Below are 57139 nucleotides of genomic sequence, written 5' to 3'. Positions count from 1 at the left end.
GACCGAGGCGCCACCGTGCAGCAGGCCGGCGGGCTGGGTGTTGCCGAGGACCGGCATGCTGCCGGTCACGCGGTCGGGGGCGACCTCGTCGAGCGTGATGCCCATGCGTTCGATGAGGGTTCCCGCGGTGCTCGCGCGCAGGGCCTCGAGCGCGGCGTCGTCGGGGGAGGGGGTCGGGCTCTCGGCTCCGTGCGTGTCAGTCATAGCGGATAGGTTTGCACCCGTGACCACCACTGCGCGACCTCGCCTCCTGCTGATCGACGGACACTCGATGGCCTACCGGGCCTACTTCGCCCTGCCGGTCGAGAAGTTCTCGACGACCACGGGCCAGTCGACGAACGCCGTCTACGGGTTCGTCTCGATGCTGACGAACCTGCTGCGCGACGAGAAGCCCACGCACGTCGCGGTCGCGTTCGACGCGGGGCGCGCGTCGTTCCGCACCGAGGTCCTGCCGACGTACAAGGGCACGCGCGACGCGAGCCCCGAGCCCTTCAAGGGGCAGGTCCCGCTCATCAAGGACATCCTCGCGACGCTCAACATCCCCGTCCTGCAGAAGGAGAACTTCGAGGCGGACGACATCTTCGCGACGCTCGCGACCCAGGCCGCGGCCGTGGGGATGGAGGTCCTGATCTGCTCGGGGGACCGCGACTCGTTCCAGCTCGTGCGCGACGACGTGACCGTGCTCTACCCCAAGGTCGGGGTCTCGACGCTCGCGCGCATGACGCCCGAGGCGGTCCTGGAGAAGTACGGCGTCCCGCCCGAGCGCTACCCGGACCTCGCGGCCCTCGTGGGGGAGACGAGCGACAACCTCCCCGGGATCCCGGGCGTGGGCCCCAAGACGGCCGCCAAGTGGATCAACGCCTACGACGGCCTGGACGGCGTGCTCGCCTCGGCGGACAAGATCACGGGCAAGGCCGGGGAGAACCTGCGGGCCAACCTCGACCAGGTGCGGCTCAACCGCCGGCTCAACGCGCTGCTCACCGACATGGAGCTCCCGCTCGGCCCCGACGACCTCCTGGTGCAGCCCTGGGACCGCGAGGCCATGCACCGCGTGTTCGACGCCCTGGAGTTCACGGCGCTGCGCGAGCGCCTGTTCGCGCTCGCCCCCGAGGGCGAGGAGGACGTCGAGGAGGGCTTCGACGTGTCGCTCGCGACGCTCGGCCAGGGCGAGCTCGGCGCCTGGCTCACGGCGCGCAAGGAGCGCCCCGTGGGGCTCGTCGTCGCGGGCAAGGCCGCCCCGGTGGGCGGTGACGCCTGGGCGCTCGCCGTGGCGGACGACGGCGCAGCGGCGGTCTCCGTCAACCTCGCCGACGTCGCGGTCGTCGACGAGCAGGCCCTGGCGGCGTGGCTCGCGGACGTCGACGCGCCCAAGGTGGTGCACGGCGCCAAGGCCACCTGGCACGAGCTCGCCTCGCGCGGCTTCGACCTGCGCGGCGTCGTGTTCGACACCGAGCTCGCGGCCTACCTGTGCCACCCCGACCAGCGGGGCTACGACCTGGGCGACCTCGCGATCCGCCACCTCAAGCGCGAGCTGCGGGTCGAGGAGGTCGACGAGCCGCAGGGCGCGCTGGACCTCTCGCTCGACGGGTCGGGCGAGGACGAGCGAGACGCCGTGCGCGCGACGGGAGTCCTCGAGCTCTCGGAGGTGCTGGCGGGCGAGCTCCGCGACCGCGGCGCGGACCACCTGCTCAAGGACCTCGAGCTGCCGCTCGTCGACGTCCTCGCCCGCATGGAGTCCCGGGGGATCGCTGCCGACGTCGACTACCTCACGGAGCTCGAGAAGCACTTCGGCGAGCTCGTCGCGACCGCGGCGGCCGAGGCCTACGACGTGATCGGTCGGGAGGTGAACCTGGGCTCGCCCAAGCAGCTCCAGGAGGTCCTGTTCGACCAGCTCGACATGCCCAAGACCAAGAAGATCAAGACCGGCTACACGACGGACGCCGCGGCGCTCGCGGACCTGTTCGCCAAGACGGGGCACCCGTTCCTGGAGCACCTGCTCGCGCACCGCGACGCCACGCGCCTGCGCCAGACGGTCGAGGGCCTGCTCAAGTCGGTCGCCCCGGACGGGCGCATCCACACGACGTTCCAGCAGACCATCGCGGCGACCGGGCGCCTGAGCTCGACCGACCCGAACCTGCAGAACATCCCCATCCGCACCGAGGCCGGGCGTCGCATCCGCCGGGCGTTCGTGGTGGGCGAGGGCTACGAGACCCTGCTGACCGCGGACTACAGCCAGATCGAGATGCGCATCATGGCGCACCTGTCGGGCGACGAGGGCCTCATCGAGGCGTTCAACTCGGGCGAGGACCTGCACAGCTACGTGGGCTCGCGCGTGTTCGACGTCCCGACCGACCAGGTCACCCCGGCCATGCGGTCCAAGATCAAGGCCATGTCCTACGGACTGGCCTACGGCCTGTCCTCGTTCGGCCTCTCGCAGCAGCTCAACATCTCGGTGGGCGAGGCCGCGGGCCTCATGGAGGACTACTTCACGCGCTTCGGCGGCGTGCGCGACTACCTCACGGGAGTCGTCGACGAGGCCCGGGTCACGGGCTACACCGCGACCATCCTGGGTCGCCGTCGCTACCTGCCGGACCTCACGAGCGACAACCGCCAGCGTCGGGACATGGCCGAGCGCATGGCGCTCAATGCCCCCATCCAGGGCAGCGCGGCCGACATCATCAAGGTCGCGATGCTCGGCGTCCAGCGTGCGATCGACGAGCAGGACCTGCGCTCGCGCCTGCTCCTGCAGGTCCACGACGAGCTCGTGGTCGAGGTCGCACCGGGGGAGCGGGACGCGGTCGAGGAGCTCCTGCGCCGTGAGATGGGCGCGGCCGCGAAGCTCTCGGTCCCGCTCGACGTCTCGGTGGGCTCGGGGCGGACCTGGCACGACGCGGGGCACTGACGACAGGTCCGTCCCGCGGCGCGCGGTGCCCGACGGCGTCGCGCGCCTCCTCGGGTCGGGCTCAGGGCCTGGTGAAGCGTGAGCCGCCGTACTTCTTGTGGACGGCCTGTCGGCTGACCCCGAGGATCGTCGCGATCGCCGCCCAGGAGATGCCGCGGGACCGTGCGCGGCGGACCACGACGGCCTCGCGGCGGTCGGCCTCGTGCCGCAGGTCGCGGAGTGCGGCGAGGGCGTGCAGCGGGTCGTCGTCCTCGGCGGCATGGACGAGCATCGTCATGTCCGGCTCCTTCATCGGTTCCTCCGGTCGGGTGGCGTGACCGCCACATTGTCAACATAGGTTGACGGCGCGCGATCCGTCAACCGTGGTTGACGGATCGCGCGCCGCGCCGGTCGAGGGCCTCTGCTCAGCCGGTCAGGCGTGTCCGGAAGATCGCCGTGCCCGGCAGGTAGGCGCCCCGGACGGGTCCCCAGCCGCCCCAGACCTCCTGGTTGTCTGCCGGCCACTCCGGCTCGACCACGTCCTCGATCGCGAGACCCGCACCTACGACCTCGCGCACGTGGTCCCCGAGCGTGCGGTGGTACTCCGCGTAGGTGACGCGACCGGAGGTGTCGGTCTCGACGTAGGGGCGCCTGTCGAAGTAGGAGCGGTGCGCTGTCAGGCCCCGTTCGCTCGGGTCGTCGGGGAACGCCCAGCGCACCGGGTGGGTCACCGAGAAGACCCACGAGCCCCCCGGGCGCAGGACGCGAGCGACCTCGCGGTGGATCGAGGCGGCGTCGGGCACGAAGGGGATGGCGCCGAACGAGGTGAAGGCGACGTCGAAGCTCGCGTCCGGGAAGGGGAGGCGGCGTGCGTCGGCCTGGACCAGCGGCACGGCGATGCCCGTCGACGCGTTGAGCCGCGCGCCCGCTGCGAGCATCCCGCCCGAGACGTCCGTCGCGACCGCCTCGACGCCGCGCGACACGAGCCACCGCGAGCACTGGGCGGCACCGGCCCCGAGCTCGAGCACGCGCCGTCCTGCGAGGTCGCCCAGGAGGTGCGCCTCGGACTCGCGCAGCCCCTCGGGGCACCAGCAGAAGTCGACCGCGCCGAGGAAGTCCCCGTGCTCGTCGAGGTACTCCTCGGCGTTGGCGTCCCACCACGAGCGCCCGGCCGCCCCGCCCTGCGCAGGGGGGACGTCGCGGTACCCGACCGAACCGATCGTCTCATCCGTCATGCATCCATCGTCTCGTGCCGAGGGTCGTTCCACGGCATCGTCCCTGGTGGTCGATAGGCTGAGGGCTGGTCGGTCGAGCGAAGGCGCTGGTCCGCCTTCCGACGATCACTCATCACGAGACGAGGTTCGAGTTGCGCATCGGTCTGCTCACAGGTGGCGGGGACTGCCCCGGTTTGAACGCGGCCATCAGGGCCGTCGTCAAGCAGGGGATGGGCGAGTACGGTCACACCATCATCGGTTTCCGGAACGGGTGGAAGGGCGTCGTCGACGGCGACATCATCCCGCTCGGACGCCAGGACATCCGGAACGTGCTCCCTGTCGGAGGGACCCTCCTCGGCACGGCGCGCTTCCACCCGCACGCGTCCGACGGCGGGATCGACGCGGTCCTCGCGACGGTCGAGGCGGAGCGGCTCGACGCCATGATCTGCATCGGTGGTGACGGCACGCTGCACGCCGCGAGCAAGGTCGCGGACGCCGGCGTCAACATCGTCGCGATCCCCAAGACGATCGACAACGACGTGGAGGGCACCGACCTGTCGATCGGCTTCCACACGGCTGTGAACATCGCCACCGAGGCGATCGACCGCGTCCACACGACCGCGGAGAGCCACAACCGCGTCATGGTCGTCGAGGTCATGGGGCGTCACGCGGGCTGGATCGCCGTCAACGCGGGGATCGCCGGCGGCGCCGAGGTCGTCCTCGCGCCCGAGGACCCGTTCGACATGGACGCCATCGAGAAGTTCCTGCGCCACCGTCACCGCGCGCACGCGAACTTCTCGATCGTGGTCGTCGCCGAGGGGGCGGTGCCCCGCGAGGGCGGCAGCATGGAGTTCACCCAGGAGCTCGGGAAGTACGGCGAGATCATCGCGGGCTCGATCGGCGAGCGGGTCTCGGCCGAGATCGCCCGCCGCACGGGCTTCGACACGCGGCTCACGGTCCTGGGGCACGTGCAGCGTGGCGGGGAGCCCACGCCCACCGACCGCATCCTCGGCAGCCGGTTCGGGGTCGCCGCGGTCGACGCGATCTCGCGCGGCGAGTCGAAGGTCATGACGGCGCTGCGCGGCGAGAGCGTCGTGCTCGTCCCGCTCGACGAGATCGCAGGCAAGGTCAAGCACGTCCCCGCGGAGCTGCTGCGGGTCGCGCACGCCCTGTCCTGACCCGGGATCGCCCTGCCCGTCGGCCGCTCGTGGCTTCGCGAGCGGCCGGCGCGCGTGCGGGCGCAGCCGGTCGTGGGGACGGGGAGGGGATCCCGAGGTGACGGAGCACACGTGAGAGCGCGTGCAACGCCACGCTCTCCCTTTGACCGCTCCGCCGATCCGTCGATAGGATGTCTGACGGTGCAGTGCGCCTACCGCCCTACCTCCCGCCGAAGACTCGACGCGTGTCCGCTCGTGTCCGTCGTGGCGGGGCCGTTCCGTGCTCGGAGCGGAGGTCACCGGTGGTGACCACCACAGCAACATCCCTATCCGAACTACTTCCTGTCCGCATCGGAGCATCGAACTCAATGACCATCTCCACCCCCGCGAAGTCCGCACCTCAGGTTGCCATCAACGACATCGGCACCGAAGAGGACTTCCTTGCCGCCATCGACGCCACCATCAAGTACTTCAATGACGGTGACATTGTCGAAGGCACGATCGTCAAGGTCGACCGCGACGAGGTTCTCCTCGACATCGGCTACAAGACCGAGGGCGTCATCCCCTCCCGCGAGCTGTCCATCAAGCACGACGTGGACCCCGGGGACGTCGTCAAGGTCGGTGACGCAGTCGAGGCCCTCGTCCTCCAGAAGGAGGACAAGGAAGGTCGCCTGATCCTCTCCAAGAAGCGCGCTCAGTACGAGCGTGCCTGGGGCACGATCGAGAAGATCAAGGAAGAGGACGGCGTCGTCACCGGCACCGTCATCGAGGTCGTCAAGGGCGGCCTCATCCTCGACATCGGCCTGCGCGGCTTCCTGCCCGCGTCGCTGGTGGAGATGCGCCGCGTCCGCGACCTCCAGCCGTACGTCGGCAAGGAGATCGAGGCGAAGATCATCGAGCTCGACAAGAACCGCAACAACGTCGTCCTGTCGCGTCGTGCGTGGCTCGAGCAGACGCAGTCCGAGGTTCGCTCGACCTTCCTGCAGACCCTGCAGAAGGGCCAGGTGCGCCCCGGTGTCGTCTCCTCGATCGTCAACTTCGGTGCGTTCGTGGACCTCGGCGGCGTCGACGGTCTGGTGCACGTCTCCGAGCTGTCCTGGAAGCACATCGACCACCCCTCCGAGGTCGTCGAGGTGGGCCAGGAGGTCACGGTCGAGGTCCTGGACGTCGACTTCGACCGCGAGCGCGTCTCCCTGTCGCTGAAGGCGACGCAGGAGGACCCGTGGCAGACCTTCGCCCGGACGCACGCCATCGGTCAGGTCGTGCCGGGCAAGGTCACGAAGCTCGTCCCGTTCGGTGCGTTCGTGCGCGTCGAGGACGGCATCGAGGGCCTCGTGCACATCTCCGAGCTGGCTGTCCGCCACGTCGAGCTGCCCGAGCAGGTCGTCAACGTCGGTGACGAGGTCTTCGTCAAGGTCATCGACATCGACCTCGAGCGTCGCCGCATCTCGCTGTCGCTCAAGCAGGCCAACGAGGGCGTGGACCCGGAGTCGGACGACTTCGACCCCGCGCTGTACGGCATGGCTGCCGAGTACGACGAGCAGGGGAACTACAAGTACCCCGAGGGCTTCGACCCCGAGACCAACGAGTGGCTCGAGGGCTTCGAGGCTCAGCGCGAGACGTGGGAGTCGCAGTACGCGAAGGCTCACGAGCGCTGGGAGGCTCACCGCAAGCAGGTCGCCGAGGCTCTCAAGGCCGACGACGAGGCTGCGACCTCGGGCGAGTCCTCCGCCAGCTCCGCTGCCACCTACTCCTCGACCCCGGTCCAGGAAGAGGCTGCCGGCACGCTGGCCTCGGACGAGGCGCTCGCCGCTCTGCGCGAGAAGCTCACCGGTAACTGATCTCCTCCTGGCCTCACGGCCGGGGTGACGTCATGACGAGGCCCGCCACCTTCGGGTGGCGGGCCTTCGTCGTGCCCGGACGTCGTGAGGGCTCGGGCGGTCACGCCTGGTGCTCGATCCGGCCGCAGGGCGTCCTGCGTGCGTCGATCCTGCACGGACGCACAGGCCGCCGACCGCACCCGTGGCCGTACCCCGCAGGCCGCAGCCGCGCCACGGCGCCCGCGTGTCCTCGGGGCGCCGGTGCCCCGGGGAGCCGACAGGGCGCCGACGGGCGCGGCGTCCTGCGGGCTCACACGGGGAGCGGCTCCGCGTCGTCGTCGGACCTCAGCGCCTCGCCGGACGTGCCCGCCTCGGCCGTGGTCGCGAACTGGGTCCGGTAGAGCTCGGCGTAGAGCCCGCCGTGGACCAGCAGCTCGGAGTGCGTGCCGGTCGCCACGACGTGCCCCTGGTCGAGCACGACGATCATGTCGGCCTGGCGGATCGTGGACAGACGGTGGGCGATCACGAGCGACGTCCGTCCGTCGAGCGCGGCGTCGAGCGCGAGCTGGACTGCTGCCTCCGACTCGGAGTCGAGGTGGGCGGTGGCCTCGTCGAGCACGACGAGTGCCGGCGCCTTGAGGAAGAGGCGGGCGATCGCGAGCCGCTGGCGTTCGCCGCCCGAGAGCCGGTAGCCGCGGTCGCCGACCACGGTCTCGAGGCCGGCGGGCAGTGACTCGACGAGCTCTGCGACGTGCGCCTGGCGCAGGGCGGTCCACAGCTCGGCGTCGGTGGCGTCCGGCTTGGCGTACCGCAGGTTGCCGGCGATCGTGTCGTGGAAGAGGTGCGCCTCCTGGGAGACGACTCCCACGGTGTCCTGCAGCGACCTCTGGGTCACTTCCCGCAGGTCGCGTCCAGCGATGCGCACCGCACCGTGCGTGGGGTCGTACATCCGCGTGACGAGCTGGGAGATCGTGGTCTTGCCTGCGCCCGAGGGGCCGACGATCGCGACCATCGCACCGGCCGGGACCTCGAACGAGACGTCGCTGAGCGTGTCGGTGGTGGGGTCCGAGCTCACGGTCGCGACGGCCTCGAGCGACGCGAGCGAGACGTCCGCGGCCCCGGGGTAGCGGAAGGTGACGTGGTCGAGGGCGAGGGTCGCGCCGTGGCGGGCGACGTCGTCGGACAGGTCGCTCGCGTCCGGGGCGTCGGTCACGGACGGCTCCAGGTCGAGCACCTCGAGGACGCGCTCGAAGCTGACGAGCGCCGTCATGACGTCGACCTGGACGTTGGAGAGCGCGGTGAGCGGCCCGTAGAGGCGCGCGAGGTAGGCCGTGAGGGCGACGACGACGCCGACGGTGAGCGTGCCACGGATGGCCATGACGCCCCCGAGCCCGTAGACGATCGCGACCGCGACGGACGCGACGGTCGTCAGCGCGACGCGGAAGACCGTGGCGTACATGGCGGCCGTCACCCCGATGTCGCGGACGCGGCCGGCCTGCTCCGCGTACGTCGCGGACTCCTGCTCGGGTCGTCCGAAGATCTTGACGAGGTGGGCACCTGCGACGTTGAACCGCTCGTTCATCATCTGGGCAGCGTCGGCGTTGAGGGTGTAGCTCTCGCGCGTGATCCCGGCGAGCCGACGTCCGACCCAGCGGGCGGGCAGGACGAACACGGGCAGCAGCGCGAGCGCGATGAGCGTGAGCTCCCAGGACATCGAGAGCATCGCGGCGAGCACGAACACGACCGTGAGCAGGTTCGAGAAGACGTTGGACAGCGTGGAGGTGAACGCCTGCTGCGCGCCGAGCACGTCGCCGTTCAGGCGCTGGACGAGGGCCCCGGTGCGGGTGCGGGCGAAGAACGCGAGGGGCATGCGTTGCACGTGGTCGAACACCGCGGTGCGCAGGTCGAGGATGAGGCCCTCGCCCACGCGGGCGGAGAACCAGCGCTCGCCGACGCTGAGCAGCCCGGACGCGAGGGCGATGCCCGCGACGACGAGCGAGATCTCGACGACGACGTCGACCCGCCCGGCCGTGATGCCGTTGTCGATGAGGTACTTGAACAGCAGCGGGGTCACGGCGCCCGCGGCGGCGTTGAGCGCGATGAGCACCAGGAACACGGTGAGCTGCGCCTTGTACGGGCGCGCGAAGCCGAGGATGCGCCGGACGGTGCCGCGGCGGAGCCGCTGCTTGGTGATCGAGGAGTCCTGGCGGAAGGTGCGCATGCCGGAGCCGCCGCCGAAGGATGAGGGGAAGGACACGTGGCCTCCAGGAGGTCGGAGGGAGCAGCGGAGGAGGGGCCTCGACGCCGTTAGTGAGCCTACCTCACCATGAGGTGGTTCACAATGCTTCGGCGGGCGACTAGTCTCGTGCCTGTGACGACAGACATCGACGCCGAGAACGCCGAGTTCCTCACCCTCCTGCACGCCGCGATGCGTGCGGTGCGGCGCGAGGCGGGGGAGCGTCTCGGTCGGGCCCGGACGACCCCGGGGCAGTACCGCATGCTGCGCGCCCTCGCGCACTGCGACGGCCCCCAGCGTCCCAGTGCGCTGGCCTGCATGCTCGACGTCGCCCCCCGGTCCGTCACCTCGAAGGTCGACGACGCCGAGGCCGCCGGGCTCGTGCGCAGGCTGCCCGACCCCACGGACCGTCGAGCGACCCTCGTCGAGCTGACCGAGGACGGCCGACGCACCCTCGCGGCGGTCGCCGCCGAGCGTGAGACCAGCGCAGGGACGCTCCTGTCGCGCCTCGACGCCGACGACCGGCACGAGCTCATCCGCCTGCTGCGCGTCGTGGCCGACGAGCCCGGCCCGGCCCCGGGGCGTGCGCACGAGGCTTGACTGGCAGGATGGACCCATGTTTCGCGTAGGCCTGACCGGCGGGATCGCAGCAGGAAAGTCCGTGGCCCTCGATCGGTTCGCCGAGCTCGGGGCCTGCGTCATCGACGCCGACGTCCTCGCACGCGAGGCGGTCGCTCCCGGCACCGTGGGGCTCGCGGAGATCGTCGAGGCGTTCGGCGACGACGTCCTCGCGCCCGACGGATCGCTCGACCGTGCTCGGCTCGGGACGATCGTGTTCGGCGACGACGCGGCCCGCGGCAGGCTCAACGGGATCGTCCACCCCGAGGTGCGGCGCCTGTCCGCCGAGCGCGAGGCCCTCGTCGCCGCACGCGACCCGCGCGCCGTCGTCGTGCACGACATCCCGCTGCTCGTGGAGACGGGGCAGGCCGAGTCGTTCCACCTGGTCGCCGTGGTCGTGGCTCCCGAGGACGTGCGCCTGCGGCGCCTCGTCTCCGTGCGGGGCATGAGCGAGGACGAGGCCCGGGCGCGCATCGCCGCGCAGGCCACGGACGCCGAGCGGCTCGCGGTCGCCGACGTCACGCTCGACGGTGGCGGCGCCCCGGAGGCGCTGCGCGCCGAGGTCGACGCGCTGTGGGAGCGGATCGTCCAGGAGACGGCCGAGGAGCTCGCGTGACCGTCCTGCTGTCCGGGTTCGAACCGTTCGACGGCGCCGCGACCAACGCGTCCTGGCGGGCCGTGCGTGCGCTGCGCGACGCGTGGCACGGGGACGAGCGGCTCGTCGCGGTCGAGCTCCCGTGCACGTTCGCGGGGGCGTGGCCCGCGTTGCGGGCGGCCGTCGAGGAGCACCGGCCCCGGGTCGTGGTGGCTTTCGGCCTCGCCGCCGGGACGAGCGCGCTCCGCCTCGAGCGCGTCGCGATCAACGTGATCGACGCGCGCATCCCCGACAACGCGGGGGAGGCCCCCGTCGACGTGCCCGTGGTCGAGGGAGGGCCGGTCGGCTACCTCACGACCCTGCCCCTCAAGCCTGCCCTGGTGGCGGTGCGTGAGGCCGGGGTCCCCGTCGCGGTGTCGAGCACCGCGGGGACCTACGTGTGCAACGCGACGTTCTACGACCTCATGCGGTGGGCGGACGGGCGCGACGGCGTCCGGGCCGGGTTCGTGCACGTCCCCGAGGTGAGCGCGACGGGAGCGCCCGGGAGCCAGGGGCCCGACGGCGCGTCCCTGCCTCTCGCCGCGGTCGTCGAGGGGCTGCGGGTCGTCGTCGAGACGGCCCTCGCGGATCTCGACGCCGAGCCCGCGCGCGGCGACGGTCGTCCGGCGCACGTCGCGCCCCTGGCGGTCTCCGGGGGGACCGAGCACTGACGAGGCTGCCTGCCTCCCGGCCGGCGCCCGCGCCTCGGCGGTGACGGTCGCCGGAGGACGGCCGAGGCCCCCCGGTGTGCCTACCTGGGGGCCTCGGCCGTCGTGCTGCGTCGCCCGGTCGTCAGCGCGACGCGGCCGCGCGTCGGCGTGCCAGCAGGACCAGCCACGTGCCGCCCGCGAGGAGCGCCACGGCGATCAGGACGATCACGGCGGTCTGCGCGCCCGTGGCGGCGAGGCCGCCGTCCTCCGTGGCGGCTGCGCCGGGCACGTCCTCGTCCTGCACCGGGTTCGCTGCGCCGGGGGCAGGGGTGACCGGGTCCGCGACGGGCGTGGTCTCGTCGAGCGGGGCCGGGGTGGTGGCCGTCGGCGTGGGGACCAGGCTGCCCTCACCCGGCTCGCCGGGCTCCACGCTCGGCTCGTCGGTCGAGCCGGGCTCGTCGGTGGGGTCGGACGGCTCCTGCCCGCCACCGTCGGTGCCCGTGGTCGGGGGGACGGTCAGGGTGCACCCGAACGCGCCCGAGCCGATCCACGGGTAGCTGTGGTGCTCGAGACCGGCGGGGCCCGCGGCACCGGCGAAGCTCAGGTCGCCTCCGACGTACAGCCGTCCGTTGGTGCTGGTCTTGATCTCGACCGTGCTGCTCGCGGAGGGCACGAGCACGCTGCCGACGAACTGGTCGGCGGTCCCGAGGGTCACCGACGTCGCCTCGGAGAAGTTCCACAGGACGCGGCCCGCGAACGTCCCGATGCTCGCGCTCGTGGCGACGTCGTCGACCCGGCGCGCGTTGAGCGCCTGGTAGTTGGGCGAGAAGTCGACGCCGTCACCCGAGACGTTGATGACGACCGGCGTGCCCGCGGCGAGGCCCGAGTACCTGACCTCGCGGATCGAGTTGAGCTGCGATGCGCTGACGGAGAAGACCTGCGTGCTCCGGGTGCCGTCGCCGACGAACGAGACCGCGTTCCCCTCGATCTGCGTGCGGCCGTTGACCGGGGTGCGGGCGAGGTCCTGGGAGATGCTGCCCAGCGAGCTCCCGAGCGCGGCGTACGGAGCGAGGGCCTTCGCGGAGCCGACGCCTTCCGTGACCTCGGCGGACACGCTCGCGTCGCCCGTGCCGTTCGTCTCGAGGTGGTTCTTGCCGACGATCTTGCCCCCGACGACGACAGCGCCGCCCGGGTCGGTGCCGAAGCCGACCTGCACGGGGCCGCTCTCGAGCGTCAGGTCCTTGCCGACGACGAGCATGGCGGCACCCCCGGCGGGCGTGACGCCCGATCCTCCGCCGACGGTGCCGACGTTGAACTGGCCCGAGGAGAACGTGGCGTCGCCCGCGACGACGAGCAGGCCCTCGGACTCGGCCGCGGCGGGGTGGGCCACGTAGTTCCCCCCGACGTAGACGGCGACGCCCGTGTCCAGCACGAGGTTGCCCGGCCCGGTGGTGATGTCGGGGAAGACGCCGTCAGCGGGGCACGTCGCCGGAGCCTTCGTGGTGGACGCGGGGGCTGCGAAGGCCGCGGGCGCTCCTGCGGCACCGAGCAGGCCTGCGGTCAGCGCACCTGCGGTGAGCAGGCCGAGGAGGGGGCGCTGGGGTGCCCTGCGTGTCGAGCTGAGGAACATCGTCGTCTCCGGGAGAGGGTCGAGGCTGAAAGTAAGGTTTGCGTACTAATCAACGGCACGTCGTGGCCCGCTGTCGGGTTTGGTGAGGGATGTCACGAGAAGCGTGGGATCACCGCGACATTAGGGGCGGCCTTCGCGACACGCCAAATCTTCAACCGGGTGAAAACCGGCGCCGATCCTCACGACGGCGCCTCGGCGGCCGATGGGGCCGACGGGCCGAGCAGCCGGTTGTCGGTGGCTCGCCGTACCGTGGAACCATGCGACCTGTCACCGATCTCCAGCGCACCGTCGCCCCGTTCGAGGTCATCTCCGACTACACCCCGTCCGGAGACCAGCCCACGGCCATCGCCGAGCTCTCCGAGCGCCTGCGCGCGGGGGAGAAGGACGTGGTGCTCCTCGGGGCCACGGGTACCGGGAAGTCGGCGACGACGGCGTGGCTCATCGAGGAGCTGCAACGGCCCACCCTGGTCATGGCGCCCAACAAGACCCTGGCGGCGCAGCTGGCGACCGAGTTCCGGGAGCTGCTCCCCAACAACGCGGTCGAGTACTTCGTGTCGTACTACGACTACTACCAGCCCGAGGCCTACATCGCGCAGACGGACACCTACATCGAGAAGGACTCCTCGATCAACGACGAGGTCGAGCGCCTGCGTCACTCCGCGACGTCGTCGCTGCTGACGCGCCGTGACGTCGTCGTGGTGGCCTCGGTGTCGTGCATCTACGGCCTGGGCACGCCGCAGGAGTACGTCGACCGCATGGTCCGGCTCGACGTCGGGGACCAGGTCGAGCGGGACGCGATGCTGCGCCAGTTCGTCACCATGCAGTACACGCGCAACGACATGGCGTTCACGCGCGGCACGTTCCGGGTGCGCGGCGACACGGTCGAGATCATCCCGGTCTACGAGGAGCTCGCGATCCGCATCGAGTTCTTCGGCGACGAGATCGAGGCGATCCACCTGCTCCACCCGCTCACGGGAGAGGTCGTGCGGTCGGAGACGAGCGTCAACCTGTTCCCCGCGACGCACTACGTCGCCGGCCCGGAGCGCATGGAGCGCGCGATCACGTCGATCGAGACCGAGCTCGAGCAGCGGCTCGCGGAGCTGGAGCGGCAGAACAAGCTCCTCGAGGCTCAGCGTCTGCGCATGCGCACCACCTACGACATCGAGATGATGCGCCAGATCGGGTCGTGCTCGGGGATCGAGAACTACTCGCGGCACATCGACGGGCGAGAGCCCGGCACCGCGCCGCACACGCTGCTGGACTACTTCCCCGAGGACTTCCTCCTCGTGATCGACGAGTCCCACGTGACCGTGCCCCAGATCGGGGCGATGTTCGAGGGTGACATGTCGCGCAAGCGCAACCTCGTCGACCACGGCTTCCGCCTGCCGAGCGCCATGGACAACCGGCCGCTGCGCTGGGAGGAGTTCGTCGAGCGGATCGGGCAGACGGTGTACCTCTCGGCGACGCCGGGCAAGTACGAGCTCTCGATGTCGGACGGCGTGGTCGAGCAGATCATCCGCCCCACCGGTCTGGTCGACCCGGAGATCGTGGTCAAGCCGACCACGGGGCAGATCGACGACCTGCTCCACGAGATCCGTGAGCGGGTCGAGCGCAACGAGCGCGTCCTGGTCACGACCCTGACCAAGAAGATGTCCGAGGACCTCACGGACTACTTCCTGGAGCGCGACGTCCGGGTCCGGTACCTGCACTCCGAGGTCGACACGCTGCGCCGCGTCGAGCTCCTGCGCGAGCTGCGGATGGGGGAGTACGACGTCCTGGTCGGCATCAACCTGCTCCGCGAGGGGCTCGACCTGCCCGAGGTCTCGCTCGTCGCGATCCTCGACGCGGACAAGGAGGGCTTCCTGCGATCGGGCACGTCCCTCATCCAGACGATCGGTCGTGCGGCGCGCAACGTGTCCGGCCAGGTCCACATGTACGCCGACAAGATCACCCCCGCCATGGCCCAGGCGATCGAGGAGACCACGCGGCGCCGCGAGAAGCAGGTCGCGTACAACCTCGAGCACGGTGTGGACCCCATGCCGCTGCGCAAGAAGATCGCCGACGTCACGGACATGCTCGCCCGGGAGGACATCGACACGCAGGAGCTCCTCGCGGGCGGCTACCGGCAGCCCGGCAAGGGTCGCGCCCCGGTCCCCGGCGGCCCCAAGGAGGGGGCGACGTCGAACCGGCTGGCGGGGGTCGCGGCGGGCGAGCTCGCCGACCTCATCCAGGAGCTGAGCGACCAGATGCACGCCGCAGCGGCCGAGCTGCAGTTCGAGCTCGCCGCGCGCCTGCGCGACGAGATCTCCGGGCTCAAGAAGGAGCTGCGGCAGATGCAGTCGGCCACCGCCTGACGACACGCCCTGACGACGGCGACCGCCTGCGCGGGGCGCCGCCGGACGCCAGGGCACCGCCGGACCGACGCCGTCGGCCCGGCGCTCGGGAGAGGACGAGGGATCACATGGCACGCACGGTCCAGATCACGTTCGACGCAGCGGACCCCCGGGCGCTCGCGGCCTTCTGGTGCGAGGCGCTCGGCTACGTCGCGCAGCCACCGCCCGACGGGTTCGACGACTGGGAGGCCGCGATGGCGTCCTGGGGCATGAGCCCGGACCGGTTCAACGCGTTCGCCGCGATCGTGGACCCGGACGGCGTGGGGCCGCGGATCTTCGTCCAGCAGGTCCCCGAGGGCAAGACGGCCAAGAACCGCATGCACATCGACGTGGGGGTCGACGGACAGGGCGACGAGAGGGTGCGCAACGTCCGCTCGCACACGCAGCACCTCGTCTCGCTCGGGGCGACCGTGCTCCAGGAGATGGACGAGGACGGTGAGTTCTGGATCGTCCTGCAGGACCCCGAGGGCAACGAGTTCTGCGTGCAGTGAGCACCTGACGGGCGCCGCGGCGGGAGGCGTGCCGGAAGAACCGCACGGCTCGACGCGTTGTGGGAGGCGAGGGGGCCGGCATCGCACGATGCCCTATGCTTGCTCGGTTGAAGGGGAGTATTCCTGAACACGGTGATGTCGTCATCACGGTCGGCGCAGTCGTCGGCCCGGTGTCACCGGTCCTGCACGGTCACCTCTCGCGGCCGCCTCCGGGCGGTTCGGTGATCCGAGGGCGGAAGAGACCTTCGGTACTCGACGCTACGTACCGGAGGTATGTGTGATGGATGTTCCTGTCTGGATGTGGGTCGCGACGATCGGGGTGATCGTCGCGATGCTGGCCTTCGACTTCGTGGGCCACGTCCGCACCCCGCACGCTCCCACCCTCAAGGAAGCCTCGTGGTGGTCCGCCGGCTACGTCGGGATCGCGGTGCTCTTCGGGGTCGGGATCTGGGCCTACTTCGGCTCGGTCTACGGCGGTGAGTACTTCGCCGGGTACATCACGGAGAAGAGCCTGTCGGTCGACAACCTCTTCGTGTTCGTCCTCATCATGACGAGCTTCCGCGTGCCCAGGCTGTACCAGCAGAAGGTGCTGCTGATCGGGATCACGATCGCGCTGGTCCTGCGCACGATCTTCATCTTCCTGGGCGCCGCGCTGATCGAGAACTTCAGCTGGGTCTTCTACATCTTCGGCGCCTTCCTGATCTACACGGCGTACGCGCAGATCAAGAGTGCGCGGTCGCACGACGAGGAGGAGTACAAGGAGAACGGCGTCCTGCGCCTCACGCGCCGCCTGTTCCCGACGACGGACGCGTACGTCGAGGACCGCATGTTCACCAAGATCGACGGCAAGCGCTACATCACGCCCATGCTCATCGTGATGATCGCGATCGGCAGCGCCGACCTGCTCTTCGCGGTGGACTCGATCCCCGCGATCTTCGGTCTCACGCAGGAGACGTTCCTCGTCTTCGCGGCCAACGCGTTCTCGCTGCTCGGTCTGCGTCAGCTCTACTTCCTGATCGACGGTCTGCTGGACCGCCTCGTGTACCTGGCCTGGGGGCTGGCCGCGATCCTCGGCTTCATCGGGATCAAGCTGCTCATCCACGCGCTGCACAAGAACGAGATCCCGTTCATCAACGGTGGTGAGCACATCACGGCCATCCCGGAGATCTCCACGGCCGTCTCGCTCAGCTTCATCGTGGTCACGCTGGCGATCACCACGATCGCGAGCCTCGCGAAGGACCGTAGCGACCGCCGACAGCTGGAGAAGGAGACCTACTGATGCAGCACGAGCTGCCGTTCTGGTTCGAGGCGGCGTCCCTGACGGCCCTCGTCGTCCTCCTGCTCGTCGACCTGGTGGTCGTGGGCCGTCGGCCGCACGTGCCGTCGATGAAGGAGAGCGGCCTGTGGGTGGCGTTCTACGTCGCCCTGGCACTGGTCTTCGGCGGCCTCGTCGCCCTCGTGGGCGGCAGTGCTCCCGCGGTCGAGTTCTACGCGGGCTGGCTCACCGAGTACAGCCTGTCCGTGGACAACCTCTTCGTGTTCGTCATCATCATGACGAGGTTCGCCGTGCCGCGGGAGCACCAGCAGAAGGTGCTCATGGTGGGGATCATCGTGGCGCTCGTGCTGCGAGGTGCGTTCATCCTCGCGGGCGCCGCGATCATCGCCCAGTTCGTGTGGGTCTTCTACCTCTTCGGGGCGTTCCTGATCTACACCGCGGTCAAGCTGGTCGTGGGCGGGGACGAGCCGGAGGAGTACCAGGAGAACCGGCTGATCCGGTCGCTGCGCCGGGTGCTTCCCCTGTCGCAGACGTACGACGGCGGCAGGCTGCGGACCGTGGTCGACGGCAAGAAGCTCTTCACGCCCATGCTCGTCGTGTTCCTCGCGATCGGCAGCACGGACCTGCTGTTCGCGTTCGACTCGATCCCGGCGATCTTCGGCCTGACGCAGGACCCGTTCATCGTGTTCACGACGAACGTGTTCGCGCTCATGGGGCTCCGCCAGCTCTACTTCCTGCTGGGTGGGCTGCTCGAGCGCCTGGTCTACCTGCCGATCGGGCTGGCGGTGATCCTGGGGTTCATCGGGGTCAAGCTGATCCTCGAGGCGCTGCACGAGAACACGCTGCCGTTCATCAACGGCGGGCAGCACATCGAGGCCGTCCCCACGATCCCGATCTGGCTGTCGCTCGTGGTCATCGTGGGCGCGCTCGGGGTCACGACCGTGGCGAGCCTGCTGCGCACGCGTGCGTCGAGCAGGCTCGCGCCGGTGCCCGACGACGTCGACGCGGCCTCGTAGCGCGCTCGCGTCGGGCGCCTGCTCGCCTGGTACGCGGACGGCCCGCCTCCCCTCGGGGAGGCGGGCCGTCGCGCGTCCGGGGGCGCGTCGCCCGTCGAGGGCGCCGGTGCGGTCAGGCGCGGTCGGCCCAGGGGCCGATGACGGGGGACCAGGGGCGGACGGTCCGGCGGGTGATGACGTGCTCGCGCGCGAACGGGTCGGCGTCGAGCGCCGTCGCGACCGCCCCCTCGTCCGGCGCGTCGACCAGCAGGAGGGCGCCGGCGGGGTTGGCGGCGTCCTGGGCGAGCGGGCCGGACGCGAGCAGCGTGCCGTCGTCGAGCAGCCCGCGCAGGAAGGCGCGGTGCTCTGGGCGGTGCTCGTCCAGGACGGTGGGGCGGTCGGCGTACGTGTAGGTCACGGCGAAGATCGGCATGGCGCTCATTCAAGCACTCTCCGGACCGAGGCCGGCCCCTGGTCCCGGGCCTCGGGGCGGCCCGCCGGACCGGAGGGGGCTACCACCCGCGCTCGCGCCACTCGTCGAGGTGCGGGCGCTCGGCCCCGAGGGTCGTGTCGAGGCCGTGGCCGGGGTACACCCAGGTGGCGTCGTCGTACCGGTCGAAGAGCTTCGTGGTGACGTCGGCGTAGAGCTGGGCGAAGCGCGCGGGGTCGTTCGACGTGCTGCCGACCCCGCCCGGGAACAGGGTGTCCCCCGTGAACAGGTGCACGCGCCCGGGCAGCGAGCCGGGGCCGCTCGCGTGCTCGGGCTCGCGGTAGGCGAGCGCGACGGACCCCGGGGTGTGGCCCCGCAGGCCGATCACCTCGAGGGTGACGTGGCCGAGGACGATCGTGTCGCCGTCGTGCAGCGGGCGCGTGATCGCGACCCCGGTCGCCTCGCTGACGGCCTCCGCGTCCGGGGCGCCTGCGGCGACCGGGGCCCCGGTGACGGCGACGAGCGACTCGAGCGCTCCCACGTGGTCGAGGTGGCGGTGCGTCGTGACGATCAGGTCGAGGCGTGCGTCGGGCGACCCCTCGCGCACGAGGGCGACGAGCCGGTCGGCGTCGGCGGCGGCGTCGACGAGGAGCTGGGCTCCGCCGGCCCGGCAGGTCAGGAGGTAGGTGTTGTTCGCGGAGGGGCCGACGGCCGCCTTGCGGACCTCGAGCTCGTCGAGGACGCGCAGGTCGCTCGGTCCTCCGACCACCACGTCGCCGCCGTAGCCCATGTGCGCTCCCCGTCCCGTCGCTCGAGGCAGCCCGGCCGGGCTGCTCGCGGCCGAGTATGGCACGCGAGGCGGACCGTGTGACGCGTGTCTCGTCCACGCCGGCGGTGCCGTGCGTACGGGTCGGGACGCCGGTCGGCGCGCTGGTCACGGGGCCTGCCGGCGGATCCGGGCCGTCGGGGACGTCGCTCCCGACGGTCGGCGGTGGAACCGAGGGGTCGAACAGGTGTGCGAATGTCAGGGTCGAGGCATACGATGCTTCGGTGAGCAATCGCCTTGTCATCGCTGGTGCCCGCGAGCACAACCTCCGCAACGTCGACCTCGACCTGCCGAGGGACCAGCTCATCGTCTTCACGGGCCTGTCGGGGTCCGGCAAGTCCTCCCTCGCGTTCGACACCATCTTCGCCGAGGGGCAGCGCCGCTACGTCGAGTCGTTGTCCGCGTACGCCCGCCAGTTCCTCGGGCAGATGGACAAGCCGGACGTCGACTTCATCGAAGGGCTCTCGCCCGCGGTCTCGATCGACCAGAAGTCGACCAACCGCAACCCGCGCTCGACCGTGGGCACCATCACCGAGGTCTACGACTACCTCCGCCTGCTGTTCGCGCGCGCCGGCACGCAGCACTGCCCGGTCTGCGGCGAGAAGGTCCAGGCCCAGACGCCGCAGCAGATCGTCGACCGCCTCCTCGAGCTGCCGGAGGGCACGCGCTACCAGGTCCTGGCGCCCGTGGTCCGCGGACGCAAGGGCGAGTACAGCGAGCTCTTCAAGGAGCTGCAGTCCAAGGGGTTCGCGCGCGCACGGGTCGACGGAGAGGTCGTCCAGCTGACGGACCCTCCCACGCTCGAGAAGAAGCTCAAGCACGACATCGAGGTCGTGATCGACCGTCTCGTCTCGCGCGAGGGCGTCCAGCGCAGGCTCACGGACTCCGTGGAGACGGCGCTGGGGCTCGCGGGCGGGCTCGTCGTCGTGGAGCTCGTGGACGCCGACGCGGACGACCCGCAGCGCGAGCGACGCTTCTCCGAGAAGCGCGCGTGCCCCAACGACCACGAGCTCACGCTCGACGAGATCGAGCCGCGCACCTTCTCCTTCAACGCTCCCTACGGGGCGTGCCCCGAGTGCACGGGCATCGGCTTCCGCCTCGAGGTGGACCCGGACCTCGTGATCCCCGACGACGAGAAGTCGCTGGCCGAGGGCGCGGTGGCCCCCTGGGCGCAGATCTCCTCGGAGTACTTCAACCGCGTCCTGACGGCCCTGGCCTCGGACCTCGGCTTCTCCATGGACGTGCCGTGGCGCGCGCTGCCCCAGCGCGCCCAGCAGGCCGTGCTCTACGGCCAGAACCACGAGGTCCACGTCCGGTACAAGAACCGCTGGGGGCGCGAGCGCCAGTACTCGACCGGCTTCGAGGGGGTCGTGACGTTCCTGGAACGCCGGCACGGCGAGACCGAGTCGGAGTGGTCCAAGGAGAAGTACGAGGCGTACATGCGCGAGACGCCGTGCCCGGTGTGCGAGGGCACTCGCCTCAAGCCCGAGGTCCTCGCGGTCAAGGTCGGCGACAAGTCGATCGCGGAGGTCTGCCGTCTGCCGCTGCGCGAGGCCGCTGCGTTCCTTGGCTCGCTCGAGCTGGGCACCCGCCAGAAGGCCATCGCGACCGAGGTCCTCAAGGAGATCGACGCCCGGCTGGGCTTCCTCCTCGACGTCGGCCTGGACTACCTCTCGCTCGAGCGTCCCGCAGGGACTCTCTCGGGCGGCGAGGCGCAGCGCATCCGCCTCGCGACGCAGATCGGCTCGGGGCTCGTGGGTGTGCTGTACGTCCTGGACGAGCCGAGCATCGGGCTGCACCAGCGCGACAACCGTCGCCTCATCGACACGCTGACCCGTCTGCGGGACCTGGGCAACACCCTCATCGTCGTCGAGCACGACGAGGACACCATCCGCGCCGCCGACTGGATCGTGGACATCGGGCCGGGGGCCGGCGAGCACGGCGGCCGCGTGATCCACTCGGGCGACTACGCGGGGCTCCTCGAGGCCCCCGAGTCCGTCACGGGCGCCTATCTCGCAGGACGCCGCAGCATCCCGCTGCCCGCGTCGCGCCGACCCGTGGACAAGGACCGTCAGGTCACGGTCATCGGTGCGCGAGAGCACAACCTCGAGGGCATCGACGTGAGCTTCCCGCTCGGCACCCTGACCGCCGTCACCGGGGTCTCGGGCTCCGGGAAGTCCACGCTGGTCAACTCGATCCTCTACACCGTGCTCGCCAACGAGCTCAACGGGGCGCGGCAGGTCGCTGGCCGTCACCGTCGCATCACGGGGCTCGAGAACCTCGACAAGGTCGTGCACGTGGACCAGGGGCCCATCGGGCGCACCCCGCGGTCGAACCCCGCGACCTACACGGGGGTCTGGGACCACGTCCGCAAGCTCTTCGCCGAGACGAGCGAGGCCAAGGTCCGTGGCTACACGCCCGGGCGCTTCTCGTTCAACGTCAAGGGCGGGCGCTGCGAGGCGTGCTCGGGCGACGGGACCATCAAGATCGAGATGAACTTCCTGCCGGACGTCTACGTCCCCTGCGAGGTCTGCCACGGCGCGCGCTACAACCGCGAGACGCTCGAGGTGCACTTCAAGGGCAAGACCGTGGCGGACGTGCTCGACATGCCCATCGAGGAGGCCTCGGAGTTCTTCGCGGCGGTCCCCACGATCTCGCGGCACCTCAAGACGCTCTCGGAGGTCGGCCTCGGCTACGTGCGCCTCGGTCAGCCGGCGCCCACCCTCTCGGGTGGTGAGGCCCAGCGCGTCAAGCTCGCGAGCGAGCTGCAGAAGCGGTCGACGGGCCGGACGATCTACGTCCTGGACGAGCCCACGACGGGCCTGCACTTCGAGGACATCCGCAAGCTGCTCGCGGTCCTCCAGTCGCTCGTCGACAAAGGCAACACGGTCCTCGTGATCGAGCACAACCTCGACGTCATCAAGAACGCGGACTGGGTCATCGACATGGGCCCCGAGGGCGGTTCCGGGGGAGGTCGGGTCATCGCGGAGGGAACGCCGGAGCAGGTCGCGGCGGTCCCGGCGAGCCACACCGGTCGGTTCCTCGCGGAGGTCCTCACGGGGGACCCGATCCCGGTGGCGCCCCTGCCCAAGAAGTCCTCGTCCGCCACGGCGGGCAAGGCCTCGGCCGCGAAGACGCCTCGGAAGACGGCCGCACGCAAGTCGTCCACGACGGCCGCGGCGAACGAGTCCTCGACGACCGTCAAGGCGTCGGCCGCCCCCAAGGCTGCGGCCCCCAGGAAGGCTGCCGCCCGGAAGGCCGCCGCGGAGAAGGCCGAGCCGACGAGCGACTGAGCTCCGCCGCGGGGTGGCCCGTCTCAGGCGGCGTGCGTGCGCAGCGGGGCGGGTTCGAGCAGGACCGGGAAGTTCACGGACCGTGCCAGGAAGCAGTGGTCGTGCGCGCGGCGATGGACCTCGGCGACGGCCTGGTCGCTGACCTGGGGGCCGTCGTCGACCACGACGTGCGGGTGCAGGGTGACGTCCGTGAACTGTCCCGCGCCGGCCGACTCGACCCGCATGGTGCCCGTCACCTCGTCCGTGTACTCGCGCACGACGATCCCCGCGGCGGACGCTAGGTGCAGGAACCACAGCATGTGGCACTGCGACAGGCTCGCGACGAACAGCTCCTCGGGGCTGTAGCGGGCCGGGTCGCCGCGGAACGCGGGGTCGGCAGTGCCCGGGAGCGTCGGCCTCCCGGCCAGCTCGACGTCGTGGTCCCGGCTGTACGCGGTGTAGGTGGTGGTTCCGGTCTGACCGGCCCCCGTCCAGCGGACGGTCGCGGCGTAGGAGTGAAGGGCGCCCATGCGGTCACCCTAGCGGCGGATCCCCGTTCGTGTGTGACGGGCGTCACGTGCGTCGCCCCGAGGGGGCGGACGTGTGGGTGCACTGTCCTAGGCTGGCAGGCATGGCCGACCCGTCCTCGTACCGCCCCGCACCAGGAGAGATCCCCACGTCACCGGGCGTGTACCGCTTCCGCGACGAGCACGGCCGTGTCATCTACGTGGGCAAGGCCAAGAACCTGCGGGCACGCCTCGGCAGCTACTTCCAGGACCTGACGAACCTGCACTACCGCACCCAGACCATGGTCACGACGGCCGCGTCGGTCGAGTGGACGGTCGTGGGGACCGAGGTCGAGGCGCTCGCGCTCGAGTACTCGTGGATCAAGGAGTTCGACCCGCGCTTCAACGTCAAGTACCGCGACGACAAGTCGTACCCGTACCTCGCCGTGACCCTGGGGGAGCAGTTCCCGCGCGCCCAGGTCATGCGCGGCGCCAAGCGCCCCGGGACCCGGTACTTCGGGCCCTACGGGCACGCCTGGGCCATCCGGGAGACCCTCGACCTGCTGCTCCGTGTCTTCCCGGTCCGCACGTGCTCGGCCGGCGTCTTCAAGCGCGCCCAGCAGACGGGGCGCCCGTGCCTGCTCGGGTACATCGACAAGTGCTCGGCCCCCTGCGTCGGACGGATCTCCCCCGAGGACCACCACGCGCTCGCGGAGGACTTCTGCGACTTCATGGCCGGTGACACCGCCAAGTTCATCCGTCGCGTCGAGGCCAAGATGAAGGAGGCCGCCGCGGCGATGGAGTACGAGCAGGCGGCGCGGCTGCGTGACGACATCCTGGCCCTCGAGCGGGCCATGGAGAAGAACGCCGTGGTGCTGGGCGACGCGACGGACGCGGACATCTTCGCGCTCGCGGGGGACGAGCTCGAGGCCGCGGTCCAGGTCTTCCACGTCCGTGGCGGCCGCATCCGTGGCCAGCGGGGATGGATCGTCGAGAAGGTCGAGGACGTGACCGACGCGGAGCTCGTCGAGCACCTCCTCCAGCAGGTCTACGGCTCGGTCGACGAGGCGCTGGGCGACTCCTCGTCCCCCTCGTCGAGCGTCGTCCCCCGGGAGGTGCTGGTGCCGGTCCTTCCGCCCGACACCGAGCAGGTCGTGGCGTGGCTCACGGGTCTGCGCGGGGCGAAGGTCGACGTCCGCGTGCCTCAGCGGGGGGACAAGCGAGAGCTCGCGGCGACGGTGCACAAGAACGCCGAGCACGCCCTCGCGCTGCACCGCACCCGTCGCGCGGGCGACCTCACGACCCGCAGCCAGGCCCTGCGCGAGATCCAGGAGGCGCTGGGTCTGGAGACCGCGCCGCTGCGCATCGAGTGCTACGACGTGTCCACGACGCAGGGCACGCACCAGGTCGCGTCCATGGTGGTCTTCGAGGACGGGCTCGCGCGCAAGAGCGAGTACCGCCACTTCGCGATCCGTGGGCCGGAGGGGCTGGGGGCGCGCGACGACACCGCGGCCATGCACGAGGTCATCACCCGTCGGTTCAAGCGGTACCTCGCGGACCGCTCGCAGGCGACGGACGTCGAGATGGACCTGGGGGCGGACGACGACACGGCACACGACGCCGACGCGGTCGCCGCGGGGTACGTACCCCGGTCGGGCGAGGTGGGCGCCGACGCCCCGGCAGGTCGCGCGGCACGCTTCGCCTACCCGCCCAACCTCGTCGTCGTCGACGGCGGGCCTCCCCAGGTCGCGGCGGCCGCCCGGGCGCTCGCCGAGCTCGGGATCGACGACGTCGCGCTGTGCGGGCTCGCGAAGAGGCTCGAGGAGGTCTGGCTGCCGGGGGAGGACTACCCCGTGATCCTGCAGCGCAGCTCCGAGGGGCTCTACCTGCTCCAGCGCGTCCGTGACGAGGCGCACCGGTTCGCGATCTCCTACCACCGCAAGAAGCGCGGCAAGGCCATGACCGCCTCCGCCCTGGACGACGTCCCCGGGCTCGGGCCGGCACGCAAGAAGGCGCTGCTGACCCATTTCGGTTCGCTCAAGCGTCTGCGTGCGGCGTCGGCCGAGGAGATCGCGACGGTCCCCGGGATGGGGGCGGCGACCGCGGCCGCGGTCGTGGCGGCGCTGCGGCCGGCCTCGTCGCAGGCGACCGGCAGCGCAGGGGCCGACGAGCCGTCGGCCTCCGCGCCGGGGGAGGCCCCGCCCGTCGGCGCGGCACCTGCCCCGTCCACGCCCGACGGCGCCGCGCCCCGTGAGCCCGACGCGTCCGCACCGCGCACCGGCGGGACGGGCACGTCCGACGCCCTCCCGCCCGAGGGGCGCGACGCCGTCGGGCAGGGCGGTGGCAGCGCCGCGGCGGACACGCCCGGCGCGGCCGCCGGGCCCGGGGCTCCGTGAGCGGCTGGCATGCTGGTGACATGAGCTCCGAACCCGCCCCGACGACCGTCCCCCAGGGCATCCCCGTGATCGAGGCGGCCACGCCCGCCCCCGAGCGGTCCGACGCCGAGGTCCTCGTGATCACCGGGATGTCCGGCGCCGGACGCAGCCGGGCCGCCGCGGTGCTCGAGGACCTCGACTGGTACGTCGTGGACAACATGCCCCCGCGCATGCTCGTGCCCCTCGTCGACATGATGACGCGCGCCGGGTCCAGCGTGCAGCGGATCGCCGCCGTCGTCGACGTGCGCGGCGGAGGGTTCTTCACCGACCTCCTCGACGTGCTCAAGCACCTGAGGGACGCCGGGGTCTTCTACCGCATCCTGTTCCTCGACGCGTCCGACGAGGTCCTCGTGCGCCGGTACGAGCAGGTGCGGCGCCCGCACCCGCTGCAGGGAGACGGGCGCATCCTGGACGGCATCGCCGAGGAGCGACGCCTCGTCTCGAGCGTCGAGGAGCGTGCGGACGTCGTGATCGACACCTCCGAGCTCAACGTCCACGACCTCGCCCGCGAGGTCCGCGCGGCCGTGGCCGAAGGAACTCCGGAGACGCTGCGGATCAACGTGGTCTCGTTCGGGTTCAAGTACGGCATCCCGCTCGACGCCGACCACGTCGTCGACATGCGGTTCCTCGCCAACCCGTACTGGATCACCGAGCTGCGGCACCTCACGGGCCGGGACGAACCCGTGCGCGACTACGTCCTCGCCCGCCCCGGCGCCCTCGAGTTCGTCGACCGGTACGTGAGCGCGCTCGAGCCGGTCCTCGCGGGGTACCTCGCCGAGGAGAAGCGCTACGTGACCATCGCCGTGGGCTGCACCGGGGGCAAGCACCGCTCGGTCGCGATCTCGGAGGTGCTCGCGCAACGGCTGAGAGCCCTCGGCCAGCGCGTCACCGTCACTGCCCGCGACCTCGGCAAGGAGTAGCCCGTGCCACTCGTCAACCCGGCGGTCGTGGCCCTCGGCGGCGGGCACGGCCTGTCCGCGACGCTCTCGGCCCTGCGGCTCATGTCCGACCGCATCACGGCCGTGGTGACCGTCGCCGACGACGGCGGGTCCTCCGGGCGCCTGCGGGCCGAGCTCGGCGTCCTGCCCCCCGGAGACCTCCGGATGGCGCTCGCGGCCCTGTGCGACGACTCCGAGTGGGGACGGACGTGGAGCTCGGTCCTGCAGCACAGGTTCTCCTCGAGCGGCGACCTCGACCAGCACGCGGTCGGCAACCTCCTGATCGTCGCGCTGTGGGAGCTGCTGGACGACCCGGTCGCGGGGCTGGACTGGGTCGGCAAGCTGCTCGGGGCCCGGGGGCGGGTCCTTCCCATGGCCGCGGTCCCGCTCGGCATCGAGGCCGACGTCCGGACGGGGGACGGGCTCGCCACGATCGTGGGGCAGAGCCAGGTCGCCCTGACCCACGAGCGGATCGAGCAGCTCCGGCTCGTGCCGCCCGACCCGCCCGCCTGCCCCGAGGCCGTGGAGGCGGTGATGGCGGCCGACTGGGTCGTCCTGGGGCCGGGGTCCTGGTACTCCTCGGTCATGCCGCACCTGCTCGTACCCGAGCTGGCGCGCGCGCTGCACGACACCTCGGCCCGGCGCTGCGTCGTCCTGAACCTCTCGAACACCTCGGGGGAGACGTTCGGCCTGACCGCGACCGACCACCTCGAGGCGCTGCACAAGCACGCGCCCGACCTGCGTATCGACGCGGTGATCGCGGACCCCAGCGCGGCGGAGGACATCGGGCTCCTCGTCGACGAGTCGGCGAGGACAGGGGCGCGCCTGCTGCTGCGCCAGGTGGGGCGCTCGGACGGGACCCCGCAGCACGACGCGCTGCGCCTCGCCGCCGCCCTGCGCGACGTCTTCGACGGCTTCCTGGGGGACGTGGGGACCTCGGCGCGCTGAGCGGGAGCCGACCAGCCCGGGATCGGCCTGCACCCGCCTGCACCGGTCACCGACGGACAGCCTTGCCCGCCCCGGCGCGAGGACACCGCACGGTCCCCGGCGCCCTATGCGGGCGCGTGAACGGTCAGCCGCACCAGCGGCTCGTGCCCCGCGTCGGGACGTCCCTCGTGGCAGAAGGCGGTCACGATCGTTGCTCGTTGATGGGAGGATGTCGCCATGGCGTTGACGGCACAGGTGAAGGACGAGCTCGCGCGACTCAAGGTGGACAAGACCTCCTGCCGCAAGGCGGAGGTCTCGGCCATGCTCCGGTTCTCGGGAGGGCTGCACATCATCTCGGGGCGCATCGTGATCGAGGCGGAGCTCGACACGGCGATCGCGGCCCGGCGGCTCCGGCAGACGATCAGCGACGTGTACGGGCACACGAGCGAGCTGATCGTGGTGTCGGCGGGGGGGCTGCGACGCGGCAGCCGCTACGTCGTGCGGGTCGTCAAGGACGGTGAGTCCCTGGCCCGGCAGACGGGCCTGCTCGACAACCGTGGACGGCCCGTGCGCGGGCTGCCGCCGCAGGTGGTCTCGGCGGGCGTCGGCGAGGCCGAGGCGGCGTGGCGTGGTGCGTTCCTCGCGCACGGCTCGCTGACCGAGCCGGGCCGCTCCTCGGCGCTCGAGGTGACGTGCCCCGGACCCGAGGCCGCGCTCGCGCTCGTCGGTGCCGCCCGGCGCCTGGGGATCTCCGCGAAGGCTCGCGAGGTGCGGGGGGTCGACCGGGTCGTGATCCGGGACGGCGAGGCGATCAGCGCGATGCTGACCCGGCTCGGGGCCCACGAGACCGTCGTGGTCTGGGAGGAGCGTCGCCAGCGCCGCGAGGTGCGCGGCACCGCGAACCGGCTCGCGAACTTCGACGACGCGAACCTGCGCCGTTCGGCTCGTGCTGCGGTCGCCGCGGGCGCCCGTGTCGAGCGCGCGTTCGAGATCCTCGGCCCGGACCTCCCGGACCACCTCCGTGAGGCCGGCGAGCTGCGGCTCGCGCACAAGCAGGCCTCGCTCGAGGAGCTGGGACAGCTCGCCGAGCCGCCGCTGACCAAGGACGCCGTGGCGGGTCGTATCCGCCGGCTGCTGTCGACCGCGGACAAGCGCGCGGCCGAGCTCGGCATCCCGGACACCGAGGCGGGCCTGAGCCCGGACCTGCTCGACGTCTGACCCGTCCCACCGGCCACCTGCGAAGGGGGCGCGCGCCCGTCGGGCACGCGCCCCCTTCGCCGTGTCGTGGGCAGGGCTCGTGGGGTGCGGGCGGGGCGGCCCGGGGGAGCCCGGCGCGTCCGGGGTCCTTGCCGCGCGGCCCTGTGGGAGCGCTTGCGTGCTCCGACCCCGACCCCTCCCGCGACAGCCCGGCAGGGGGCCCGGTGTGACCGCCGTCTCTGACCTCGGTCACATCCCACGGTGCGTTCCCGGTCGTCTCAGATCCGTGTCCAGGTCACGTGATGGGGGGCTTCGGGTATAGGATCGGGGATGTCAGGTGACAAAGACGTGCTCCTTCACTGAGGTCTTCGGGACCCTGTTGAGCCGCAGCTGTCGCTGTGGCCCTGCGAGATTCCCGGAGTCCACGCCGCGAGGCATCGGTGGGGGAGTACTTCGCCGTTACCACCTACGTACGCCGTAGTACGTGATCGTTCGGCATCAACCGTGTGCGTCGGAAACACCGGCGCGCCCTGAGGAGGGCATTGTGACCATCCGCGTCGGTATCAACGGCTTCGGTCGTATCGGACGTAACTTCTTCCGCGCCATCATCGCGTCGGGGGCGGACATCGAGATCGTGGGTGTCAACGACCTCACGGACAACAAGACGCTCGCGCACCTGCTGAAGTACGACACCGTCCTGGGTCGTTTCCCGCTGAGCGTCGACTTCGACGAGAACAACATCATCGTCGACGGCAAGGCCATCCGCGCCCTCGAGGAGCGCGACCCCGCGAAGCTCCCCTGGGGCGAGCTGGGCGCTGACATCGTCATCGAGTCGACCGGCTTCTTCACCGACGCGACCAAGGCGAAGGCTCACATCGAGGCCGGCGCCAAGAAGGTCATCATCTCCGCTCCGGCGAAGAACGAGGACGGCACCTTCGTCGTCGGCGTGAACCACGAGCAGTACGACCCCGCGACGCAGCACATCATCTCCAACGCGTCGTGCACCACGAACTGCCTCGCCCCGATGGCCAAGGCCCTCAACGACGCGATCGGCATCGAGCGTGGCCTCATGACCACGATCCACGCGTACACGGGTGACCAGAACCTGCAGGACGGCCCCCACAAGGACCTGCGTCGTGCCCGTGCGGCCGCGCAGAACATCGTCCCCACCTCGACTGGTGCGGCCAAGGCCGTCGCCCTCGTGCTCCCCGAGCTCAAGGGCAAGCTCGACGGCTTCGCGATGCGCGTCCCCGTCATCACGGGTTCGGCCACGGACCTCACCTTCACCGCCTCGAAGACCGTCACGGTCGAGGAGGTCAACGCTGCGGTCAAGGCTGCTGCCGAGGGCCCGCTCAAGGGCGTCCTCAAGTACGTCGACGACGACATCGTCTCCTCGGACATCGTCACGGACCCGCACACCTCGATCTTCGACTCGAAGCTCACCAAGGTGAGCGGCGACCTGGTCAAGGTCGTCGCGTGGTACGACAACGAGTGGGGCTACTCCAGCTCGCTCGTCTCGCTCACGCAGTACGTGGGTGCTCGTCTCTGATCTCCGTCCCTGCGACGTGAGGTGAATTCTGCGTCCGCGTGCGTGGCCGGCCCGATTGGCCGCCCATGCACGCGGACGCAGTCATGTGTGACGTGACCTGTTTCGACCTGTTCAGACCAGGAGTGTGCTCATGAAGACCATCGACTCCCTCGGCGACCTGCGCGGCAAGCGCGTGCTCGTCCGTTCGGACTTCAACGTCCCCCTCGACGGGACGACCATCACGGACGACGGCCGTATCCGCGCCGCGCTCCCCACGCTCAAGCGGCTGACCGACGCCGGTGCGAAGGTCGTCGTGACCGCGCACCTCGGTCGCCCCAAGGGTGAGCCCGACGCCAAGTACTCCCTCGCCCCCGTCGCGGCCCGCCTGGGCGAGCTGCTCGGCGCCCCCGTGACGCTCGCGCAGGACACCGTCGGCGAGTCCGCCAAGGCCACGGTCGCCGCGCTGGGCGACGGCGAGGTCGCGCTGCTCGAGAACATCCGCTTCGACCCCCGCGAGACCTCGAAGGTCGACGCCGAGCGCGAGTCGCTCGCCGCCGACCTCGCCTCGCTCGCCGACGCGTACGTCTCGGACGGCTTCGGCGTCGTGCACCGCAAGCAGGCGTCGGTCTACGACATCGCCAAGGTGCTGCCGTCCGCCGTGGGCGAGCTGGTGCTCAAGGAGGTCGACTCCCTCAAGAAGGCGACCGAGGACCCCGCGCGCCCCTACGTCGTCGTGCTCGGTGGCTCGAAGGTCTCCGACAAGCTGGGCGTCATCGCCAACCTGCTGACCAAGGCGGACCGCCTGCTCATCGGTGGCGGCATGGTCTTCACGTTCCTCGCGGCCAAGGGCTACTCGGTGGGCAACTCGCTCCTCGAGACGGACCAGATCGACACCGTGAAGGGCTACCTCGCGGACGCCGAGAAGGCGGGCGTCGAGATCGTCCTGCCGACCGACATCCTCGCGGCCGACTCGTTCGCCGCCGACGCGCCCTACGAGGTCGTGCCCGCGGACGCGATCCCGGACGACAAGATCGGCCTGGACATCGGCCCCGAGTCGCAGAAGCTGTTCGCGAGCAAGATCGTCGACGCCAAGACCGTCGTCTGGAACGGCCCCGCAGGCGTGTTCGAGTTCGAGGCGTTCTCCGGTGGCACCCGTGCTGTCGCGCAGGCCCTGGTCGACGCGACCGCGAACGGCGCGTTCACGATCGTCGGCGGCGGCGACTCCGCTGCGGCCGTGCGCATCCTCGGCTTCGACGAGGCCGGCTTCAGCCACATCTCGACCGGTGGCGGCGCGAGCCTGGAGTTCCTCGAGGGCAAGTCCCTCCCGGGGCTCGCGGTTCTCGAGGCCTGACCCCCACCCCCGCAGCCTCACGGCTCACAGAAGGTAGACACCATGACTGATGCACGTACCCCGCTCATCGCGGGCAACTGGAAGATGAACCTGGACCACCAGGAGGCCATCCACACGGTCCAGAAGCTCGCCTGGGCCCTCAAGGACGCCAAGCACGACTTCTCGGCGGTCGAGGTCACGGTGCTCGCACCGTACACGGACCTGCGCAGCGTGCAGACGCTCGTCGACGCCGACAAGCTCGAGCTGACGTACGGCGCGCAGGACGTCTCGCAGCACGTCTCGGGTGCCTACACGGGTGAGATCTCGCCCGTGTTCCTGAGCAAGCTGGGCGTGACCTACGTCGCGATCGGGCACTCTGAGCGCCGCCAGTACCACGGCGAGGACGACGCGCTCGTCAACGCCAAGTCGAAGGCCGCCCTGGCCCACGGCCTGATCCCGATCATCTGCGTCGGCGAGGCGCTCGAGGTCCGCAAGGCCGGTGAGCAGGTGTCCTACACGCTCGCGCAGGTCGACGGCGCCCTCGAGGGTCTCTCGGCCGAGGACGCCGCCAAGGTCGTCATCGCGTACGAGCCCGTCTGGGCCATCGGCACGGGCGAGGTCGCCACGCCGCAGGACGCGCAGGAGGTCGCCGGCGCGATCCGTGCCCGTCTCGCGGAGCTGTACTCCGCCGAGGTGGCGGACGCCGTCCGCGTCCTCTACGGCGGTTCGGTCAAGTCGTCGTCGATCGCCGAGCTCATGAAGGAGCAGGACGTCGACGGCGCACTGGTCGGCGGCGCGAGCCTCGACCCGGAGGAGTTCGCGAAGATCGCGCGCTTCCAGTCGCACCAGACCGGGGCCTGATCCCCGTCGCTGCCGGGTCGTGCCAGGCGGCGCGACCCGGCAGCGTCGCCTCCGCGCACCGCGGAGGACTCTCCTCGCGGTAGCCCGACACGCACGGTGACCTGTCCGCCAGCATCGACCACCCGGTGGATCGGTTCGTCGGATCGGCCCCGCGTCGCCTACCCTTGTCCTCGGTGCCGCACCTGCGCCTCGCAGGTCGGTCCAGGACAACCGTGCGGTCCGCTCTCGACTTCTCGACGTGGACCCAGAGCCAAGGACGTACTCGTGGACGCGCTGCGCATCATTCTCCAGATCCTGCTGGTCATCACCAGCGGCTTCTTGACCCTCCTCGTGCTGATGCACAAGGGCAAGGGCGGCGGCCTGTCCGACATGTTCGGTGGCGGCATCTCGAGCAGCGCAGGCAGCTCGGGGGTGGCCGAGCGGAACCTCAACCGCATCACCATCACGTTCGCGATCACGTGGACCGTCGTGATCGTCCTCCTGGGGCTCATCCAGAAGGTCAGCTGACCCTGCGCCGCACCGGCGGCACGGGGTAGGGAACCGTTCCGGGACGCGGACGGTCGTGAGTCAGGGGAGTGAAGTCGTGGCTGGTGGCAGTGCTATCAAGGGGTCTCGCGTCGGTGCGGGCCCGCTGGGGGAGACGGAGCGGGGCGACATCGCACCGCGTGTCTGGGTCGCCTACTGGTGCGCCAACGGTCACGAGACCCGGCCCAGCTTCTCGTCCGAGGCGGAGATCGTCACGCCAGAGACCTGGGACTGCCCGCGCTGCGGCCTGCCCGCGGGCCTCGACCCGGCGAACCCGCCCAGCGCGCTGCGCAACGAGCCGTACAAGACGCACCTCGCGTACGTGAAGGAGCGCCGGAGCGACGAGGACGGGGTCGCGCTGCTCGAGGAGGCGCTCGCCGCGCTCCGAGCACGCCGCGGCCGCTAGGCCCCTCACCACACGTCGTCACCGTCCCGCCCGGGCAGGGCAGGACACACCGCACAGCGGGGCCCGTCCATGTCGGACGGGCCCCGCTGTGCTGCATCCTGCGAGTTCTCCCGGGCGCTCCGGTGCTCCCGGGAGCGACCTGGGCCGACGGACGGGCTGCCGCCGGCCCGTCCGGTCAGGACACGCGGCCGCTCGCTGCGAGGTCGACGAGCCACAGCGTGCGCTGCGTCCCGAGCGCCCCGGCCGCCGGGGTCGTGCTCACGGGGTCCCCTGCGAGGGCCGAGGCCACCGCAGGGGCCTTCTCCGCGCCCGCGGCGACGACCCAGACCTCCTGGGCCGCCTGGATCGCGGAGAACGTCAGCGAGACGCGCTCCGGCGGCGGCTTGGGGGAGTCGTGCACCCCGGTCGTCGTCCCCTGCGCGTCGAGCCCCGCGTTCCCGGGGAACAGCGACGCGACGTGCCCGTCCGGGCCCATGCCCAGCAGGAGGACGTCGAACGCGAGGTGCGTGGCGCCGTCGGGCGTGAAGCGCGAGATCTCGTCCGCGTACAGCGCGGCCGACTCCTCGGGGGTCCCGACGCCGTCACCCGGCGCGGGCACGACGTGCACGTTCTCCGGGGGCAGGGTCGGCAGGTGGTCGAGCAGGGCCTCGCGCGCCTGCGTCTCGTTGCGCTCGGGGTCACCCGTGGGCAGGAACCGCTCGTCGCCCCACCACAGGTGGACGCCCGTCCAGTCGACGGCGTCGCGCACCGGGTGCGCGGCCACGGCCGCGAGCGAACGGATGCCGACCGTCCCGCCCGTGAGGACCACGTGGACCGGGGTGCGCACGGACTGGATGTCGAGGACGCGGGTCAGGAGCCGGGCCGCGACGGCCTCGGCGAGCACGCCCGCGTCCGGGTGCACGACGACGAGCCGTGGCCCGTGCGACGGGGACGCAGCCCCGGAGCCGGCCGTCATTCGCCGATCCTTGCCAGGCCCTTGGTGAGGACCTCGCCGTAGACCTCGTCGGGGTCCAGCCGGCGCAGCTCCTCGGTGAGGCACTCCTCGAGCTGGCGCAGGGGCAGCGAGAGGCGGCGGTCCGGCTGCCCGGGCTGGGTCAGCGTCACGATGCGCCCGTCGGGGCGGGACAGCACCACGGGCCCGCCCTTGCGCTCGAGCGTCACCTTGGTGATGCCCTCGACGCCACGACGGCGGACGAGCCGGACCGGGCACCGGAGCTGCTGGGCGAGCCATGCCGCGAGGATGTCGACCGAGGGGTGGTGCTCCTCGCCCTCGACCTCGACCGCGGTCACCGACTCGTACGGCGGCTGGTCGAGCGCGGCCGCGATGAGGCCGCGCCACAGGGTCACGCGGGTCCATGCGAGGTCCGTGTCGCCCGGGTGGTGGCTCTTGCTCAGGCGCTGGAGCGTCTGGAGCGACTTGCCGGCGTTGACCGCGTCCGTGATGCGGCGGTGGGCCATCTGGCCGACCGGGTCCGCCGACGGGTTGTCAGGCGTCTCGCGGGGCCACCAGGCCACGATCGGGGCGTCCGGGAGCAGGAGCGGCATCACCAGGGTGTCGGTGTGCGCGACCAGCGGACCCGAGGGACGCAGGATGATGACCTCGCTGGCCCCCGCGTCCCCCCCGATGCGGATCTGGGCGTCGAGCCGGGCCGTCGTGCGCTTGTTGGCGGGCGCGACGACCACGACACGGCAGGGGTGCTCGCGCGAGGCGCCGTTGGCCGCGGCGACCGCGTCCTCGACGTCGGCCTCCTCGGCCAGGACGACGAGGGTCAGGACGCGCCCGAGGGCCACGGCACCGCCCTCGTCGCGCAGCTTCACGAGGCGCTTGTTGACCGCATTGGTCGTCGTCTCGGGGAGATCGATGATCATGAGGTGGGGCTCCAGTTCGAGGTCCGGCCGGGGTTCCGGGGCAGGCGGGAGATCGGTGCGGTCACGGGCGTCGCCAGGTGCGGCCGTCGCGGGCCATCATCTCGTCGGCCGACTCCGGACCCCAGGTGCCCGAGCGGTAGGGGTCGGGCGCGCCCTTGGACTCCCAGAACGCCGTGATCGGGTCGAGGATCTTCCAGGAGAGCTCGACCTCCTCGTGGCTCGGGAAGAGCGGCGGGTCACCCAGCAGGACGTCGAGGATGAGCCGCTCGTAGGCCTCGGGGGAGGACTCGGTGAACGCGTGGCCGTAGCCGAAGTCCATCGTCACGTCGCGGACCTCCATGGCGGTCCCGGGCACCTTGGCACCGAAGCGGATCGTCACCCCCTCGTCGGGCTGGACCCGGATCACGAGCGCGTTCTTGCCCAGCTCGGACGTCGCGGAGGACTCGAACGGCAGGTGCGGGGCCGACTTGAAGACGACAGCGATCTCCGTCACGCGGCGTCCCAGGCGCTTGCCCGTGCGCAGGTAGAACGGGACCCCGGCCCAACGACGGTTGTCGATGTCGACGCGGATCGCGGCGAACGTCTCGGTCGTGGACTCGGGCGAGATGCCGTCCTCCTCGAGGTACCCGACGACCTCCTCGCCACCCTGCCACCCGGCCGAGTACTGGCCGCGCGAGGTGTGGCGGCCCAGGTCGCGCGGGAGCCGCACGGCCGAGAGGACCTTGAGCTTCTCGGCGCGCAGCGACTCGGCGTCGAACGAGACGGGCTCCTCCATCGCGGTCAGCGCGAGGAGCTGGATGAGGTGGTTCTGGATGACGTCGCGGGCGGCGCCGATCCCGTCGTAGTACCCGGCGCGGCCACCGATGCCGATGTCCTCGGCCATGGTGATCTGGACGTGGTCGACGTAGTGCGCGTTCCAGATGGGCTCGTAGAGCTGGTTGGCGAACCGCAGCGCCAGCATGTTCTGGACGGTCTCCTTGCCCAGGTAGTGGTCGATGCGGAAGACCGAGTCCGGCGAGAAGACCTTGGAGACGACGTCGTTGAGCTCGCGCGCGCTGGTCAGGTCGTGGCCGAACGGCTTCTCGATGACCACGCGGCGCCACGCGTCCTCGCCCGAGCGCGACAGCCCCGAGCGCGAGAGCTGCTCGCACACCAGGGGGAACGCGCTGGGCGGGACCGAGAGGTAGAACGCGTGGTTGCCGCCCGTGCCGCGCTCCTTGTCGAGCTCCTCGACGGTGGTGCGCAGGCGCTCGAACGCCTGCTCGTCGTCGAACTCGCCCTGGACGAACCGGATGCCCTCGGCGAGCTGCTTCCACGTCGCCTCGCGGAACGGCGTGCGCGCGTACTGCTCGACGGCGTCGCGCACCACCTTGGCGAAGTCCTGGTCGGCCCAGTCGCGGCGGGCGAAGCCCGTGAGCGCGAAGCCGGGCGGCAGGAGGCCGCGGTTGGCGAGGTCGTACACGGCGGGCATGAGCTTCTTGCGGGCGAGGTCGCCCGTGACGCCGAAGATCACGAGGCCGCTGGGCCCGGCGATGCGGGGGAGTCGAAGGTCACGCGGGTCGCGCAGCGGGTTGTGCTCTGCGCTGATCTTTGCCGGTCTCAACTGATGTCACCGTTCTCGTCGGCGGGGGATGGGATGGTCGGGCGGCCCGTCCGGCGGACCGGGACAGAGCCTAGGTGGTGGTCGTGGGTGACCACGGGGGCGTCCAGGTCCGCGGACGCCGGTGCGGCGCCGTGCGGTGCGCCGGTCGCGCGGGAGGAGGTCACGGTGCGCCGTCGCCCGCGCGGGCGAGACCCGCGGCGACGGTGCTGAGCAGCTCGGTCCAGCTGGCCTCGAACTTCTGGACGCCCTCCGCCTCGAGGTGCTCGGTGACCTGGTCGAGGGAGACCCCGAACGACTCGACGGCCTCCAGGGTCGAGCGCGAGGCGGTGTAGGTGTCCGCGACGGTGTCGCCGAGCACGACACCGTGGTCCGCGAACGCGTCGAGCGTGGCCTGCGGCATGGTGTTCACCACACCGGGAGCGATCAGCTCGTCGACGTACATGGTGTCGCGGTAGTCCGGGTTCTTGACGCCCGTCGAGGCCCACAGGGGCCGCTGCGGGTGGGCGCCCGCGGACTCCAGCGCGCGCCACCGGTCGGTCTGGACGAGCTGCTCGTAGGCCTCGTACGCGAGCCGCGCGTTGGCGATCGCGGCGCGGCCGCGCTGTTCCAGGGCCTCGGGGGTCCCGATCGCGGTCAGGGCGGGGTCGACCGCCGAGTCCACGCGCGAGACGAAGAACGAGGCGACCGAGGCGATGCGCGTCACGTCGTGGCCGGAGTCGCGGGCCTGCTCGAGCCCCGCGAGGAAGGCGTCCATGACCTGGCGGTAGCGGGCCAGGGAGAAGATGAGCGTCACGTTGACGCTGATGCCCTGGGCCAGAGTGCGCTCGATCGCGTCGAGGCCCTCGACCGTGGCGGGGATCTTGATGAGGACGTTGGGACGGTCGACCGTCCGCCACAGGCGGACAGCGGTCTCGACCGTGCGGTCGGCGTCGCGGGCCAGGCGCGGGTCGACCTCGATCGAGACGCGGCCGTCCACCCCGTCGGTCGCGTCGTAGACCGGCCGCAGGACGTCGGCCGCCTCGCGGACGTCGTCCGTGGTGATCCGTTCGACCGCTGCCTCGACGTCGGTCCCGGCGGCGGCCAGCTCGGCGAGCTGTGCGTCGTAGGCGTCGCCCGCCGCGAGGGCGCCCGCGAAGATCGTGGGGTTGGTCGTGACACCGACGACCGCCCGCGAGGAGATCAGCTCGGCGAGCCCTCCGCCGCGCAGGCGTTCACGGGAGAGGTCGTCCAACCAGATGGAGACTCCCGCCTCCGACAGCTCACGGACGGGTGCTGGCGCAGTGCTGTGCTGGACGGACATGGCTCTCCCTCTCGTCGTCTGGCGGCCGTCCTCACGGACGGTCCAGGAGGGGGCGGGCGATGACCGCCCCCTCCTGGAATCTACGGATGGTCAGAGCTGGTCGCCAGTGCCACCGACCGAGGGGATGGGAGCGCCACCGGGGGCCGCACCCGTGCGGGCCGCCTCGATCGACTCCTTCGCGGCGGCCGCGACGGCCTCGGACGTGATCCCGAACTCGCGGTAGAGGATCTTGTAGTCCGCCGACGCCCCGTAGTGCTCGAGGCTCACGGAGCGGCCGGCGTCGCCGACCAGGTCCCGCCAGCCCTGGGCGATGCCCGCCTCGACCGAGACGCGTGCCTTGACGGCCGCCGGGAGCACGCTCTCGCGGTGCTCGGGGCTCTGCGCGTCGAACCACTCGCGGCTCGGCAGGGAGACCACGCGGGCCGAGATGCCGTCGGCGGCGAGCTGCTCGCGCGCCTCGACCGCGAGCTGGACCTCGGAGCCCGTGCCGATGAGGATCACGTCGGGCGTGCCCTCGGTGTCGAGCAGCACGTAGCCGCCCCGGGCGGTGCCCGACGCGTCGGCGAAGCCGTCCGTGCCGCGGGGGAACGTCGGGACGTTCTGGCGGGTCAGGATGAGGCCGGCCGGGCGGTCGGTGTGCTCGAGGATCGTGCGCCAGGCCCAGGCGGTCTCGTTGGCGTCGGCCGGGCGGACGACGTCGAGGCCGGGGATGGCGCGCAGCGCGGCGAAGTGCTCGATGGGCTGGTGCGTGGGGCCGTCCTCGCCCAGGCCGATCGAGTCGTGCGTCCAGACGAACGTGGACGGGATCTCCATGAGGGCCGCGAGGCGTACCGCGGGGCGCATGTAGTCGGAGAACGTGAGGAACGTGCCGCCGTAGGCGCGGGTACCGCCGTGCAGGACGATCCCGTTGAGGATCGAGCCCATGGCGTGCTCACGGATGCCGAAGTGCAGCGTGCGGCCGTACTCGTGCCCGGGGAACTTCTTGGTCGCGTGCTCGGCCGGGACGAACGAGGGCTCGCCGTCCATGGTCGTGTTGTTCGAGCCTGCGAGGTCGGCAGAGCCGCCCCAGAGCTCGGGCAGCGTGTCGGCCAGGGCCGAGAGGACCTTGCCGGAGGCGGCGCGCGTCGCGACGTCCTTGCCCGCCTCGAACGTCGGCAGGGACTCGGTCCAGCCGGCGGGCAGCTCACGGGCCTCGAGGCGCTGCAGGAGCGCGTGGCCGGAGGGGTTGGCGACCTTCCACGCCTCGAACGCGGTGTTCCAGCGCTCGCGCAGCTCGGCGCCGCGCTCGCCCACGGCGCGCGTGTACTCGAGGACCTCGCTGGGGACGTCGAACGACGCGTCGGGGTCGAGGCCGAGCTCGATCTTGAGGCCACGGATCTCGTCCGCACCCATCGCGGAGCCGTGGATGCCGCCGGTGTTCTGCTTGGTGGGCGAGGGCCAGCCGATGATCGTGCGCAGCGCGATGATCGAGGGCTTGCCGGTCTCGGCCTGCGCCGCGGCGACCGCGGCGGCGAGCTCGTCGACGTTCTCGGCGTAGCCCGTGCCGCCCTGGGTCCAGTCGACCTTCTGGGTGTGCCAGCCGTACGCCTCGTAGCGCGCGAGGACGTCCTCGGTGAAGGCGATGTCCGTGTCGTCCTCGATAGAGATCTTGTTGTCGTCCCAGATCACGATGAGGTTGCCGAGCTGCTGGTGGCCCGCGAGCGAGGAGGCCTCGGAGGTCACGCCCTCCTGCAGGTCGCCGTCGGAGGCGATGACGTACACGTGGTGGTCGAACGGGCTCTCGCCGGGCGCCGCCGACGGGTCGAGCAGGCCGCGCTCGCGGCGGGCCGCCATGGCCATGCCGACCGAGGACGCGAGGCCCTGGCCGAGGGGGCCCGTGGTGATCTCGACGCCGTTGGTGTGCTTGTACTCGGGGTGGCCCGGGGTCTTGGAGCCCCAGGTGCGCAGCGCCTCGATGTCCTCGATCTCCAGGCCGTAGCCGGCGAGGAAGAGCTGGAGGTAGATCGTGAGCGAGGAGTGGCCCGCGGAGAGCACGAACCGGTCGCGGCCGACCCAGTGCGAGTCCGCCGGGTCGTGGCGCATGACCTTCTGGAAGAGCAGGTACGCAGCGGGGGCCAGCGAGATCGCGGTCCCCGGGTGGCCGTTGCCGACCTTCTCGACGGCGTCGGCCGCCAGGGCCTTGATGGTCTTGACAGCCTGGTCGTCCAGAGGGGACCACTCGAGGGGCTGGTTGGCAGGAACGAACACGTTTACCGGACCTCTTTCCCGTCCGGAGTCTGCGCCCCGGATCATCGTCGACACAACAAGGATCAACCGTTGAACTATTCCGTCGCACACGCCCGGTCGCTCACAGGTGGAGCCGGGGCCGAGCGGGCGGCCGGCCGGTCCGGACGGTGGTCACCGCGAAGGCAGGACGCCACGCGGGCCACCAGGGCACCAGGCCGTCGGTTGCTCGACCCAGCCTATACGCGGACCCCCGGAGGGCGTCCCGCCCCGACCACGGGGTGGATCGCGGTCCGATCTCACACTTTTGCCCGACGGCCCAGGGCGGCGGCACCAGAGGGGGAGACGTAACATAAGACGGACGTCCAGCGGGTCGGTGCCGACACGCCCCGGCTGCCGGACGACGCCCCCCGCTTTCCTCGCCAGAACGGAACACCGAAGCGCGTGCACACCACGAGCCAGGCACCGATCGACGAGACGGGTCATCCGTCTCGTCCTGCCGCGACCGCCCAGGTCGCCGGACAGCCCCGTGTCACCGCGGACGGCAGCGCCGTCGCGGGGATCCGGAGCACGATCGGTGCATACATCGCCCTGACGAAGCCGCGCATCATCGAGCTCCTGCTCGTGACCACGCTGCCCACCATGATCCTCGCCCAGGGCGGGTTCCCGGACTTCTGGCTGGTCGTCAAGACGCTGGTCGGCGGCACGCTGGCCGCCGCGTCGGCCAACGTCTTCAACTGCTACATCGACCGTGACATCGACGAGCTCATGAACCGCACCAAGCGTCGACCGCTCGTGACGGGGGAGATCTCCCCGCGGGCCGCGCTGGTCTTCGCGACGGTTCTGGGCGTCGTGGCGCTCGTCTGGTTCGCGCGGCTCGTCAACGCCCCCTCGGCGTGGCTCACGTTCGCCGCCATCGCGATCTACGTCGTCGGCTACACCATGATCCTCAAGCGGCGCACGCCGCAGAACATCGTGTGGGGCGGCATCGCGGGCTGCATGCCGGTCTTCATCGGCTGGTCGGCCGTCACGGAGTCGCTGAGCTGGTCTGCGGTCGCGCTGTTCCTCGTGATCTTCTTCTGGACGCCGCCGCACTACTGGCCGCTGTCGATCAAGTTCAAGAAGGACTACGCGAACGCGGGCGTCCCGATGCTCCCGGTCGTCGCCGACAACCGCAAGGTCGCGCGCGAGATGATCGCCTACACGGTCGCGATGATCGCCTCGTCGCTCGCCCTGTGGTGGCTCGCGCCCATGACGTGGGTCTACGGCGTCGTCGCGATCGGTCTGGGCGCCTGGTTCCTCGCGCTGTGCATCCTGATGCTGCGCCGCGCGAACGACCCGACCAAGGGCAAGCTCGGGGCCATGAAGGTGTTCCACGCCTCGATCACCTACCTGACCCTCCTGTTCGTCGCCGTCGCGGTCGACGTGTTCCTCCCCTTCTGACGGTCGGCCCGGGAACCACGGGATGATCGTTCGACCTGCAGCCGGTGCGCGATGACGCGCGCCGCTGCGGAGGAGTCCGCGCTCGCCGTCGGGCCTGAGCCTGCTCCCGCGGGGGAGGCCCCGCCGCTGCCCGCAGCCCTCGACCGTGCGGTGCGCGAGTACCTCGCCCACCTGACGGTCGAGCGCGGGCTGTCCCCGAACACGGTCGCGGCGTACCGTCGCGACCTCGCGCGGTACGCCGCGTACCTCGCGACGCGGGGCCGCACGGAACCCGCGGACGTCGTCCCGGCCGACGTCACGGACTACGTCACCACGGTCCGCACGGGGGCCGACGGCGCCGCGCTCCTCTCGCCGTCGTCGACGGCCCGGTCCGTGGCCGCGGTGCGCGGGTGGCACCGCTTCTGCGCGCTCGAGGGGCACACCGGCACCGACCCGTCGGCCGAGGTGCGCCCGCCCGCGCAGGGCAGACGCCTGCCCAAGGCGATCTCCGCGGAGGAGGTCGAGGCCATCCTCGAGGCCGCCGGTGCGGGGGAGGGCCCGGGGCCGCTGCGGGACCGCGCGCTGCTCGAGCTCGTGTACTCCACGGGTGCCCGCATCTCCGAGGCCGTGAGCCTCGACGTCGACGACCTGGACCTCGGCACGGGGGCCGTGCGCCTGTTCGGGAAGGGGGCCAAGGAGCGCGTCGTGCCCGTCGGGTCGTACGCGGTGCGGGCCCTGGACGCCTACCTGGTGCGGGGGCGGCCCGCGCTGTCCGCCACGGGCCGCGGCACCCCGGCCGTGTTCCTCAACACCCGCGGCGCTCGCCTGAGCCGCCAGAGCGCGTGGGCGGTCCTGCGCACCGCGGCGGAGCGTGCGGGGCTCGAGCACCCCGAGCGCATCTCTCCCCACACGCTGCGGCACTCGTTCGCGACCCACCTGCTCGCGGGCGGTGCCGACGTGCGCGTGGTCCAGGAGCTGCTCGGGCACGCCTCGGTGACGACGACCCAGATCTACACGCTCGTGACGCGGGAGTCGCTGCGCGAGGTCTACGCGTCGGCGCACCCGCGCGCCCTGGGCTGACGGTGCGGGTTCGCGCCACTCCGGCGCGTGCTCGCGTCGCACGCGGGCCCCTGAGGTAGCGTGGCGGACGTGAGCAGCCAGGCCCCGAGCGAGATCCAGGACGCCGCCGGACCGTTCGACGCACGCGTCGACACGGTGGCGGGCGCCGTCGACGGCGGTGCGGACGTCGCACCCGACAGCACCCCCCGGGTCGATCCCGTCGGCCGCGAGATCCCCGACTTCCCCGTGCCGGCCGTGCTCGCCACGCACGGTCCCGGGCGCATCATCGCGATGTGCAACCAGAAGGGCGGGGTCGGCAAGACGACCACGACCATCAACCTGGGCGCGACGCTCGCCGAGTACGGGCGCAAGGTCCTGCTGGTCGACTTCGACCCGCAGGGCGCCGCGTCGGTTGGCCTGGGCGTCAACCCGCACGACCTCGACCGCACGGTCTACAACCTCCTCATGGAGCGTGGCGCGGACATCCGCGAGGTCATCGTGCCCACGGCCGTCGAGAACCTCGACGTGCTGCCCGCCAACATCGACCTGTCCGCGGCCGAGGTCCAGCTCGTGGGAGAGGTCGCGCGCGAGTCCGTGCTGGCGCGGGTCCTGCGGCCCGTGCAGGACGAGTACGACGTGATCCTCGTGGACTGCCAGCCCTCCCTGGGCCTGCTGACCGTCAACGCCCTCACGGCCGCGCACGGCGTCCTCATCCCGCTCGAGTGCGAGTTCTTCGCGCTGCGCGGCGTCGCCCTGCTGGTCGAGACCATCGAGAAGGTGCGCGACCGCCTCAACCCGCGTCTCGAGGTCGACGGCATCCTCGCGACCATGTTCGACTCGCGCACCCTGCACTCGCGCGAGGTCGTGGCGCGCGTGCACGAGGCCTTCGGCGACAAGCTCCTGCACACCGTGATCGGGCGCACCGTGAAGTTCCCGGACGCGTCGGTCGCGGCCGAGCCCATCACGGTCTACGCCCCCTCCCACCCGGGCGCGACGGCCTACCGTCAGCTCGCCCGCGAGCTGGTCGCCCGTGGCGACGCTGCCTGAGACCGCACCGGCGTCCGCCCGGGCGGACGCCACGCAGGACCAGCAGCCCGACCCACCGACCGCCTCGGCGGAGGCCCCCGCGCCGGCCGTCCCCTCGACCGACCGGAACGGCAACCCCGCGTTCGAGGTGCACCTCGAGAACTTCTCGGGCCCCTTCGACCTGCTGCTCTCGCTCATCGCGAAGCACAAGCTCGACATCACGGAGATCGCGCTCTCGCAGGTCACGGACGAGTTCATCGCGTACATCCGCACGGCCGAGCGCCTCGCACGCGAGGCCGAGGAGGCGGCGCGGGCCGAGCCGTCGGGCACGGTGCCCGACGGCGCCGCTCGTCCCGGGCGTTCGCGTCGCCCCGTCCCCGGGCGCGGCGGGCACCCCGGCTGGGACCTGGGCACCGCGAGCGAGTTCCTGCTCGTGGCCGCGACCCTGCTCGACCTCAAGGCCGCCAGGCTGCTGCCCACGGGCGACGTCGAGAGCGCCGAGGACCTCGAGCTGCTCGAGGCCCGCGACCTGCTGTTCGCCCGGCTCCTGCAGTACCGCGCCTACAAGCAGGTCTCCGCGGTCATCGCGGACCGGCTCGCGACCGAGGGGCGCCGCTTCCCGCGCATCGTGCAGCTCGAACCTCACCTCGCGGCCCTGCTGCCCGAGCTCGTGTGGAAGCTCGGCCCCGACCAGCTCGCGGCCATGGCGGCCAAGGCCCTCGAGCCCAAGGCGCCCCCGCCCGGGGTGTCTCTGACCCACCTGCACGCGCCCGCGGTGAGCGTGCGCGAGCAGGCGAGCATCGTCGTCGGGCTGCTGCGCCGCGAGGGAGCCGCGTCCTTCCGCGTGCTCGTCGCCGACGCGGGCGAGACGATCGTCGTGGTCGCGCGCTTCCTCGCGCTCCTCGAGCTCTTCCGTGAGGGGCTCGTCGCGTTCGAGCAGGTCGAGGCGCTCGGTGAGCTCACGGTCCGCTGGACGGGCGCCGACGACGAGGGGGACGGCGCGCTGGACGCGCTCGCGGCCGTGGGCGAGGAGTTCGACGACGGCGACGTGCCCGTGGGCGACGACGACGTGGAGGCCGCGGCGGACCGCGCGGCCTTGGCTGCCGCGGACGGCGGCGGCGAGATGGTGGACGGCACGGTGCGCACCGCCGACGAGACGCACGCAGGAACGGGGAGAGCATGACGCAGGACACGGTCGGGACGAGCACCACGAGCACCGGCGACGGCGGCCGTGCGCAGGGGAGCGCGCCCGGCGCCGTCCCCCGCGAGACCGACGCCCCGGACGTGACGTTCAGCGCCGAGCACCTGCCGGGCGGGGCGCTCGCGGCCCTCGAGGCCGTCCTCATGGTCGCCGACGAGCCCATCCCGGCCGTCCAGCTCGCCACTGCGCTCGGACTGCCGCAGCGCGAGGTCGAGGACCTGCTCGGCGAGCTGGCCGCGGAGTACCGCGGCGAGCTCGGCGGCAGGCCCCGCGGTTTCGAGCTGCGCCAGGCCGGCGGAGGATGGCGCATCTACTCGGCGCCGGTGTTCGCCGACGTCGTCGGACGGTTCCTCCTGGAGGGCCAGAGCGCGCGCCTGACGCAGGCCGCTTTGGAGACCCTCGCGGTCGTCGCGTACCGTCAACCGGTCACGCGCGGCCAGATCTCGGCCGTGCGCGGCGTGAACGTGGACGGCGTCGTACGGACGCTGACGACCCGCGGGCTCGTCGCGGAGGTCGGTCAGGATCCCTCGACGGGTGCGGTCCTGTACGGAACCACGGGATACTTCTTGGAGCGCATGGGCTTCTCGTCGCTCGACGAGCTCCCCGCCCTCGCGCCTCACCTGCCGGACGTCGACTCGATCGTCGACGCCGCAGACCGCACACTCGGAGCGTCCGGGGGCGGGAGCGACCGCGCGCAGCCGCGGCCGCCGGCCCTGCCCGACGACGCTCGACCCAGCACGAACGACGAAGGAACATCATGAGCAGCGCACGCGAGGGTGGCCGTCCGGCCGCCCGAGGACAGCGGTCCGAGAACACCTCGGGCACGGGTCGACCGGGCAGTGGTCGCGCGGGCGGTGGGCGGTCGGCAGGTCAGCGCTCCGCGGCCCCCCGCTCCGGTGCGGGACGCGGGTGGGCGGGCGACCCCCAGGCGGGCAAGAGCAACCCGCCGCGTCGCCGCGCGACCCCCCAGGGCCCCCAGCGTGACGTCCACGTCGCCGACGGCGTCCGCCTCCAGAAGGTCCTCGCGACCGCAGGCCTGGGCTCGCGCCGCGCGTGCGAGGACCTGATCGCCGCAGGCCGTGTCGAGGTCGACGGCGTCGTGGTGCGCGAGCTCGGTGTGCGCGTCGACCCCGAGAAGGCCGTCATCCACGTCGACGGCATGCGGGTCCAGCTCGACCAGTCCCTCGTGACGATCGCGCTGAACAAGCCGCTCGGCGTCGTGTCCACGATGCACGACCCCGAGGGTCGCCCCGCGCTCACGCAGTTCGTCGCGACGCGCCCCGAGCGCCTCTTCCACGTCGGGCGCCTCGACGCCGACAGCGAGGGGCTGCTGCTCCTGACGAACGACGGCGAGCTCGCCAACCGCCTGACGCACCCCAAGTACGAGGTCTCCAAGACCTACCTCGTGACCGTCGAGGGCCGCGTCGCGGGCAACGTCGCCAACAGGCTCCTCCACGGCGTCGAGCTCGAGGACGGCCCCGCCAAGGTGGACCGCTACCGCGTCGTCGACACGACCCCCCAGGCCAGCATGGTCGAGGTCGTGCTCCACGAGGGGCGTCACCGCATCGTCCGCCGCATGTTCGAGGAGATCGGCCACCCCGTGACCCGCCTCGTGCGCACCCGCATCGGCTCGATCCACCTGGGCAACCTGCGCCCGGGCGCGACCCGCGTCCTGGGCCGTACCGAGCTCGGCACGCTCATGGCCGAGGTCGGGCTCTAGCCCGTCCCGTCGCCCCGGGAGGCGCGTCCGCGCGATCCCGGGGCGACGCCCGGCACCGTCCGTTCCTCCCGTACGAAGGAGTACCACCCATGCCCGTCCGGGCCATCCGGGGCGCCACGCAGCTCGACGTCGACGAGCGCGAGCACCTCTTCGAGCGCACGCGCGAGCTCGTCCAGGCAGTCCTCGACGCGAACGAGATCGACACCGCGTCGCTCATCTCGATCTTCTTCACCTGCACGCCCGACCTCGTCGCCGACTTCCCGGCCGCGGCCGCGCGCGAGATGGGGCTCGGCGACGTGCCCCTGATGTGCGCGGTCGAGATCGGTGTGCCCGGCGCGCTGCCCCGCGTGGTGCGCCTCATGGCGCACGCCGAGCTCGACACCCCGCGGGCCGACGTCCAGCACGTGTACCTGCACGGGGCGACGTCGCTGCGCAAGGACCTGGCCCAGTGAGCGCGGGAGCGCGCCAGGGCGCGCCCGGGCTGGTCGTCGCGATCGACGGGCCCTCCGGCTCCGGGAAGTCGAGCGTCTCGCGCGCCGTCGCGCGCCGCCTCGGCACGGCGTACCTCGACACGGGTGCCATGTACCGCGCCGCCACGTGGTGGTGCCTCGAGGAGGGCGTCGACCTCACCGACCAGGCCGCCGTCGCCGCGGCCGTCGACGTCATGCCGCTCGTCATGGGGATCGACCCCGCCGCGCCCACCGTGCACGTCGACGGCACCGACGTCGGCGAGGCGATCCGCACGACCGAGATCTCCACGGCCGTGAGCGCGGTCGCGACGAACCTCGCGGTCCGCGCCGAGCTGCGCCGCCTCCAGCGCGTCATCATCGCGGCAGAGTCGTCGGCCGCAGCCGCCGACGCGTCGTTCTCCGGCGGGCGCGGCATCGTCGCCGAGGGGCGCGACATCACGACCGTCGTCGCCCCCGACGCCGACGCCCGCATCCTCCTGACCGCGAGCGAGGAGGCCCGCCTGGCGCGCCGCTCGCTCGAGGTCCACGGCGCGGCCGACGCGGCCGCGGTAGAGGCCACCAAGGACCAGGTCCTGCGCCGCGACCGCGACGACTCGACCGTCTCCCAGTTCCACGTCGCGGCCGACGGTGTCGTCACGGTCGACTCGTCCGACCTGGACTTCGAGCAGACCGTCCAGGCTGTGCTCGACGTCGTCGAGCAGGTCATGGCCACCACGACGACGCACGACGCCGGCACGGGGGGCGAGGGGACCGCTCGGTGAGCACCCCGCACGTCCCCTCTCCCGCCGGGCCCGCCTGGTCCCGGTGGGTGGGGCGCTTCCTCGCGCACGTGGTCTGGGACACGCGGGTGGTCGGAGCGGACCTCGTCCCGGCCGCCGGACCCGTGCTCCTGGCCGCCAACCACACGGGACTCGTCGACGGACCCCTGGTGCTGGGCGTCGCGCCCCGGCCCCTCCACGTCCTCGTCAAGGAGGAGATGTTCGTCGGGCCCGTCGGGTGGATCCTGCGCGCGGCCGGGCAGATCCCCGTCGACCGGCGCGGGGGACGCGCCGCGCTCGTCACGGCGCTCGCGGTCCTGCGCCGCGACGGGGGAGTGGGGGTGTTCCCGGAGGGCAACCGCGGCCGCGGCGACGCGACGTCCGCACGCGCCGGCGTCGCCTGGCTCGCGCTCAACGGGCCCGCCGTCGTGGTCCCCGTCGCGGTGCTCGGCACGCGCCGCACGGGCGACGGCCTCAACCGCGTCCCCGGGTTCCGTCGACGCCTCTACGTCGAGTTCGGCGCGCCGCTGCTCGTCGAGAAGCCCGACGGCGTCCGCGGCAAGGCAGCCCTCGACGCCGCCAACGAGCAGATCCGGACCGCGCTCGCCACGCTCGTGACCGGTGCCGTGGACCGCTCGGGGATCGCCCTGCCCGTCGACGGACCCGAGCGCACCCTCCCCGGGGGACGCCCCGGCGAGTGACGTCGTGCACTCCGGGCGTGTCGCTCGGGGATCTCGTTCGGAGAACTGCCGTGTTGCTGGGAGAATGGTCGCCATGACCACACCCGACCACGCACAGCCCGATGCCCAGGCATCCCTCGACGAGGTGTCGCAGACCCCCGGTGAGACGATCGACCAGGCGAGCGACGTCGTCGGGCAGCCTGAAGACTCCATCGATCCCTTCGTCCCCGTCGAGGGCGACGAGCAGGACGACGAGAGCCGCGAGCGCGCCCTGCGCGCAGGCCTCGCCGACTACGAGCTCGCCGACGAGGACATGGCGCTCCTGTCCGGCGAGTACGACCAGGACGGGGACCTGGAGCCCGAGGCGCCGCTGCCGGTCCTCGCGATCGTCGGCCGCCCCAACGTGGGCAAGTCCACGCTCGTCAACCGCATCCTCGGTCGCCGCGAGGCCGTGACCGAGGACAAGCCCGGCGTCACGCGCGACCGCGTCTCCTACCCGGCCGAGTGGGCCGGACGCCAGTTCACGCTCGTCGACACCGGTGGCTGGGAGGTCGACGTCGCCGGCATCGAGGCGCGCGTCGCCGAGCAGGCCGAGGTCGCGATCGCGCTCTCGGACGCCGTCGTGTTCGTCGTCGACGCGACCGTGGGCCCCACGGCCACCGACGAGCGCGTCGTCAAGCTGCTCCGCAAGTCCGGCAAGCCCGTCGTGCTGTGCGCCAACAAGGTCGACGGCGCGCGCGGCGAGGCCGACGCGACCGAGCTCTGGAGCCTGGGCCTCGGCGAGCCGCACCCCGTCTCCGCCCTGCACGGGCGCGGCACCGGTGACCTGCTCGACGCCGCCATGAAGGCCCTGCCGCTCGTGTCCGAGCACGCCGTCGTCCTGCCGTCCGGCCCGCGCCGGGTCGCGCTCGTCGGCCGCCCCAACGTCGGCAAGTCCTCCCTCCTGAACAAGGTCGCGGGCTCCGACCGCGTCGTCGTCGACTCCGTCGCCGGCACCACGCGCGACCCCGTCGACGAGCTCGTGCTCCTCAAGGGCATCCCGTGGTGGTTCGTCGACACCGCAGGCATCCGCCGCCGCGTGCACCAGACCAAGGGCGCCGACTTCTACGCCTCCCTGCGCACCCAGGCCGCGATCGAGAAGGCCGAGGTCGCCGTCGTGCTCGTCGACGCCTCCGTCCCGCTCACCGAGCAGGACACGCGCGTCATCTCCCAGGTCGTCGACGCCGGGCGTGCCCTCGTCATCGCCTACAACAAGTGGGACCTCATGGACGAGGACCGCCGCCCCTTCCTGGAGCGCGAGATCGAGAAGGACCTCGTGCAGATCCAGTGGGCGCCGCGCGTCAACGTCTCGGCCCGCACCGGCTGGCACACCGACCGCCTCGTGCCCGCTCTCGAGCGCTCGCTCGAGTCCTGGGACAAGCGCATCCCCACCGGGCGCCTCAACGCGTTCCTGGGCGAGCTCGTCGCGGCGCACCCGCACCCGCTGCGCGGCGGCAAGCAGCCCCGCATCCTGTTCGCGACCCAGGCGTCCACGCGCCCGCCGCGCTTCGTGATCTTCGCGACCGGCTTCCTCGAGGCCGGCTACCGCCGCTTCATCGAGCGTCGCCTGCGCGAGACCTTCGGCTTCGAGGGCACGCCCATCGAGATCTCGGTGCGCGTGCGCGAGAAGCGCAAGCGCTGACGGACGCCCGGCGGGCCCTGCAGGGGCTCCTGCGGGGCATGTGAGGTGCCTAGAGACACGGGGAGGGCCGTGCGTGCCGGAGAGGCGCGTGCGGCCCTCCTGGGCGTCTCCGGCCCGGTGCCGAGCAGGTGGCCGTGGTCCGAGACCGTGGGACGGCGCACCACGACGCCCTGCTCGGCTGACCCTGACCGCCTACCCGGCGCCGAGGCGAGGCTGGGACCCGCCTCGACCCGCGCTGAAGGGCGGCCGGATCCGGCCTGTGAGCGCGTGACCTGTGCCACTCACCAGCGACGATGCACGGACACCGCCCAAAGTGGGGTATTGTTTCTCTCGGCCCTGAAGGGCTGGTGAAGCCCTCCGGGGCTCACGGGCTGTGGCGCAGCTTGGTAGCGCACTTGACTGGGGGTCAAGGGGTCGCAGGTTCAAATCCTGTCAGCCCGACAGCAAGCCCAGGTCAGACGGTGTTCAGCACCGACTGACCTGGGCTTTGTCGTTGAAGCCCTCCGCAAGCAGGCTCGGCTGTCACGCCATGTCACCGCTGACGGGTTGCGGCGCCTCCACAGACCCCACCGCGAGCTGGTCGCCTGCCGTCAGCGCGGTATCCCGCGTGCAGGCAAGCGTCTACCGGTCGTGAATGGCACGGTGTGGCTAGTGCATAGAGGCCCCGTGGCCACCGAATGACTCTCAGCAAGAACCTCACGTCGTGCGACAAGGGCTGCGCCCATGTTCGGCGCGAGGCAGGTCTGATCCTCGCGTTCCCACCCTCGGGGCGTGCCTCTTGGCGGGAGGGTCGGAGAGCGGGAGGTCGTCTCGTTGGGCGTCGGGCGCTTGAGGACCGTTGGTGTCCTGTCGGGGAAGGGGCGAGCGGCGGACTGCCAAGGCCTTGTGGCCGAAGCTGCGCACGGCGACGCCTCCCTGGGGAGGCTCAACGCTGGAGCTGGCGATCGAGCTCGTCGCGGACGCGCGGCCACTCCGAGTCGAGGATCGAGTAGGAGGCCGAGTCGCGGATCTGCCCGTCATACCCCACCTGCGTGGCGCGCAGCACGCCCTCGAACGTGGCGCCGAGGCTGAGGATCGCTCGTCGGGACCGAGAGTTGCGCGCGTCCGTGCGGAGGGTCACGCGGTTGAGTCGCCACGTCTCGAACGCCAGCTCCAGCATCAGTCGCTTGGCCCATCGGTTGACGCCCGTGCCCTGGACGTGCGCGGCCAGCCACGTGTACCCGATCTGGGCAGCGTCGGGCTGGTCCAGGGGCCGTGGCCGGTCGGTGTCCGGCCACCTCCAGAACTCCACGTAGCAAAAGCGGCTGGTCCCCACGGCCACGCCGGTCTGCCGGTCGATCACGGCGTAGGGCACGGCCTGGCGGACCTGCCGTGCGTCGACGGCGCGCCGCACGTACTCCCAGGTCTGCTCCCGGCCGTACGGCACGTTCGTCAGTCCGAACGAGGTCCGGTCTCCCTCGGATGCCTTCCACAGGTCGTCGACGTGGTGCATGTCGAGCGGTTCGAGGCGCACGGGCCCCGCCTCGAGGACCCCCGCGTCGACGAAGTCGTTCGGTGCGGCGGTGACGGTCTCGGGCGGTGTCGTCACGACAGGGTCTCCTTGGTAGCGGCCGAGGTCTGCCGCCGACGGTACTCGGCCTGCCTGCGGGCCGGTGCGAAATGCGAGGCGGTACTGACCATGCCCCGGCCGATTCGGATGCGCAGCACAGCCAATCGGGAGGGCGCCGCCCACTCACGCCAAGCCTCTGCGAGCCTCGATGACGGCCTGATGCCGGTAGAGGGTGTCTCGGGAGATTCCGAGTGGGCGGGCGACGGCGGCGCGGGACTGGCCGGTTCTGCGGCGTCAGACAACCTCGTCGAGACCTGACAAGGTTGACGGTGCCCTGTAGCGGCGGCTTGCCCCACGCTCACGGTCACCTACGACTCGGAGGTCTACAGGTGGGGCCTGTGCGAGATGTGGGAGCATGCGGCATGGTCGTTGAGGCAAGGAACGTAGCGGTCCTGCGTAAGGCCGCGAAGTGGTGCCGGATCGCCGCAGCCGTCTTCGGATTGTTCAGCGTCGTCAACCTCATTGCTTGGGTCAACCGCTGGTACGTCACCACACGGTTCGCCCGCTCTCTGGACAGCGAAGACGCTGACTTTGTCTGAGTGTTCTACGAACGCATGGAGCAAGTGCACGAGACACTGCTCGCCGCTGCACTGCTGCTTCTCGCCGCCGGTGCCGCGGCGACCCTCGGCTCACGTTTGGCGAACCGCGTACGCCGCAGCGACGCGACCGTGGCGGACACAACTGCCTGAGAACCGGCATCGGGCGTCGCGGAACCTTCCTGCTACGTCCGACAAACAGTGACGGTCTCAACCCACCAACGCACCACCTTGACTCGGCGGCACTCGAGCGTCTTGGTTTGCGTTGCTAGTCGGTGCGCATTCGGACTCTCGTCAGTGGGGCCTTGGCCGGCTGAAGAACAGAGATGCGCGTCGCGAGGCCGTTGAGTACAGACGTAGGTGCTGCGATGCTCGCGGACTCAAGCGCTGCACGGACCTCAGCCTCGGGGCGTCCCATGTGCTGGCGTGCGACGTCGTTGAGCCGTTGCTCGACATCGTCAGGCAGGCCTTCGTTGAGCCAGCAGTCGACCTCATCCAGCGGCTTTGGCGTGTGACGTCTCCACATGGACTGAGGCTATGCCTCGCCCGAGCTCGCGGCCAGAGGTCGAGCTCGGTAGACGCCTGCCATGAAACCGGGCTGCGCCACGACCAGCCCTGAGCACCTGACCAGCCGTCGCGCCCTGCACCTGCGAGGCGCCGACAAGACCGCGGCAGGCGCATCCGAACCTGGGCCTGAGTCGAGCGGCCACAAGGGTAAGCCTGTCTCCAGAAAAGTCTCCAGAAACGTGCGCTCTGGTGGTAGAAGGTGGCCCGGGATGAGAGTGGAGCATGCGTTCCAACGCGGAGGTATGCGCAGGGCATCTTGATAGATGGAGGGCCGCAGCCTGTTGCGGTGAGTTCTCGGACAAGGGGCGCAGGGCCAGCTCCTGTCAGCCCGACCGAAGCGGGAGTCTCTGGATCGTCGGGATTTCAAGCCTCTCGTCGTGGAACGAGTCTGATGGCGCCAGATCCGCCGATGTCTACAGGATGTGGTCACACAGGGTCCGGGTGACGCCGATCAGGTCGGCGACGGTGTCCTCCCGGAGGAGCCGGTCGGGCCCGCAAGGTCGGCGGTGGGGTGACGCTCATGCCTGGGCGTCATGGGCCGCGCGAGCGGCGTCGATGTCGTCGACGGTGGTGAAGGCCCAGTCGATCAACGGCTGAACCGCCTGACGCAGGCTGTGTCCGGTCTCGGTCAGCGCGTAGGTGACCTGTGGGGGCACCGTGGGGACGACGGTCCGGGTGACGAGGCCGTCGCGCGCGAGGCGGCGCAGGGTCACCGTGAGCATGCGCTGGCTGATCCCGCTCACGACCCGACGGGTCTGGCTGAACCGCAGCGGTCCGTGCCCGAGCGCGGCGACGACGTAGAGGGACCACTTGTCCGAGACCAGGTCCAGGACCTCCCGCGCCCGCTCCGCGCCCGGTCCGCAGATCGGGTCCGTCTTGCCGCTGACCTGCATCGTTACCTCCAGAGAACCACGGCACCTCAAAGTGCCTTCTTGACCGTGTGAGCGTGGTTATCCAAAGTTACCAAGGAACGACTAGTAACTGGTAGGCCTCGCACCGCTTCGGACGAGGCCGTTCTTCTGGAGGAGCTCTCTTGCCCACTATCGCTGTTGTCGGCGCCGGGCCCGGCATGGGCCTGGCCGTCGCACGCACGTTCGGCTCTCACGGCTTCGACGTAGCCCTGCTCTCGCGCAGTCGGGCGGGTCTCGACGCACGGGTCGCGGACCTGACCGCCGACGGCGTCTCCGCCCGAGGGTTCGCGGCCGACGTCCTGGACACCGAGTCGTTGACCGGCGCGCTGGAGGCGGCCGCCGAGCACTTCGGTGGCATCGACGTGCTCGAGTACTCACCGGGCGGCCCTGAGCCGAAGTTCCTCACGCCCAGCAGGCTCACCGCCGCCGACGTCGACCTGCAGATGCGATACCTCGTCCACGGTGCGATCGCAGCAGTCGGCGTGGTGCTGCCCGCGATGCGGCTGGCCGGCGCAGGCACGCTCCTGTTCACCACCGGGGCCGGATCGGTGGACCCCACTCCGATGCTCGGTGACATCAACACGGCCGGCGCCGCGTTGCGCTCCTGGGTGCTGAACCTGCACAAGGAGCTCGCACCCGAGGGCGTCCAGGCCGCTCACGTGGCCATCGGGGCCTGGATCGGCGACCGCGCCCCCGAGGGCACGCCCAGCGCCTCCGCGGACCAGATCTCCCCCCTGTACTGGGACCTGCACGTCGAGCGCGACCAGGCCGAGAGGATCTTCACCCCGTGACGCCGGCACGGAACCGGCCCCGGGCAGCGCGCTCGTGAGCACGGGCGCGGCCCGCTCCACAGGGAGCGGGCCGCGCCACGATCTCCTCGGGAAGCGGCGTCGGCCGGAGCCTCCACGGCCCGTGCACGGCGCATCGGGCGGACTGTGTAGTCTCAGGGCACTCATTGTCGAGACGGGGGTGCGTTCGTGCGAGGACAGCAGACGGCAGGGGCTTCGGTCCTGGTGCTGGTGGCTCTGACGGTGGCCGGCTGCGGAGGCGCGAGCACCGCCCCTCCGGAGCCCACGGGCGAGGTCGCTCAGGTGGACGCGTCCGGGGACGCCGGGGCGCAGGACGCTGCCGCGTGCGCGGCCGTCTCCGACGTCATGACGATCGTGGAGAACGCGGACGTCGCCCTGACCGAGGGCCGCATGGCTGCCCAGGAGCAGCAGGGCTGGTACGCCGTCGCGACGCGCGCGCTCGACCGCATCCCCTCGAACGGGGACGGGGCTGTCGACCGGGGCGTCGCCGACCTGAAGGACGCCGCTCCCGCGGTCACCGCCGGGACGGCTGCCGAGCCGGCCGGCATCAGGTCGGACGCCTGGAACGACGCGCTCGCCACGCTCGACGAGCCGTGCCGGGCAGCGGGTGCCGAGCTCGCCATCTCCATGTTCACGGGCGGCTGAGGGGCACGTCGCCGCGGGGTCGGTCCACGACTGCCTCGATGCCGGGGTCGACGTGGCGCATCGGTGGACGCACGTCAGCCGTGACGGGGCGAGACGGCCGCGCCCCAGCGTCCGCCGGGCGGGCTCACGGCGCCGCGGCCCGGGAGAAGCCCGTCCACCGCAGGTCCTGCGGCAGGTGGCTCAGGTCGTTGAACGTCACGAGCGTGGGCGGCAGGGCGGCCCGGTGCTCGATCACCGTCAGCGCCGCGTTCGCGCTGTTCAGACCGAGCCATCGCTCGGCCGGCGCGCCGAGCGCGTCACGCACGAGCCAGGCGATCGGGTGGTCGTGCGTGATCAGGACCTCGTGGACGTCGCCCGCGCTCGGGCCGGGAGGCGTCGCGAACCGCGCGACCAGCGCGTCCGCGGTCCGGCGACCCGCGGCAGCCTCGGCGTCGTCCCAGCCGTCGAAGTACCCGGCCCACGCCGGCGGCGTCTCGGCGGGCGCGGGGACGTGCGGGACGTGGTCGACGAGCTCGGCCGCCTCCGCGACGGTCGCCCTCGGCAGGTGCCGTGCGACCTCGCGGGCGCTCGCGGCAGCCCGGGGCAGCGGCGAGTGCCAGACGGCGGTCACGGGCACGCGCGCGAGCCGCTCGCCCAGGAGGGAGGCCTGTCGGCGCCCGACGGCGGTCAGGTCGCCGAACGCGTCGGCTTCCCCGTGGCGTGCGATGCACAGGACGCGGACGCCCATCAGCGTCCTCCGCGGGGAGCGGGACGGGCGTCGACCGGGACCGGCGTGGACGGGTCGGGCCCTCCGACCAGGACGGTTCCCGCCGCGCCGTCGACCGTGACCCGGTCGCCGTCGGCGATGAGCCCGGTGGCCCCGACGACTCCCAGGACGGCGGGGATGCGGCGCTCGCGGGCGACGATCGCCGCGTGGGACAGCACGCCGCCGACGTCCGTGACCACGCCTGCGGCGATGCGCAGCAGGGGAGTCCAGGCGGGGTCCGTGAACGGGCAGACCAGGATGTCGCCCGGCCGGACGCGCGAGAAGTCGCCCGGCCCGCGCACGATCCGGGCCGGACCGGTGGCGACGCCGGAGCTTCCTGCGGTGCCGCGCAGGGCTCCGGGCGGTGCGCCCGTGCCCGGTGGACCGGACGGGGGCGAGGCCGTGACCGGGCGAGCCTGGAGGATCCAGGGTCGTCCCTCGACGATCGCCCACTCGACGTCCTGCGGCCCGCCGAGCAGGTCCGCGACCCGCTGCCCGAGGCGCGCGAGCCCGACGGCGGTCGCGTCGTCGAGCGTCGAGGCTCCCCGCTCGTGCGGGGGGACGTCGCGCGCGACGAGCCGCCCGCCCGCCCGGTCGAGACGCGTCGCCTTGTCGCCGACCGCACGGACGACCGCCCCGCCCGGCGCCACGCGGTACCTGTCCGGGCTGACCGACCCGCCCACCACGCTGGGGCCGAGCCCCCAGGATGCCTCGATCTCCGTCGCCGCACCTGCGGTGGCGGGCGTGAACAGCACGCCGGCGACGTCGGCGTCCACGAGGCGCTGCACGAGCACGGCCATGGCGGGCTCGTGGGTGGGGACTGGCAGCCCGGTCGCGGCAGCTCCTCCCGGGCCGTCCGCCGGGGTCCCCCTGTCCGGGGCGTCGTGGCTCGCCGGAGCGGTGCGGCCGTTGCGGTACGCGGTCGCCCGGGGCGAGTGCAGCGAGGCCCAGCAGGTGCGCACGGCGTGCGCGACGTCGTCGGGACCGTGCACGGCGAGGACCGACTCGTGCTGGCCCGCCGCCGAGGACTCGGCCGTGTCCTCGCCCGCGGCCGAGGACCGCACCGCGACCGCCGGCGAGCCGAGGGAGCGCAGGGCGCGGTCGAGCGCGTCGCGCAGGGCGTCGTCGG

51 protein-coding genes, 1 tRNA gene and 1 pseudogene (2 of these 53 running past the window's edge) are annotated in these 57139 nt (G+C 71.7%); 35 read left to right on the top strand and 18 right to left on the bottom strand.

What is annotated here, in order from left to right; all coding sequences use genetic code 11:
* Window positions 1–204, bottom strand: the 5' end (the start) of a protein-coding gene (locus tag NHG27_RS04125) for a hotdog fold thioesterase (protein ID WP_497014836.1). 243 nt of this gene lie to the left of the window's left edge; only the first 204 of its 447 coding nucleotides appear in the window; the start codon lies at window positions 202–204; the stop codon falls past the left edge of the window.
* Here NHG27_RS04125 and polA point away from each other — a divergent pair.
* Window positions 98–2902 carry a DNA polymerase I gene (polA, locus tag NHG27_RS04120; RefSeq protein ID WP_497014835.1) on the top strand — a complete coding sequence of 935 codons (2805 nt, stop codon included), beginning with the start codon at window positions 98–100 and terminating at the stop codon, window positions 2900–2902. The genes NHG27_RS04125 and polA overlap by 107 nt on opposite strands.
* Before the next feature lie 61 nt (window positions 2903–2963).
* Here polA and NHG27_RS04115 read toward each other — a convergent pair whose 3' ends face one another.
* On the bottom strand, window positions 2964–3179 hold the full coding sequence (locus tag NHG27_RS04115) for a hypothetical protein (RefSeq protein ID WP_497014834.1): 216 nt from the start codon (window positions 3177–3179) through the stop codon (window positions 2964–2966).
* A 127-nt stretch (window positions 3180–3306) separates the two neighbouring features.
* The gene (locus NHG27_RS04110) at window positions 3307–4116 is read right to left on the bottom strand and encodes a class I SAM-dependent methyltransferase (RefSeq protein WP_497014833.1); all 810 of its coding nucleotides are present in this window, start codon (window positions 4114–4116) and stop codon (window positions 3307–3309) included.
* 131 nt (window positions 4117–4247) lie between these two features.
* Between NHG27_RS04110 and NHG27_RS04105 the strand changes: the two genes are divergently transcribed.
* Window positions 4248–5273, top strand: coding sequence for a 6-phosphofructokinase (locus tag NHG27_RS04105; RefSeq protein ID WP_193719733.1), 1026 nt, complete (start codon window positions 4248–4250; stop codon window positions 5271–5273).
* 347 nt (window positions 5274–5620) lie between these two features.
* Window positions 5621–7093, top strand: coding sequence for a 30S ribosomal protein S1 (gene rpsA, locus NHG27_RS04100; RefSeq protein WP_191790319.1), 1473 nt, complete (start codon window positions 5621–5623; stop codon window positions 7091–7093).
* 289 nt (window positions 7094–7382) lie between these two features.
* Here the strand turns inward: rpsA and NHG27_RS04095 are convergent, their stop codons facing one another.
* Window positions 7383–9293: an ABC transporter ATP-binding protein gene (locus tag NHG27_RS04095; protein WP_497014849.1), complete on the bottom strand. Its 1911-nt coding sequence runs from the start codon at window positions 9291–9293 to the stop codon at window positions 7383–7385.
* Between the two features lie 150 nt (window positions 9294–9443).
* Between NHG27_RS04095 and NHG27_RS04090 the strand changes: the two genes are divergently transcribed.
* The 3 genes from NHG27_RS04090 to NHG27_RS04080 are packed head-to-tail and all read left to right on the top strand — an operon-like array spanning window position 9444 to window position 11231.
* Entirely contained in the window at window positions 9444–9908 is a 465-nt protein-coding gene (locus NHG27_RS04090; RefSeq protein ID WP_193719732.1) for a MarR family winged helix-turn-helix transcriptional regulator, read from the top strand.
* Between the two features lie 16 nt (window positions 9909–9924).
* Window positions 9925–10542 carry a dephospho-CoA kinase gene (gene coaE, locus NHG27_RS04085; RefSeq protein WP_497014832.1) on the top strand — a complete coding sequence of 206 codons (618 nt, stop codon included), beginning with the start codon at window positions 9925–9927 and terminating at the stop codon, window positions 10540–10542.
* Window positions 10539–11231, top strand: coding sequence for a pyroglutamyl-peptidase I (locus NHG27_RS04080; RefSeq protein ID WP_497014831.1), 693 nt, complete (start codon window positions 10539–10541; stop codon window positions 11229–11231). Before coaE ends, NHG27_RS04080 begins: the two co-directional genes overlap by 4 nt.
* A gap of 121 nt (window positions 11232–11352) precedes the next feature.
* On the opposite strand, the gene NHG27_RS04075 is transcribed toward NHG27_RS04080, so the two are convergent.
* On the bottom strand, window positions 11353–12840 hold the full coding sequence (locus NHG27_RS04075) for a choice-of-anchor A family protein (RefSeq protein WP_497014830.1): 1488 nt from the start codon (window positions 12838–12840) through the stop codon (window positions 11353–11355).
* A gap of 257 nt (window positions 12841–13097) precedes the next feature.
* On the opposite strand from NHG27_RS04075, the gene uvrB reads away from it, so the two are divergent.
* The 4 genes from uvrB to NHG27_RS04055 all read left to right on the top strand — a co-directional run bounded on the left by uvrB (window position 13098) and on the right by NHG27_RS04055 (window position 18016).
* Complete coding sequence (gene uvrB / locus NHG27_RS04070) at window positions 13098–15194, top strand: excinuclease ABC subunit UvrB (RefSeq protein ID WP_193719728.1); 2097 nt, start codon at window positions 13098–13100, stop codon at window positions 15192–15194.
* Window positions 15195–15301: 107 nt separating this feature from the next.
* Entirely contained in the window at window positions 15302–15724 is a 423-nt protein-coding gene (locus NHG27_RS04065; protein WP_193719727.1) for a VOC family protein, read from the top strand.
* 280 nt (window positions 15725–16004) lie between these two features.
* On the top strand, window positions 16005–17003 hold the full coding sequence (locus NHG27_RS04060) for a TerC family protein (protein ID WP_497014829.1): 999 nt from the start codon (window positions 16005–16007) through the stop codon (window positions 17001–17003).
* Window positions 17003–18016, top strand: a complete 1014-nt coding sequence (locus NHG27_RS04055) for a TerC family protein (protein WP_497014828.1) — start codon at window positions 17003–17005, stop codon at window positions 18014–18016. Before NHG27_RS04060 ends, NHG27_RS04055 begins: the two co-directional genes overlap by 1 nt.
* Before the next feature lie 112 nt (window positions 18017–18128).
* Here NHG27_RS04055 and NHG27_RS04050 read toward each other — a convergent pair whose 3' ends face one another.
* Together NHG27_RS04050 and NHG27_RS04045 are read right to left on the bottom strand one after the other, a co-directional pair.
* Window positions 18129–18437, bottom strand: a complete 309-nt coding sequence (locus tag NHG27_RS04050) for a YciI family protein (protein WP_321575359.1) — start codon at window positions 18435–18437, stop codon at window positions 18129–18131.
* A gap of 70 nt (window positions 18438–18507) precedes the next feature.
* Window positions 18508–19215 (bottom strand): MBL fold metallo-hydrolase, encoded by a 708-nt coding sequence (locus tag NHG27_RS04045; RefSeq protein WP_193719724.1) that lies wholly within the window; start codon window positions 19213–19215, stop codon window positions 18508–18510.
* A gap of 260 nt (window positions 19216–19475) precedes the next feature.
* Here NHG27_RS04045 and uvrA point away from each other — a divergent pair, with 260 nt between their 5' ends.
* Window positions 19476–22544 (top strand): excinuclease ABC subunit UvrA, encoded by a 3069-nt coding sequence (gene uvrA, locus NHG27_RS04040; RefSeq protein ID WP_193719723.1) that lies wholly within the window; start codon window positions 19476–19478, stop codon window positions 22542–22544.
* Window positions 22545–22567: 23 nt separating this feature from the next.
* Here uvrA and NHG27_RS04035 read toward each other — a convergent pair whose 3' ends face one another.
* Complete coding sequence (locus NHG27_RS04035; protein WP_193719722.1) at window positions 22568–23053, bottom strand: OsmC family protein; 486 nt, start codon at window positions 23051–23053, stop codon at window positions 22568–22570.
* Window positions 23054–23154: 101 nt separating this feature from the next.
* Here NHG27_RS04035 and uvrC point away from each other — a divergent pair, with 101 nt between their 5' ends.
* The 9 genes from uvrC (at window position 23155) to NHG27_RS03990 (ending at window position 33176) form a co-directional block, all read left to right on the top strand.
* A complete protein-coding gene (gene uvrC / locus NHG27_RS04030; protein WP_497014827.1) occupies window positions 23155–25425 on the top strand; it encodes an excinuclease ABC subunit UvrC in 2271 nt (756 codons plus the stop codon).
* 20 nt (window positions 25426–25445) lie between these two features.
* Window positions 25446–26384 (top strand): RNase adapter RapZ, encoded by a 939-nt coding sequence (gene rapZ / locus NHG27_RS04025; RefSeq protein ID WP_193719720.1) that lies wholly within the window; start codon window positions 25446–25448, stop codon window positions 26382–26384.
* A 3-nt stretch (window positions 26385–26387) separates the two neighbouring features.
* Complete coding sequence (locus NHG27_RS04020) at window positions 26388–27350, top strand: gluconeogenesis factor YvcK family protein (RefSeq protein WP_193719719.1); 963 nt, start codon at window positions 26388–26390, stop codon at window positions 27348–27350.
* A gap of 216 nt (window positions 27351–27566) precedes the next feature.
* On the top strand, window positions 27567–28547 hold the full coding sequence (gene whiA, locus NHG27_RS04015) for a DNA-binding protein WhiA (RefSeq protein WP_191805771.1): 981 nt from the start codon (window positions 27567–27569) through the stop codon (window positions 28545–28547).
* Between the two features lie 523 nt (window positions 28548–29070).
* Window positions 29071–30075 carry a type I glyceraldehyde-3-phosphate dehydrogenase gene (gap, locus tag NHG27_RS04010; protein WP_193719718.1) on the top strand — a complete coding sequence of 335 codons (1005 nt, stop codon included), beginning with the start codon at window positions 29071–29073 and terminating at the stop codon, window positions 30073–30075.
* Between the two features lie 130 nt (window positions 30076–30205).
* The gene (locus NHG27_RS04005; RefSeq protein ID WP_497014826.1) at window positions 30206–31405 is read left to right on the top strand and encodes a phosphoglycerate kinase; all 1200 of its coding nucleotides are present in this window, start codon (window positions 30206–30208) and stop codon (window positions 31403–31405) included.
* 42 nt (window positions 31406–31447) lie between these two features.
* The gene (gene tpiA, locus NHG27_RS04000; RefSeq protein ID WP_193719716.1) at window positions 31448–32245 is read left to right on the top strand and encodes a triose-phosphate isomerase; all 798 of its coding nucleotides are present in this window, start codon (window positions 31448–31450) and stop codon (window positions 32243–32245) included.
* A 264-nt stretch (window positions 32246–32509) separates the two neighbouring features.
* On the top strand, window positions 32510–32752 hold the full coding sequence (gene secG, locus NHG27_RS03995) for a preprotein translocase subunit SecG (RefSeq protein WP_030152466.1): 243 nt from the start codon (window positions 32510–32512) through the stop codon (window positions 32750–32752).
* A 76-nt stretch (window positions 32753–32828) separates the two neighbouring features.
* Window positions 32829–33176: an RNA polymerase-binding protein RbpA gene (locus tag NHG27_RS03990; protein ID WP_193719715.1), complete on the top strand. Its 348-nt coding sequence runs from the start codon at window positions 32829–32831 to the stop codon at window positions 33174–33176.
* Between the two features lie 175 nt (window positions 33177–33351).
* Here the strand turns inward: NHG27_RS03990 and pgl are convergent, their stop codons facing one another.
* From pgl to tkt, 5 genes are all read right to left on the bottom strand, one after another.
* Window positions 33352–34131, bottom strand: a complete 780-nt coding sequence (gene pgl, locus NHG27_RS03985) for a 6-phosphogluconolactonase (RefSeq protein ID WP_497014825.1) — start codon at window positions 34129–34131, stop codon at window positions 33352–33354.
* Window positions 34128–35045, bottom strand: a complete 918-nt coding sequence (gene opcA / locus NHG27_RS03980) for a glucose-6-phosphate dehydrogenase assembly protein OpcA (protein WP_497014824.1) — start codon at window positions 35043–35045, stop codon at window positions 34128–34130. The genes pgl and opcA overlap by 4 nt, the downstream gene beginning before the upstream one ends.
* A 61-nt stretch (window positions 35046–35106) precedes the next feature.
* A complete protein-coding gene (zwf, locus tag NHG27_RS03975; protein ID WP_193719712.1) occupies window positions 35107–36648 on the bottom strand; it encodes a glucose-6-phosphate dehydrogenase in 1542 nt (513 codons plus the stop codon).
* Between the two features lie 160 nt (window positions 36649–36808).
* Window positions 36809–37948 carry a transaldolase gene (gene tal / locus NHG27_RS03970; RefSeq protein WP_497014823.1) on the bottom strand — a complete coding sequence of 380 codons (1140 nt, stop codon included), beginning with the start codon at window positions 37946–37948 and terminating at the stop codon, window positions 36809–36811.
* Between the two features lie 90 nt (window positions 37949–38038).
* Window positions 38039–40240, bottom strand: a complete 2202-nt coding sequence (tkt, locus tag NHG27_RS03965) for a transketolase (RefSeq protein WP_497014848.1) — start codon at window positions 40238–40240, stop codon at window positions 38039–38041.
* 492 nt (window positions 40241–40732) lie between these two features.
* Between tkt and NHG27_RS03960 the strand changes: the two genes are divergently transcribed.
* The 11 genes from NHG27_RS03960 to NHG27_RS03910 all read left to right on the top strand — a co-directional run bounded on the left by NHG27_RS03960 (window position 40733) and on the right by NHG27_RS03910 (window position 50629).
* On the top strand, window positions 40733–41614 hold the full coding sequence (locus tag NHG27_RS03960) for a heme o synthase (RefSeq protein ID WP_321575362.1): 882 nt from the start codon (window positions 40733–40735) through the stop codon (window positions 41612–41614).
* A 51-nt stretch (window positions 41615–41665) separates the two neighbouring features.
* A complete protein-coding gene (xerD, locus tag NHG27_RS03955; protein WP_193719710.1) occupies window positions 41666–42673 on the top strand; it encodes a site-specific tyrosine recombinase XerD in 1008 nt (335 codons plus the stop codon).
* A gap of 135 nt (window positions 42674–42808) precedes the next feature.
* The gene (locus tag NHG27_RS03950) at window positions 42809–43699 is read left to right on the top strand and encodes a ParA family protein (protein WP_193719751.1); all 891 of its coding nucleotides are present in this window, start codon (window positions 42809–42811) and stop codon (window positions 43697–43699) included.
* On the top strand, window positions 43683–44861 hold the full coding sequence (locus NHG27_RS03945) for a segregation and condensation protein A (protein WP_497014822.1): 1179 nt from the start codon (window positions 43683–43685) through the stop codon (window positions 44859–44861). The genes NHG27_RS03950 and NHG27_RS03945 overlap by 17 nt, the downstream gene beginning before the upstream one ends.
* The gene (gene scpB, locus NHG27_RS03940) at window positions 44858–45640 is read left to right on the top strand and encodes an SMC-Scp complex subunit ScpB (RefSeq protein ID WP_497014821.1); all 783 of its coding nucleotides are present in this window, start codon (window positions 44858–44860) and stop codon (window positions 45638–45640) included. The genes NHG27_RS03945 and scpB overlap by 4 nt, the downstream gene beginning before the upstream one ends.
* Window positions 45637–46599, top strand: a complete 963-nt coding sequence (locus NHG27_RS03935; protein ID WP_193719707.1) for a pseudouridine synthase — start codon at window positions 45637–45639, stop codon at window positions 46597–46599. Before scpB ends, NHG27_RS03935 begins: the two co-directional genes overlap by 4 nt.
* 89 nt (window positions 46600–46688) lie before the next feature.
* Window positions 46689–47051: a chorismate mutase gene (gene aroH, locus NHG27_RS03930; protein ID WP_497014820.1), complete on the top strand. Its 363-nt coding sequence runs from the start codon at window positions 46689–46691 to the stop codon at window positions 47049–47051.
* Window positions 47048–47830, top strand: coding sequence for a (d)CMP kinase (cmk, locus tag NHG27_RS03925; protein WP_497014819.1), 783 nt, complete (start codon window positions 47048–47050; stop codon window positions 47828–47830). Before aroH ends, cmk begins: the two co-directional genes overlap by 4 nt.
* A complete protein-coding gene (locus NHG27_RS03920) occupies window positions 47827–48528 on the top strand; it encodes a lysophospholipid acyltransferase family protein (RefSeq protein ID WP_497014818.1) in 702 nt (233 codons plus the stop codon). The genes cmk and NHG27_RS03920 overlap by 4 nt, the downstream gene beginning before the upstream one ends.
* 73 nt (window positions 48529–48601) lie before the next feature.
* Entirely contained in the window at window positions 48602–50188 is a 1587-nt protein-coding gene (gene der, locus NHG27_RS03915) for a ribosome biogenesis GTPase Der (protein ID WP_193719704.1), read from the top strand.
* 367 nt (window positions 50189–50555) lie between these two features.
* Window positions 50556–50629, top strand: a tRNA-Pro gene (locus NHG27_RS03910).
* A gap of 484 nt (window positions 50630–51113) precedes the next feature.
* Here the strand turns inward: NHG27_RS03910 and NHG27_RS03905 are convergent.
* Both NHG27_RS03905 and NHG27_RS03900 read right to left on the bottom strand, forming a co-directional pair.
* A complete protein-coding gene (locus NHG27_RS03905; RefSeq protein ID WP_497014817.1) occupies window positions 51114–51776 on the bottom strand; it encodes a GNAT family N-acetyltransferase in 663 nt (220 codons plus the stop codon).
* Between the two features lie 144 nt (window positions 51777–51920).
* A pseudogene (locus NHG27_RS03900) lies at window positions 51921–52022 on the bottom strand (hypothetical protein); the annotation flags it as partial.
* 137 nt (window positions 52023–52159) lie between these two features.
* On the opposite strand from NHG27_RS03900, the gene NHG27_RS03895 reads away from it, so the two are divergent.
* Together NHG27_RS03895 and NHG27_RS03890 are read left to right on the top strand one after the other, a co-directional pair.
* The gene (locus NHG27_RS03895; protein WP_497014816.1) at window positions 52160–52336 is read left to right on the top strand and encodes a hypothetical protein; all 177 of its coding nucleotides are present in this window, start codon (window positions 52160–52162) and stop codon (window positions 52334–52336) included.
* On the top strand, window positions 52337–52486 hold the full coding sequence (locus tag NHG27_RS03890) for a hypothetical protein (RefSeq protein WP_497014815.1): 150 nt from the start codon (window positions 52337–52339) through the stop codon (window positions 52484–52486).
* 932 nt (window positions 52487–53418) lie between these two features.
* Here NHG27_RS03890 and NHG27_RS03885 read toward each other — a convergent pair.
* Complete coding sequence (locus NHG27_RS03885) at window positions 53419–53793, bottom strand: winged helix-turn-helix transcriptional regulator (protein WP_497014814.1); 375 nt, start codon at window positions 53791–53793, stop codon at window positions 53419–53421.
* Between the two features lie 140 nt (window positions 53794–53933).
* On the opposite strand from NHG27_RS03885, the gene NHG27_RS03880 reads away from it, so the two are divergent.
* Window positions 53934–54602, top strand: coding sequence for an SDR family NAD(P)-dependent oxidoreductase (locus NHG27_RS03880; protein ID WP_497014813.1), 669 nt, complete (start codon window positions 53934–53936; stop codon window positions 54600–54602).
* A gap of 186 nt (window positions 54603–54788) precedes the next feature.
* Complete coding sequence (locus NHG27_RS03875) at window positions 54789–55265, top strand: hypothetical protein (RefSeq protein ID WP_497014812.1); 477 nt, start codon at window positions 54789–54791, stop codon at window positions 55263–55265.
* A gap of 124 nt (window positions 55266–55389) precedes the next feature.
* Here NHG27_RS03875 and NHG27_RS03870 read toward each other — a convergent pair whose 3' ends face one another.
* Together NHG27_RS03870 and NHG27_RS03865 are read right to left on the bottom strand one after the other, a co-directional pair.
* Window positions 55390–55992, bottom strand: coding sequence for a histidine phosphatase family protein (locus tag NHG27_RS03870; protein WP_497014811.1), 603 nt, complete (start codon window positions 55990–55992; stop codon window positions 55390–55392).
* Window positions 55992–57139, bottom strand: the 3' portion of a protein-coding gene (locus tag NHG27_RS03865) for a PEP/pyruvate-binding domain-containing protein (RefSeq protein WP_497014810.1). It continues 136 nt past the right edge of the window; only the last 1148 of its 1284 coding nucleotides appear in the window; the start codon falls outside the window, past its right edge — the gene reads right to left on this strand; it ends in the stop codon at window positions 55992–55994. The genes NHG27_RS03870 and NHG27_RS03865 overlap by 1 nt, the downstream gene beginning before the upstream one ends.

Source organism: Oerskovia sp. 140933, assembly GCF_059651515.1.
This window is presented reverse-complemented; position numbering and strand designations above follow the sequence as displayed.

Bases quoted from the DNA above. Each gene is read 5' to 3' on its own strand.
- polA (WP_497014835.1), top strand. From the start codon at position 98: ATGCCCATGCGTTCGATGAGGGTTCCCGCGGTGCTCGCGCGCAGGGCC.
- NHG27_RS04115 (WP_497014834.1), bottom strand. From the start codon at position 3,179: ATGACGATGCTCGTCCATGCCGCCGAGGACGACGACCCGCTGCACGCC.
- NHG27_RS04110 (WP_497014833.1), bottom strand. From the start codon at position 4,116: ATGACGGATGAGACGATCGGTTCGGTCGGGTACCGCGACGTCCCCCCT.
- rpsA (WP_191790319.1), top strand. From the start codon at position 5,621: ATGACCATCTCCACCCCCGCGAAGTCCGCACCTCAGGTTGCCATCAAC.
- NHG27_RS04095 (WP_497014849.1), bottom strand. From the start codon at position 9,293: ATGCGCACCTTCCGCCAGGACTCCTCGATCACCAAGCAGCGGCTCCGC.
- coaE (WP_497014832.1), top strand. From the start codon at position 9,925: ATGTTTCGCGTAGGCCTGACCGGCGGGATCGCAGCAGGAAAGTCCGTG.
- NHG27_RS04075 (WP_497014830.1), bottom strand. From the start codon at position 12,840: ATGTTCCTCAGCTCGACACGCAGGGCACCCCAGCGCCCCCTCCTCGGC.
- uvrB (WP_193719728.1), top strand. From the start codon at position 13,098: ATGCGACCTGTCACCGATCTCCAGCGCACCGTCGCCCCGTTCGAGGTC.
- NHG27_RS04065 (WP_193719727.1), top strand. From the start codon at position 15,302: ATGGCACGCACGGTCCAGATCACGTTCGACGCAGCGGACCCCCGGGCG.
- NHG27_RS04060 (WP_497014829.1), top strand. From the start codon at position 16,005: ATGGATGTTCCTGTCTGGATGTGGGTCGCGACGATCGGGGTGATCGTC.
- NHG27_RS04055 (WP_497014828.1), top strand. From the start codon at position 17,003: ATGCAGCACGAGCTGCCGTTCTGGTTCGAGGCGGCGTCCCTGACGGCC.
- NHG27_RS04050 (WP_321575359.1), bottom strand. From the start codon at position 18,437: ATGAGCGCCATGCCGATCTTCGCCGTGACCTACACGTACGCCGACCGC.
- NHG27_RS04045 (WP_193719724.1), bottom strand. From the start codon at position 19,215: ATGGGCTACGGCGGCGACGTGGTGGTCGGAGGACCGAGCGACCTGCGC.
- NHG27_RS04035 (WP_193719722.1), bottom strand. From the start codon at position 23,053: ATGGGCGCCCTTCACTCCTACGCCGCGACCGTCCGCTGGACGGGGGCC.
- uvrC (WP_497014827.1), top strand. From the start codon at position 23,155: ATGGCCGACCCGTCCTCGTACCGCCCCGCACCAGGAGAGATCCCCACG.
- rapZ (WP_193719720.1), top strand. From the start codon at position 25,446: ATGAGCTCCGAACCCGCCCCGACGACCGTCCCCCAGGGCATCCCCGTG.
- whiA (WP_191805771.1), top strand. From the start codon at position 27,567: ATGGCGTTGACGGCACAGGTGAAGGACGAGCTCGCGCGACTCAAGGTG.
- NHG27_RS04005 (WP_497014826.1), top strand. From the start codon at position 30,206: ATGAAGACCATCGACTCCCTCGGCGACCTGCGCGGCAAGCGCGTGCTC.
- tpiA (WP_193719716.1), top strand. From the start codon at position 31,448: ATGACTGATGCACGTACCCCGCTCATCGCGGGCAACTGGAAGATGAAC.
- pgl (WP_497014825.1), bottom strand. From the start codon at position 34,131: ATGACGGCCGGCTCCGGGGCTGCGTCCCCGTCGCACGGGCCACGGCTC.
- opcA (WP_497014824.1), bottom strand. From the start codon at position 35,045: ATGATCATCGATCTCCCCGAGACGACGACCAATGCGGTCAACAAGCGC.
- tal (WP_497014823.1), bottom strand. From the start codon at position 37,948: ATGTCCGTCCAGCACAGCACTGCGCCAGCACCCGTCCGTGAGCTGTCG.
- tkt (WP_497014848.1), bottom strand. From the start codon at position 40,240: ATGATCCGGGGCGCAGACTCCGGACGGGAAAGAGGTCCGGTAAACGTG.
- xerD (WP_193719710.1), top strand. From the start codon at position 41,666: ATGACGCGCGCCGCTGCGGAGGAGTCCGCGCTCGCCGTCGGGCCTGAG.
- scpB (WP_497014821.1), top strand. From the start codon at position 44,858: ATGACGCAGGACACGGTCGGGACGAGCACCACGAGCACCGGCGACGGC.
- NHG27_RS03935 (WP_193719707.1), top strand. From the start codon at position 45,637: ATGAGCAGCGCACGCGAGGGTGGCCGTCCGGCCGCCCGAGGACAGCGG.
- aroH (WP_497014820.1), top strand. From the start codon at position 46,689: ATGCCCGTCCGGGCCATCCGGGGCGCCACGCAGCTCGACGTCGACGAG.
- der (WP_193719704.1), top strand. From the start codon at position 48,602: ATGACCACACCCGACCACGCACAGCCCGATGCCCAGGCATCCCTCGAC.
- NHG27_RS03895 (WP_497014816.1), top strand. From the start codon at position 52,160: ATGGTCGTTGAGGCAAGGAACGTAGCGGTCCTGCGTAAGGCCGCGAAG.
- NHG27_RS03885 (WP_497014814.1), bottom strand. From the start codon at position 53,793: ATGCAGGTCAGCGGCAAGACGGACCCGATCTGCGGACCGGGCGCGGAG.
- NHG27_RS03870 (WP_497014811.1), bottom strand. From the start codon at position 55,992: ATGGGCGTCCGCGTCCTGTGCATCGCACGCCACGGGGAAGCCGACGCG.